Source organism: Mycolicibacter sinensis (genome assembly GCF_001673565.1).
Classification (GTDB): domain Bacteria; phylum Actinomycetota; class Actinomycetes; order Mycobacteriales; family Mycobacteriaceae; genus Mycobacterium; species Mycobacterium sinense_C.
Map to the genome: position 1 here is coordinate 1 of NZ_LZMF01000141.1, position 46,538 is coordinate 46,538.

Sequence of the window (46,538 nt, forward strand, 5' to 3'; positions counted from 1 at the left end):
TCCTGCGCACCCTGCGCGATGACCCCGCCGATGCCGAAGTGCCCAGCCACAAGCTGCTGATCCGGGCCGGCTACGTCCGGCCGATCGCTCCCGGGCTGTACAGCTGGCTGCCGCTGGGCCTGCGGGTGCTGCGCAACATCGAACGGGTGGTGCGCGAGGAGATGAACGCCATCGGCGGCCAGGAGATTCTGTTCCCGGCGCTGCTGCCGCGCGCCCCGTATGAGGCCACCAACCGCTGGACCGAGTACGGCGAAACCATGTTCCGGCTGCAAGACCGCCGCCGCAACGACTACCTGCTCGGGCCCACCCACGAAGAGCTGTTCACCCTGACGGTCAAGGGGGAGTACGGCTCCTACAAGGACTTCCCGGTGCTGCTCTACCAGATCCAGACCAAGTACCGCGACGAGGCGCGTCCGCGCGCGGGCATCCTGCGCGGCCGCGAGTTCGTGATGAAGGACTCCTATTCCTTCGACGTCGACGACGCCGGCCTCAAAGCCGCCTACGACGCGCACCGCGAGGCCTACCAACGGATCTTCGACCGGCTGGCAGTGCGCTACGTGATCGTCTCCGCGGTGTCCGGCGCGATGGGCGGCTCGGCCTCCGAGGAGTTCCTGGCCGAAAGCGAGGTGGGCGAGGACACCTTCGTGCGCTGCGTGGAATCCGGCTACGCCGCCAACGTCGAGGCGGTGACCACCGCCCGCCCCCCGGCCCAACCGATCGAGGGCCAACCGGAGGCGCAGACCTACGACACCGGTGACACCCCCACCATCGCCACCCTGGTGGACTGGGCCAACGGCGCCGGCCTGGGCCGCACCGTCACCGCTGCCGACACCCTGAAGAACGTGCTGCTCAAGGTGCGCCAGCCCGACGGGGAGTGGGAACTGCTGGGCATCGGGGTGCCCGGCGACCGCGAAGTCGACGAAAAGCGGCTGGGCGCTGCTCTCGAGCCCGCCGAGTACGCATTGCTCTCCGACGGCGATTTCGCCAAGCACCCGTTCCTGGTGAAGGGCTATATCGGACCGAAATCGTTGCAGGACAACGGTGTTCGCTATCTAGTCGACCCCCGTGTGGTGACCGGCACCAGTTGGATCACCGGCGCGGACGCGCCCGGCAAGCACGTTGTCGGCTTGGTGGCCGGACGTGATTTCACCGCCGACGGCACGATCGAAGCCGCCGAGGTTCGCGACGGTGACCCGTCCCCGGACGGGGCGGGCACGCTGGTCAGCGCCCGTGGCATCGAGATCGCCCACATCTTCCAGCTCGGCCGCAAATACACCGACGCGTTTGCCGCCGACGTCCTCGGCGAGGACGGCCGCCCGGTGCGGCTCACCATGGGCTCCTACGGTGTCGGCGTGTCCCGGCTGGTCGCCGTCATCGCCGAACAACAGCACGATGAGCTGGGCCTGCGCTGGCCGGCGTCTGTCGCACCGTTCGACGTGCACCTGGTGATCGCCAACAAGGACGAGGCCGCCCGCGCCGGGGCCACCGACCTGGCCGCCGAGCTCGACCGGCTCGGGATGGACGTGCTGTTCGACGACCGGCAGGCCTCACCGGGAGTGAAGTTCAAGGACGCCGAGCTGCTCGGCGTGCCGTGGATCGTCGTGCTGGGACGCGGCTGGGCCGACGGGATCGTCGAACTGCGCGACCGGTTCTCCGGGCAGGCTCGCGAGCTGTCCGTCGGCGCCGACCTGGCCCGGCAGATCCTCGCCGCGATCCGCGGCGAGGACACCTAGTCCTGGCCGCCCGGGAACGCCCGGGTGATCGGCCAATTGCCCAACGCCTGGTTCCAGTGCGCGGCCAGCACCGCGGTTTGGCCCAGCGCGGTGGCCGCGAACTCCCGGTCCGAGGCTTCGCGGGCCTGCTCGACGACGGCGCGCCAGGCGGTCGCCGTGTCGTTTTCCATCCGGACCGCCAGCCGCACCGCGTCGTCGGACGTGCTCAGCGGCAGGGGCAGCTGGTATCCGGCGGCAGCGGGCGGGACCGGAACCGAGCGGGCGGTCAGGATCGCGATGGTCGCGTCCCGGCGCTCGCGGTGCTGACGGATGGTGGGGACCACCAGGTCGTTGAGCTCCGGCACGGAGTACGCCGACACCATCCCGTAGCCGTAGACGACCCCGTATTCGGTGGCCAGAGCATCGCACAGGGCGGTGTCGGGGCCGCTGAGCGCACCGGGTTCGACCGACGTCATGACTGCGTCACCAAGGCGACCGCGTAGGAGGCCGTGCAGGCCGCTGCGATGGAGGCCAGCAACCCGGCCCGGTAACCCGACGAGGCGATGGCCAGCTTTCCGGCGCTCTCAGCCGCGGATCGCAAGGCGTTGACCACCTGGGACACCGTCGGGGCGGTCCCCTCCGGCGTGCTGGTCGAGGTGGTGGTTTCGGCGGCCTCCCGCGCCGGCTGTCCGGCGGCCCGGGCGATCTCGGTGGCCAGCGCGCGCGCGTGTTCGGCCCGTTCCAGCGACACCTGATCCAGCGCCGCGGCCAGCGCTTGCGAGCCCGGTCCGGTCAGTGCCGCCCCGGCCGCGGCCGCCAGGTCGCTGTCGCGCCGCGCCAGCTGCAACTGCGCTTCCAGGTCGTCGAGCGCCGGCGGCGTCGGGGACGAGCCGCACGCTGGTGCCGCCAGGGCGATCAGGGCGAGCATGCCGGCGCCGGTCAGCACGCGCCGCCGGTCGATGGCGGTCAGGGGGCCGGGCACCTGAGACATCCTGCCACCCCGGGGCCGCCGGAGGGTCGCGGCGTGGCCGGTAGCGGGGCCGACCGCTGGCGTGGCGGCGCTTTTCAGCGGTTTGCTGTGGCTGTGCACGCCACGGCGTATCGTTGGTGGCTGGTTCCCGGCCGCGCCAGTCGCGGGGGAAACGTCCGGACAACTCAAGACGAGGAGCTCGCCGTGGCCACCGGGCTACCTTCGCAGACACAGGTGATCGAGCTGCTCGACGCTGAGTTCACCCGCGCCGGATATGAGATCGAAGACGTCGTCGTCGACGACCATGCGCCGCTGCCCCGGATCACCGTGGTCGCCGACGGCGACACCCCGCTGGATCTCGACACCGCTGCGGCGTTGTCGCGCTCGGCGTCGGACCTGCTCGACGGCCTCGACTTCGACGGCCAGTACGTGCTGGAGGTCAGTTCCCCAGGGGTGCAACGACCGTTGACCACCGCGAAGCATTTTCGGCGCGCGCACGGCCGCAAGGTCGAGGTGACCTTGTCCGACGGAACCGGTGTGACCGGTCGGGTCGGTGTTGTCGAGGACGACGTCGTGACGCTGGTGGTGCGCGCCGGCCGGGACTGGAACCGGCGCCGGTTGCCGCTGAGCGACATCAGCAAAGCGGTGGTGCAAATCGAGTTCTCGCCGCCGAGCGCACGTGAGTTGGAGTTGACGGGCCGTAAGGCCGGGGATGCGGGAACGGAGGCGGGCGGATGAATATCGACATGGCTGCGCTGCACGCGATCGAGGCCGACAAGGGCATCCCGGTCGACGTCGTGGTGGAAACGATCAAATCGGCATTGCTCACCGCGTACCGGCACACCGAAGGGCACCAGGCCGACGCGGTCATCGACGTCGACCGCAAGACCGGCATGGTGCGGGTGCTGGCCCGGGAGACCGACGTCGACGGCAATGTCATCAGCGAGTACGACGACACGCCCGAAGGCTTCGGCCGGATCGCGGCGACCACCGCCCGCCAGGTGATCCTGCAGCGGCTACGCGACGCCGAGAACGAGAAGGCCTACGGCGAGTTCTCGGCGCGGGAAGGCGACATCGTCGCCGGCGTCGTGCAGCGCGATGCCCGGGAGAACGCCCGCGGCGTCGTCGTGGTGCGCCTGGGCACCGAAGCGAAGGGCTTCGACGGTGTCATCCGGCCCGCCGAGCAGGCGCCGGGCGAAGGCTATGAGCACGGCGACCGGCTGCGCTGCTACGTGATCGGCGTGACCCGGGGGCTGCGCGAACCACGCATCGAGCTGTCGCGTACCCACCCGAACCTGGTGCGCAAGCTGTTCGCCCTGGAGGTCCCCGAGATCGCCGACGGGTCGGTGGAGATCGTCGCGGTGGCTCGGGAAGCCGGTCACCGGTCCAAGATCGCGGTGGCCTCGCAGGTTCCCGGGCTCAACGCCAAGGGTGCCTGCATCGGCCCGATGGGCCAGCGGGTGCGCAACGTGATGAGCGAGCTGGCCGGCGAGAAGATCGACATCATCGACTACGACGAGGACCCGGCGCGGTTCGTCGGTAACGCCTTGTCGCCGGCCAAGGTGATGTCGGTGACGGTGATCGACCAGGCGGCGCGTGCCGCCCGCGTAGTGGTTCCGGACTTCCAGCTGTCGCTGGCCATCGGCAAGGAGGGCCAAAACGCCCGGTTGGCGGCCCGGCTCACCGGCTGGCGTATCGATATCCGCAGCGACACCCCCGAGCCTGCCGCCAACGGCGCCGAGCACGAGGCCGGCCGGGGCGTGGCCCAGGAGCACTGACCCGGCTTCGGATTCGGGTGGTTCAGACGACCGCCCGAGTATGGGTAGACTAAGCCGTGATCCAGCGCGAGACTTCGGCAGCCGCCTCGCGAACGCACCGCTCCCCGCGGGGACCGGTGCGCACGTGTGTCGGGTGCCGGAAACGCGAGTTGGCCGCCGAATTGCTTCGGGTGGTCGCTGTGTCGGGGAACGGCAACGAGGCCGTCACCGTTGACAGGGCGGGCAGCCAGCCGGGCCGGGGTGCATGGCTGCATCCCAGGCCGCAGTGCCTGCAGGCGGCGATCCGGCGACGAGCGTTCGCGCACGCGCTGCGGATCAGCGGTTCCCCGGATGTATCCGGGGTGGAGGAGTACTTCGATCAACAGATCGGCTCACCGCCCCGGGCAACAGAACAGGTAGCGAAGAACATGAGCACACCGTGAAGTCCCGATGACCATGCGTCATAGCTAAACCCGAGGCGCGGCCCACCACCGCTGTCGCCTCATAGACAGGAGAAGTAGTGGCAAAGGCCCGCGTACACGAGTTGGCCAAGGAACTCGGTGTCACCAGCAAGGAAGTCCTCGCTCGTCTGAGCGAGCAGGGCGAATTCGTCAAGTCGGCGTCCTCGACCGTGGAAGCCCCCGTCGCGCGGCGGCTGCGCGAGTCGTTCGGCGGCGGCAAACCCGCAGCCAAGAGCGAGGCGCCCGCGCCGGCGGCGCCCGCCAAATCGGCCGCTCCGGCCGCGCCGGCTCCCGCGCCGGCCGCAGCCGCTGACAGCCCGGCCGTCAAGGCCGAGGCCCCTGCGGCCCCTGCGGCCCCTGTGGCTCAGCCGTCGGCTCCGGCCTCACCCGCCGCCGCGGCCCCGGCGCCCGCTGCGCCGCCGTCTGCGCCGGCGCAGCCCGGCCCGTCGCCGGCTGCTCCCGGCCCCCGTCCGGCAGCACCGGGTCCCAAGCCCGGCGCCCGGACACCGCGCGTGGGCAACAACCCGTTCTCGTCGGCGCAGCCGGTGGAGCGCGCCATCCCGCGTCCGCACCCGCAGGCACCCCGGCCGGGGGCACCCCGGCCCGGCATGCCGCGTCCCGGCGGCGGCGCGACACCGGGCAACATGCCCGGCCGCACCAGTAACTTCGGCGCGCAGGGCCGCCCCCGTCCCGGCGGCCCGCCGCGGCCCGGCGGCGGTGGTCGTCCGGGCGCTCCCGGCGGCCGCCCCGGTGGTCCCGGCGGCGGTCCCGGCGGTAACTACCGCGGTGGCGGTCCCGGCGGCGGTGGCGGTGGTGCCCCCGCCGGCGCCGGCGCCGGCGGCTTTCGGGGTCGTCCCGGCGGCGGTGGTCGTCCCGGCCAGCGCGGTGGCGCGGCCGGCGCGTTCGGCCGTCCGGGCGGCGCGCCCAAGCGCGGACGCAAGTCGAAGCGGGCGAAACGCGCCGAATACGAGAACATGCAGGCGCCGGTCGTCGGTGGTGTGCGGTTGCCGCACGGCAACGGCGAGACGATCCGGTTGGCCCGCGGCGCGTCGCTGTCCGACTTCGCCGAGAAGATCGACGCCAACCCGGCCGCGCTGGTGCAGGCACTGTTCAACCTCGGTGAGATGGTCACCGCGACCCAGTCGGTCGGCGACGAGACCCTGGAGTTGCTCGGCAGCGAGATGAACTTCGTCGTGCAGGTGGTCTCGCCCGAGGACGAGGACCGCGAGCTGCTGGAGTCGTTCGACCTCTCCTACGGCGAGGACACCGGCGACGAGGAGGACCTGCAGAGCCGCCCGCCGGTGGTGACCGTGATGGGTCACGTCGACCACGGCAAGACCCGCCTGCTGGACACCATCCGCAAGGCCAACGTGCGCGAGGGCGAGGCCGGCGGCATCACCCAGCACATCGGCGCCTACCAGGTGGGCGTCGACTTCGACGGCTCCGAGCGGCTGATCACCTTCATCGACACCCCCGGTCACGAGGCGTTCACCGCCATGCGTGCCCGCGGTGCCAAGGCCACCGACATCGCGATCCTGGTGGTGGCCGCCGACGATGGCGTGATGCCGCAGACGGTGGAGGCGATCAACCACGCCCAGGCCGCCGATGTGCCGATCGTGGTGGCGGTCAACAAGATCGACAAGGAAGGCGCTGACCCGCAGAAGATCCGCGGCCAGCTCACCGAATACGGCTTGGTGCCAGAGGAATTCGGTGGCGACACGATGTTCGTCGACATCTCGGCCAAGCAGGGCACCAACATCGCGGCCCTGGAGGAGGCGGTGCTGCTGACCGCCGACGCCGCCCTGGACCTGCGGGCCAACCCCGACATGGAGGCTCAGGGTGTGGCGATCGAGGCGCACCTCGACCGCGGCCGCGGCCCGGTGGCCACCGTGCTGATTCAGCGCGGCACGCTGCGGGTCGGCGACTCGATCGTCGCCGGTGACGCCTACGGCCGGGTGCGGCGGATGGTCGACGAGCACGGCGACGACGTCGAAGAGGCGCTGCCGTCGCGGCCCGTGCAGGTCGTCGGCTTCACCTCGGTTCCCGGCGCCGGCGACAACCTGCTTGTCGTCGACGAGGACCGGATCGCCCGCCAGATCGCCGACAAGCGCAACGCGCGCAAGCGCAACGCCCTGGCAGCGCGGTCGCGCAAGCGGATCTCGCTGGAGGACCTGGACTCGGCGCTGAAGGAAACCAGCCAGCTGAACCTGATCCTCAAGGGCGACAACGCCGGTACCGTCGAGGCGCTGGAAGAGGCCCTGATGGGTATCCAGATCGACGACGAGGTGGCACTGCGGGTGATCGACCGCGGTGTCGGTGGCATCACCGAGACCAACGTCAACCTGGCGTCGGCCTCGGACGCGATCATCATCGGCTTCAATGTGCGTGCCGAGGGCAAGGCCACCGAGCTGGCCAACCGCGAAGGCGTGGAGATCCGCTACTACTCGATCATCTACCAGGCCATCGACGAGATCGAGAAGGCTCTCAAGGGCATGCTCAAGCCCATCTTCGAGGAGAAGGAACTGGGCCGCGCCGAGATTCGCGCCATGTTCCGGTCCTCGAAGGTCGGCAACATCGCGGGTTGCCTGGTCACCTCCGGCATCATGCGCCGCAACGCCAAGGCGCGGCTGCTGCGCGATTCCGTGGTGGTCGCCGAGAACCTCACGGTCTCCTCGCTGCGCCGGGAGAAGGACGATGTCACCGAGGTCCGCGACGGCTACGAATGTGGTCTGACGCTGACCTACAGCGACATCAAGGAAGGCGACATCATCGAGACCTACGAGCTCGTAGAGAAGGCACGGACCTAGCCATGGCTGACCCGGCACGCGCGCGCCGGCTGGCCAAGCGGATCTCCACGATCGTCGCGTCGGCGATCGAGTACGAGATCAAGGATCCGCGGCTGGCCGGAGTCACGATCACCGATGCCAAGGTGACCGCCGACCTGCACGACGCCACGCTGTATTACACGGTGCTGGGCCGCTCTCTGGACGAGGATCCCGACTATGGCGGCGCTGCCGCCGCACTGGAGGGCGCCACGGGCGTGCTGCGGTCCAAGGTCGGCGCCGGCACCGGGGTGCGGTTCACCCCGACCCTGACGTTCGTCCGCGACACCGTGCCCGACGTCGCCCACCGGATGTCGGAGCTGCTGGCGGCGGCCCAGGCGGCCGACGCCGACCTGGCCCGCATCCGGGAGGGCAAGCAGCCGGTCGGGGACCCCAACCCCTACCGGGAGGCGCCGGCGCAGCCGGGCGCCGAAGACAGCGGTGACGGTGAGCGATCGCGCGCCTGATCCGCTGCCGCCGGGTCGGCGCGTCGACGCCGCCGGTGCCGTGGAGCTGCTGGCGGCTGCAGGCACGCTGGCGGTGATCTGCCATGTGCATCCCGACGCCGACACCATCGGTGCCGGGCTGGCACTCGCGATGGTCTTGCGCCGGTGCGGCAAGGCGGTCCAGGTCAGTTTCGCCCGCCCGGCTTGCCCCGCCGAGCTGCCGCAGTCGCTGCGGTCGCTGCCGGGCGGCGAGTTGCTGGTCAGCCCCGAGACGATAAGCCGCGAGGTCGATCTCGTGGTGACCGTCGACGTCTCGAGCGCTGATCGGCTCGGGGCGCTCCAAGAGCTGGCCGCCGCCGGTTCTGAGTTGCTGGTGATCGACCACCATGTGTCGAATCAGCTGTTCGGAACGGCGAATTACGTTGACCCGTCAGCGGATTCGACGACGATGATGGTGGCAGATCTGATCGACGCATGGGGCGAACCGATCGACGAAGACGTGGCGCACTGCCTGTATGCCGGGCTGGTCACCGATACCGGCTCGTTCCGATGGGCCAGTGCCCGCGCCTACCGGCTGGCGGCGCGGCTGGTCGGCGTCGGCGTGGACAACGCGGCGATCACCCGCACCGTGATGGACACCCATCCGTTCGGCTGGCTGACGATGCTCTCGCGGGTGCTGGCCGACGCGCAACTGCTGCCGGATGCCGCGCATGGTCGCGGGCTGGTCTATGCCGTCGTCGACTACGCCGAGTGCAGCGCCGCGCGGCCCGAAGAGGTGGAGAGCATCGTCGACATCGTGCGCACCACCGAGCAGGCCGAGGTGGCGGCGGTGTTCAAGGAGGTCGAGCCGGGCTGCTGGGCGGTGTCGATGCGGGCCAAGTCGGCGGTGGACCTCAGCGCGGTGGCGGTGTCGTTCGGCGGCGGGGGACATCGGCTGGCCGCCGGCTATTCGGTCACCGGCGGCGCGGACGACGTGGTCGCTGCCCTGGTCGCCGCGCTGGCTTGATCCGCCCATGACGGACATGCCCGACGCCGTTGAGTCGGCCGGGGCCCGCCGGATCGCGGCGCTGGCGCTGCCGGCGCTGGTGGTGCTCGCCGCCGAACCGCTGTATCTGCTGTTCGACACCGCGGTCGTCGGCCGGCTCGGCGCCCGGGGGCTGGCCGGGCTGGCGATCGGCGGGCTGATTCTGGGCCTGGTCGCCTCGCAGGCCACCTTCTTGTCCTACGGAACGACGGCGCGCTCGGCGCGGCACTTCGGTGCCGGCGACCGCGCCGCCGCGGTCGCCGAAGGGGTGCAGGCGACCTGGCTGGCGTTGGGCCTGGGCGCACTGATCGTCATCGGGGTGCAGGCCGCAGCGGTGCCACTGGTGTCGGCCGTCGCCGGCCATGACGACATCGCGCAGGCCGCGCTACCTTGGCTGCGGATCGCGATCTTCGGCGCTCCGGCGATCCTGGTGTCGCTGGCCGGCAACGGCTGGCTGCGCGGTGTGCAGGACACCGTACGTCCGCCGCGCTATGTCGTTGCCGGATTTGCGCTTTCGGCCCTGCTGTGCCCGCTGCTGGTGTTCGGGGCACTGGGTATGCCGCGCTGGGGACTGGCCGGCTCGGCGGTGGCCAACTGCGCCGGTCAATGGCTGGCGGCGCTGCTGTTCCTGCGCGCACTGCACTGCGAGCGGGTCTCGCTGCGGCCCGACCCGGCGGTGCTACGGGCACAACTGGTGATGGGCCGTGACCTGATCGTGCGCTCGCTGGCCTTTCAGGCCTGCTTCGTCTCGGCGGCCGCGGTCGCGGCGCGATTCGGGGCCGCAGCGCTGGCCGCGCATCAGATCGTGCTGCAGCTGTGGACGTTTTTGGCGTTGGTGCTCGATTCGCTGGCCATTGCCGCGCAAGCGCTGGTCGGAGCCGCGCTGGGTGCCGGCCACGCCGGTCACGCCAAGTCGGTGGCGGCCCGGGTGACGGTGTTCTCCACGGTGGCCGCGGTGGTGCTGGCCGCGCTGCTGGCCGCCGGCGCCGGTGCGATACCCGGACTATTCACCAGCGATGCCGCGGTGCTGGCCGCAGTCGGCGTGCCGTGGTGGTTCCTGGTCGCCCAATTGCCGCTTGCCGGAATCGTTTTCGCTCTCGACGGGGTCCTGTTGGGCGCCGGCGATGCGGCGTTTATGCGCACCGCCACGGTGATCAGCGCGCTGGCCGGCTTCCTCCCGCTGACCTGGTTGGCGCTGATCCTGGACTGGGGACTGGCCGGGATCTGGTCGGGCCTGACCACGTTCATCGCGCTGCGGCTGGTGTTCGTCGGGTGGCGCGCGCTCTCGGGGCGATGGGCGCAGAGCGCGCGCCAGTAGGATCAGCCGGCATGAGCGGTCAGCGGGATCGGATGCTCCGCGGGCAGCGGTATCGTCCCGATGATCCCGACTTGGTCGCGGACCGCCGAGCCTGCCGGCGTTTGGTTGCCACGTTCAACGACACCGCGCCCGACGATGACGACCGGCGCCGCGACCTGCTGGGGCAGCTGCTCGGATCATTCGGGGCGGGTTCGGTCATTGAGCCCAGATTCTGTTGCGACTACGGCAAACACATCAGCATCGGCGCGAACTGCTTCATCAACTACGACGCCGTCCTGCTCGACTGCGCGCCGATCACCATCGGCGACCACGTGTCGATCGGCCCCCGCGCCCAACTGGTTACCGCCCTGCACCCGATCGACGACATCGAGGCCCGCCGCGCCGGCTGGGAGTCGGTGGCGCCGATCACCATCGGCGACAACGCCTGGCTGGCAACGGGTGTCATCGTCTGTCCCGGCGTGTCGATCGGAGCCGACACGGTCGTCGGCGCCGGCAGCGTGGTGACCCGGGACCTCCCGGCCGGGGTGCTCGCGGCAGGCAACCCCTGCCGGGTCATCCGGTCACTCGGCTAGCCGAGTGACCGCGTCTCACCGCACTTGCGCGCGACCGCGATTCAGTACGGCCTCCCGGTTGGCGGCGACATCGGCGCCGCTCACCTGGCGCAACCACCGCCGCGATGCCTCCGCCTCGATCCACAACCCGGCCGCTGTCTGCGCTTCATCGATGCGGTGATAGGTGCCCAGCAGGGCCCGCACCGCGTCCTGGTTGTTGCCGACGATCGCCGCAGCGGTCTTCCGGGCGGCCGGCAGCAAATCGGCGTGCGGCACCACCTCGGTGACCAGGCCGGCCCGCAACGCGTCGGCCGCCGACAGGTAGTCACCGGTCAGGCTCATCCGGCGGGCCAGGCCCACCCCGACACGTTGGGGGAGCCGTACGGTGAGACCCCAGCCGGGCAGGATCCCGACCCTTGTGTGGGTGTCGGCGAAGCGGGCCTGCTCGGAGGCGATCAGGATGTCGCAGGACAGCGCCAGTTCCAGCCCACCCGTCACCGCGGCGCCGTTGATCGCACCGATAACCGGTTTGGTCAGCGTCGGCCATTGTGGAGAATCGCCGAGCTGTGTGGTGGATGCGCTGGGTTGATGCGGCGGTCCCAGCTTCGCCTCTCCTCCGTCGAGGTTCGCTGAACCGCCGAGCTCCTTGAGGTCCACACCGGCGCAGAACACCGGATCGGCGCCGGTGAGGATCACCACGTCGACGTCGTCGTCGGTGTCGGCCTCGGCCAGCGCGTTGAATGTGGCATCGCACAACGCCCGGGACAGCGCATTGCGGGACTGCGGGCGGTTGAGGGTCAGGGTGCGGATGCGGCCCTCGGTCCGAACCAGCAGGATGTCGTCGCTCACCGCTTCACCGTAGCCGGGCGCGCAACTGCCTATCGTGGAGGGCATGTGCGCCGCTGCGAGTACTCCCGCACTCAAGGAGTGGAGCGCGGTGGTGCATGCGCTGCTGGCCGGGCGGCAGTCGATCCTGTTGCGCAAGGGCGGAATTCACGAAAAACGCTTTGCCGTGGCCGCCGACGACTTCCTGCTGTTCCCGACGATCGCGCACAGCCACGCTGAGCGGGTACGGCCCGAACACCGTGACCTGCTCGGCGCGGCCGCCGCCGATTGTGAAGATGACCGGGTGTTGGTGCGCGCGGCGGCCAGGGTCGTCGCGGCACTGGCGGTCAACCGTCCCGACGGGCTCGCCGCCATCGAAGATCTGCATATCTGGACAGGTGAATCGGTGCGGGCCGACCGGCTGGACTTTCGGCCGAAACATCGGCTGGCCGTGCTGGTCGTGCAGGCGGTGCCGCTGGTGGAGCCGGTCTGGCTGACCCGGGCCCCCGCCTACGCCGGCTGCAAAAGCTGGCTGCAGGTCCCGATACCCCGCAAACAGTCCGCGCCGGTGTATGACGACCGGACGCTGGGGAAAGTGGCGGCCCGGGTCCGCGCTGCGGTGGGCTAGCGGGTAGCCATCGGTGACATTCACCGACCGGCCGCGTGTGACGACCGCGTCAATCGGGACGAACAAGTCGACGTAGGCGATGCCCGAGCTGTGGGCCCGGGTGGCGGTCAGGTCCACCCAAGTGAACAGCATTACCGTTTTCGAACAGTCATCAGAAAAACGAAAAGTTTTTCGCGAGCCTATCTATACATTCAGGTTACTCAACGGTAACGTACCGCTGGTTGTTAGGGCTGCCACATGACGTCGCTGGGGCGGCGTGGGCGCTCATCTCGGATAACGCACGGAACTAGGAGATACGGAATGATGAATCATCGGTTGATTACCGCAGGTCTAGCAGCCGGAGGCGGACTGCTGACCGCGGCGTTTCTGCAGGCGGCTCTCGCGCTCGCGGACGCCAACGAGGTCGCCGGCCCCAGCGCTGACGGTGCTGACGCCTTCACGATTGGCGGCTACACCTTCGACCCGTTCAGCAACTTCACAGGCGCCGATGTCGAAGGTTTTTCCCTGGTTCACCCGCTGACCAGCGCGCCGCCGCTACTGACGCTGGGCGGCGGGAACGTTCTGGGTACTACGACCGCTCCGCAGGATTTTGCGGTGTACAACGCCGACGGCACCGAGCTGGGCAGCATCAACTCCAGCGTGGTGGTGACCAACCTCGCCGGCTTCACCAACACCGAATTCACCGTCACCGACGTGACCGCCGCCGATGGCGCGTCCGCGGCGGACCTGCCCACCGAGGGGGCGGTCTATGACGTCTTCAACTTCGGCGGCGGCTTCGCCAACATCTACACCGCCGTCCCGGGAGCCGACGGTGCCAACGCCACCATCACCGACACCTTCGTGACGCCGTTCGGGAGCATGGACCTGAGCTCGCTGTTCGCCGGCATCGATGCCTCGGCGCCGCTGCAACCGGGCGATGCGTTCGCCGCGCTGCACACGGGAGCCTCCGGCGGCGGCGACGACGCCTTCGCGATCGGCGGCTACACCCTGGATCCGTTCACCGGTAGCGGCGACTCGGTGCAGGAGGGCTTCGCCTCGATTCCCGCGCTCGGCGGTGCCGCGCCCTTCTTGTCCATCGGCGGCGCCTCGATTCTCGATCCCACCAACCTCGGCAACGATCTTGCGAACCAAAGCTTCACCGTCTACGACAGCACCGGCGCCAGCCTCGGCACCCTAACGACCGGCGTGGACGTGACGAACCTGCTGGGGATGACCAATACCCAACTGATAGTTGCCACGCCGCTCGGCGTTCCGACCGAGGACGGTCTGCCGGCCACTGGGACGGTCTATGACGTGTTCAACTTCGGTGGCGGCTTCGCCAACGTCTATATCGCCACCCCGGGCGAACACGGCACCGTCACAGACACGCTGGTGACGCCGTTCGGCAACATGGATCTGAGTTCGCTCTTCGCCGACGTGAACGTCGCCGGTCAGTTGGACCCGGGTGCCGCGTTCACCGGGCTGCAGGCGGGCACGGTCGCCGGCGGCGAGCAGGCCTTCGCGATCGGTAGCACCACCTTCGACCCGTTCACCGGATCCGGTGCCGACACGGTCGAAGGCTACGGTCCGGTCTATCAGACCATCGGTTCGCCGCCGCTGCTGAACATCGGCGGTGGCACCCCCGGTCTTCCGCTCGGCGGCATGTGGTTCGGGCTCCCGATCGCGCCGCAGGACTTCAACATCTACAACGGCACGGGTGCCAACGCCGAGCTGCTGGGCACTGTGAACGCCCAGGAGACTGTGACGCAGCTGCTGGGCCTGACCAACACGTCGTTCGTCGTCGGTGAGGTCACTCCCGCCGACGGTGTCGACGCGGTGAATCTGCCGGCGATCGGTTCGGTGTATGACGTGTTCAACTTCGGTGGCGGCTTCGTCAACATCTACACCGCGATCCCCGGCTTGGACGGCGCCGTGGCCACGGTTACGGACACCTTTGTGACGCCGTTCGGGGACTTCGATCTGAGCTCGCTGTTCGGCGGCTTCGACGCCTCCGCGCTGCTGGACCCGGGCGACGCGTTCCTGGGTTGGTAGCGGGTTCTGCTCACGCACCCGTCCCGGGCGGCGCACCTGCCGCCCGGGACGGTGCTTTTCTCAATGCAGTTGGGCGCGACCGCGTTCCAGCACGGCCTGGCGGTTGGCGGCGACATCATCGCCGCTGACCCGGTTCATCCACTGTTTGGCCGCGGTCGCCTCCATCCACAACCCGGTGGCGGTCTGCGACTCGTCGATGCGGTGATAGGAGGCCAGCAGCGCCCGCACCGCGGCCTGGTTGTTGCCGACGATCGCCGCAGCCGCAGCGCGCGCCGTGGGCAGCAGTTCGGCGTGCGGCACCACCTCGGTGACCAGGCCTGCTCGCAGCGCATCGGCCGCCGACAGGTAATCACCGGTCAGGCTCATCCGGCGGGCCAAGCCCACGCCGACCCGTTGCGGCAGTCGCACGCTCATACCCCAGGTTGGCATCAGCCCGACTCGGGCATGGGTGTCGGCGAACCGAGCCTGTTCCGAGGCGATCAGGATGTCGCAGTACAACGCCAACTCCAGACCGCCCGTCACCGCGGCACCGTTGATCGCGCCGATCACCGGCTTGGTCAGCGCCGGCCACTTCGGTGAGATATCCGGCAGCGCAGCTGAATCGCTGAACTCCTTGAGGTCCAGTCCGGCGCAGAACACCGGGTCGGCGCCGGTGAGGATCACCACGTCGACATCGTCGTCGGCATCGGCCTCGGCCAGTGCGGTGAAGGTGGCGTCACGCAACGCAGTCGACAGCGCATTGCGGGCTTGTGGGCGGTTGAGGGTCAGGGTGCGGATCCGGTCCTCGGTTCCGACCAGCAGGATGTCATCGGTCACCGCACCACCGTAGGCCGCGGCCTTAGCGCCGGGACCGAAGGGTGCGGATGATTTGTGCGGACAAGTCCGGGTCGCAGAGCAGTTGGTCGATCAGGGCGGTCATGACCTCCTGCCCGGTGATGCGGGCGCAACCCACCCGGTCGGCGGCGTCGCGCTGCCAGAGGTCGAGCGCACGGTGCTGGGCCGGTGACAAGTCGACGGTTCGGCGCGTCCGGGTCTGACGGAGCGGGATCGGTTCGGTGGGCTTCATGCCCGGCTCACGGGCCGGGCCCCAGTCGGCTGTTCGCTGAACGCCGACACTGCGCTTATCGAGTGGGTCGTTGGCAGCGCTCATTGGGTGACCTTCGGTTGCGGTGGGGCCTCACTACCTGCCGCCAGCGTAGCCCGGTAGCTGACTGGGCGTCGCGGAGCGGATCAACTCGACGTTTCCTATTTGATGCGGCCAACGGACTTCGATATCCCTGCCGGAATTATTCTGATTCGCCTATATAAGACATTTGTGCGGCACTGATCACGTCATATTTTCAGGAAATAAGGAAGCTCGTGAATCAGTGCTTCAGTACGTCAGTACATACTTGTTGACCTGCTATGGCCGCTCAATCGTAACGGTTTTCGGCTCGGATGCCCAATTATATGCAAGGCGGAAAAACATTTACTGCCTCCCTGTTTGAGACGCGGTCACGGTGCTAGCATCCGAATATCGCAGAGAATTGACCACAGGCCAGGAATGAAGGAGGATCTGATGTCGATTTCACTGAATTCGCGCCGCCGCGTGGCGGCCGGAGCGATCGGCGTCGGCATGTTCGCCGGCGCGCTGTTGGCCGGTGCTGCGGGCTCGGCGCAGGCCGCCCCGGAGGGGTTCTCGGCGTCACCGCCGGCGACGGTCCAGATGGCCGACGCTCCGGCTGTGCTCGGCGGCCAGCTGCAATCTGTCGGCCCCACGATGCTGGCCGGCGACTGGCACGCCGGGCCGATGCCTCAATGGTGGGGGCATCACTGGTGGCACCATCACCACTTCTGGCACCACTGGTGGTGGTGGTGGTGACCGCGGTCGAGCCGGAACCTGACCGCGGGCGGCGCGCTGTTGGCCGCCGCGGGCTGGCGGTGGTGGCGGCACTCGGCGCGGGGGCAGCCCTCGCCGGGTGCGGCCCCGGCGCCGAGCCGGATTCGGCTACCCCTCGACCGGCCGCTGCCGAACAAGCGGCGCGGTATGACATCTCGCGGGTGGACGCCGTCAAGGACGACTTTCCAGCGGGCTTCACCGCGGCGGCGCACCCGGCCAAGACGCTGGGGGAGCAGGACATCGCCGGGTCGGGTGTCGCCGCGTTCACCGACGCCCGGGTCGATCCGCCGCAGTGCCGTTCGGTGGTCATCCCGCGGTATGCCGATCCGACGGTGGGCACCCAAGCCGCCGGTGTGATCGCCCAGGGGGATCAGGGCAACATGTACGTCGTTGCCCTGCGGTCACCGAACCCGGTTGCGGCCGGGGATGATCCGGCAGGCTGCGATCGGATCTCGCTGTCCGGCTCGCCGCAGGCGACCGGGACCGTCGAGCGCCTTCCGGGACCCGGCATCGCCGGTGCCACCACAACCGGGGCCAAGCTGACCGTCGAGGATCCCCAGGAAGATCCCGACTACCTGTACACCGCGGCACTCGACGACCGAACGTCGATCGTCGTGATGGGCAGTGCGGACGCCCAGTTGGATCCGCAGCGGCTGATGTCGGACCTACTGGTCAAGGCCGTCGCCGCGGTCCGCGGGCAGCAGCAGTCGTGATCGGCCGAAACGCAGCGTGTGTGTCGCCGGTTGCACCCGCGTGGCGCTGATCGGCGCTTCACCGGTGCCCGGGTTCGCCGCGTAGCGGGGGTGGTTTCCGCCGCCGATCAGCACCCGGATCCGGGAGCCGGCGGGGAAACGGCGCGCCAGGGCGTCCAACTCGATGCGCACCGGCCCGGTGTGCTGCCGCAGCCGTCGGTAGCCGTCGGTGACATTGACCGAGCGGCCGCGCGCGTCGAGCTCGCTGACCCGGACGAACAGGTCGACGTGGCCGGTGTCGGAGCTGTGGTCCAGCTCCAGCACCGGGACACCGCACACGTCCAAGTCTTCGGTCAACGCGGCGCTGGTGAAGCTGAGCATGTCGGCGCGCCGGTGCAGCCGGCTGTCGTTGCGGTAACCGCCGGCTGCGGACAGCAGTCGCCCGCCGATCGTCGGGGGCGGATCGCGGGGATCGAAGCGGAAAGTGGCCGGCGGGGCGGCCGCATCCGGTGCGGTGGCCGCGAGTGTGCCACCGGGCTGCAGATACCAGGGGCACGCGGCGTCGGCCGGCGCCCAATCCGACCGGTCTTCCCAGCCCCGACCGGCCGTGAAGATCCGGACCCGGCTCGGCCGCGGCGTCGTGGTCGAGCCGCGCAGATGGGTGTCCAGCCACTGCAAAGACTCGGCGGTGACCAATCCCAGGCCGGCGGTCAGCATTTGGTTGTGCGTCCAGGGCCCGATGGTCATCGCGACCTCGGCGCCCCGGTCGCGCAACGCCCGGTACTGGGCCAGCGTCTGATCCAGGAACAGGTCTTGCCAGCCGCCGAGCAGCAGCACCGGAACCCGTGATTGCTCCAGCGCCGCGGGGTGGCGCAGCACATCCCAGAACGGGTCGTCGGCGTCGGGGTGTTCGACCCACGACTCATACCAGGCCGAGCCGTCGCCCAGCAGTTTCCGGCCGGCCGCACCCAACGGCCGGCCGGCCGCGGCGCGCTTCACCTTGCGCTGGGCGGTCAGCTGGTGGACACCGGCCCGGATCCGCGGGCGGTCTTCCTGGTGGGCCATCAAGTGGCTCCAGCCCAGGAAGTCATTGAGCGCGAACGACCCGGCGCCCCAGGTGGACTGGTAGAGATCGTGCGGCCCGACGGTGATGACCGAGGCCGCCAGCTCCGGTGGCGGATCGGCCAGCAATGCCCACTGGGTGAAGCCGAGATATGACAGCCCGATGGTGCCGAACGAACCGGTGAACCACGGCTGGGTGCGCAGCCACGCCACGGTGTCTGCGCCGTCGGCGGCCTCGTTGACCATGGGCTCGAACACTCCCGCCGACCCGAAGGTGCCGCGGACACTCTGCAGGATCACCCGGTAGCCGCGGGCGGCGTACATCCGCCCGAACACCAGCGCGAACGGAAAGCCTCGGCCGTACGGGCAGCGAACCAGCAGGGTGCCGCCCACCTCGCCGGTCGGTTGGTAGTGGTCGGCCGTCAGGGCGACACCGTCGCGCATTTCGATGCGCTCCCGGCGCACGGTGTAGCCGGTGGTGGGCGCGGGCAGCCGACGTAGCGCCCGGTTCAATACGACATCGGCGAGGCGCGGGGCAGTCTTCACCAAGGGATCAGTATTTGTAGTGCGGCGCCAGCTGGTGGGCGCGCATCAGGTTCTCGGTGGGGCAGTCCACGTCCGGGCTGGAGTAGACCGGCGAGTAGTACAGCGACTGCTGGATCACGCCGTAGCTGGTCTTGAACGCCACCATGCACGAGTACCACCAGCGGTTGTTCCACTCGGTGGGCTTCATCACCCAGTACTGCGCCGCACGGTGCCCGCCGATGTTCATCTCGATCGCGTCGGCCGGCAACGTCTCGTCGTAGCTGCGCCACACGAACGTCTCGACGGCCATTTGGTAATTGCCGGCATCGAACTCGCAGCGCACCCCCTCGACCGGCTTGGGCGGGGTGAACGCCAGCCCCAGTTGGGCGATGACGTCGAAGGGGATGTCCTCGCAGGCGTCGAACGGCCGCGGGTTGGTGAGGTTGACCGGTTTGCTCGAGGTGGGCGGTGGCGCCAGCGGCATCGCGGTGGAGCGCAGCTGCACCCCGCCTTCGCCCGAGACGCTGCCGGGAGGGGATTGCTGCCCCACCATGACGACGGCCATCACCAGCGCGCTGACCGCGGTGATCAGCCGCAGTTTGGTGAGCATGACACTCCTCGCTTCCGCCCGGTGTTCTGCCGGGAGTGTACAAGTTGTGGCGCCGGCCACTCCCACGAAGGCGAGAACACGTTCCAGTTCGCCGGACCCGTTAGGCTCGAACCCCGTGACCACCCGTGAGCCGACGGCCTCGCACGGCCCGACCCTGTGGGCGATCTCCGATCTCCATACCGGCCACATGGGCAACAAGCCGGTTACCGAGTCGCTGCATCCGGCCACCGGTGACGACTGGCTGATCGTCGCGGGTGATGTCGCCGAGCGCACCGATGAGATCCGGTGGTCGCTGGACCTGTTGCGCAAGCGCTTCGCCAAGGTGATCTGGGTGCCCGGCAACCACGAGCTGTGGACCACGACCAAGGACCCGATGCAGATCTTCGGGCGCTCGCGCTATGACTACCTGGTCGACATGTGCGACCAGATGGGCGTCATCACCCCGGAGCACCCCTTCCCGGTCTGGACCGAGGAGGGCGGCCCGGCCACCATCGTGCCGATGTTCCTGCTGTACGACTACACGTTCCTGCCCGCCGGGGCGACCAGCAAGGCCGCGGGTCTGGCCCTCGCCCGGGAGAACAACGTGGTGTGCACCGACGAGTTCTTGTTGTCGCCCGAGCCGTACGGCACCCGCGACGCGTGGTGCCGTGACCGGGTGGCCGTCACCCGCAAGCGGCTCGAAGACCTGGACTGGATGACGCCGACCGTATTGGTCAACCACTTCCCGATGGTGCGCGAGCCCTGCGACGCGCTGTTCTACCCGGAGTTCTCGCTGTGGTGCGGCACCACCGAGACCGCCGACTGGCACACCCGCTACAACGCCACCTGCTCGGTCTACGGCCATCTGCACATCCCGCGCACCACCTTCTATGACGGGGTGCGCTTCGAAGAGGTTTCGGTGGGCTACCCACGGGAGTGGAAGCGACGCCCGCCGCACCGCTGGCTGCGGCAGGTACTGCCCGACCCGCAGTACCCGCCCGGCTATCTCAACGAGTTCGGTGGCCACTTCGCCATCACCGACGAGATGCGTGCGGCCAGCGCACAGTTCCGGGAACGCCTGCGGCAGCGGCAGTCCCGATGAGCAAGCTGCTGGACACGGTGCTGGATCCGGTGCCGGGGCATTCGCTGGCGTGGGCCGAACGCTACGACGACCCACCCGGATTGGCCCCGCTGCCCGAGGAAGAGCCGCTGGTGGCGCGTTCGGTCGCCAAGCGCCGCAACGAGTTCGTCACAGCGCGCTACTGCGCTCGGCTTGCGCTCGAGGAGCTGGGCCAGCCGCCGGTGCCGATCCTCAAGGGGGAGAAGGGCGAACCGTCCTGGCCCGACGGCGTAGTCGGCAGCCTGACCCATTGCGCGGGTTTCCGCGGCGCGGTGGTGGGTCGCAGCGCTGACGTGCGGTCGGTAGGCATCGACGCCGAGCCGCACGACGTGCTGCCCGACGGAGTGCTGAACGCGGTCAGCCTGCCGGCCGAGCGCGCCGAGCTGGCCGCGCTGTCAGACGGTCAGCACTGGGACCGGATCCTGTTCTGCGCCAAGGAAGCCACCTACAAGGCCTGGTTTCCGCTGACCAGGAGGTGGCTGGGCTTCGAGGACGCCCACATCAGTTTCACTGTGACCGGCGAGGCGTCCGGGGCATTCGTGTCTCGCATCCTGATCGACCCCGCAGCCCTGGCCGGGCCGCCACTGACCGAGCTGCGTGGCCGGTGGTCGGTGACAAACGGGCTGGTGCTGACGGCGATCGTGCTGTGAGCACACCGGTGCAGCCCGGCTTGGTGATCGTCGACAAGCCGGCCGGAATCACCAGCCACGACGTGGTTTCGCGGTGCCGCCGATTCTTCTCCACCCGCAAGGTCGGCCACGCCGGCACCCTGGACCCGATGGCCACCGGCGTGCTGGTGATCGGCATCGAACGAGCCACCAAGATTCTCGGCCTGCTCACCACGTCGGTGAAGTCCTATGCCGCCACCATCCGGCTGGGTCAGACCACCTCCACCGAGGATGCCGACGGCGAAGTGCTGCAGACTGTTTCAGCCACGCACCTCGCCGACTCCCAGATCGTCGACGCGGTTTCGGACCTGCGTGGGGATATCTTGCAGGTGCCCTCGGCGGTCAGCGCGATCAAAGTCGCCGGCAAGCGCTCCTATCAGCTGGCCCGGGAGGGTCGCGCCGTCGAACTGCCGGCCCGCCCGGTGCGCATCGATCGCTTCGAAGTCCTCGCGGTGCGCCGCACCGGGCAGTTCGTCGATCTGGACGTCGAGGTGGATTGTTCGGCGGGTACCTACATCCGGGCGCTGGCCCGCGATCTCGGCGGCGAGCTGGGGGTGGGCGGGCACTTGACCGCGCTGCGGCGTACCCGGGCCGGCAGCTTCGGCCTGGATCAAGCCCGCACCCTGGAGGAGCTGGGAGACGCCCCGCGGCTGAGCTACAGCCTGGATGAGGCCTGCCTGCAAACCTTTCCGCGCCGCGGCCTGACCGCCGACGAGTCACTCGACGCCAGCCACGGCCGGCCGCTGGCGCCCGCGGGCCTCGACGGCGTCTATGCGGCTACCGCCCCGGATGGGCGGGTGATCGCGCTGCTGGAGGATTCCGGGCGGCGGACCAGATCGGTGGTCGTCATTCGCCCGGCAACGCTTTAAACCGTCTCGACGACCTGCTGCAGGAACCGGGCCAGCTGCGCCCGGGCCCGGGCGTCCTCGGGAAGCGGCTGCATCAGACAAACCTGCCAATATGAACGTAACTCCGCCTCGCGTCGCTGCCGCAGGTATCGTTGAGCGGCTGATGGCGGGAAGGGGAGCGAGATGGCGACCGGTGTCGACGAGCAGCGCGGGCGGCGCACCCAAGCGCAGCGCAGTGCCGCGATGCGGGTCCGGCTGCTCGATGCCACCATCGACTGCCTGGTGACCTACGGCTACGCCGGCACCACCACACCGCGCATCGCCGAACTGGCCGGTGTCACCCGAGGCGCCCAGGTCCACCATTTCCGGTCGAAAGAAGACCTTGTCGTGGCCGCGGTGGAACACCTGGCGCAGCAGCGCACCCAAGCCGCCATCCGCGAACTCGGTCAGGTCGACTCGATCCCCGATCCCGTCACGACAGCCCTGGATTTCCTCTGGGAATCGCATCAGGGGCCGATGTTCATTGCGACCGTGGAACTTTGGGTGGCCGCCCGCACCGACCGGATGCTGGCCCGGCACATCGAACGAGTGGAACCCGTCGTCAACGGCACCCTCATCGCGGCGATCGCCCAGTTGATGCCCGGGCATCCCGCCCAGAAGGAGATCCGCAACGTCGTCTACACCGCGATGGATGCGTTGCGGGGCATCCTGGTGTCAAGCTTCATCGACGACGATCCGCAACGTGCCCGGCGGCGCTGGGAGCGGGCCTGTGTGCACTTGCGCCAGGTCGCCGCCGGCGTCTTCCCGCAAGCCGACTGATCGCACCGGGCCGGCGAGTCGCTGCGCAGGCCGTTCCGGGCGTCTCTGCACCCTCTTGTAAAGATGCAATCAGGTCTGTATGTTTCTAGCCACCTGGTGGATGCGGAGGAGAACCATGGCGAACAAGGTGTATGTGATCGGCGTCGGGATGACGAAGTTCGAGAAGCCGGGCCGGCGCCACAACGACGACGGGTCGGCGTGGGACTACCCGGACATGGCCCGCGAATCCGGCACCAAGGCGCTGGCCGATGCCGGGATCGACTATCGCGAGGTGGAGCAGGGCTACGTCGGTTACGTCTACGGTGAGTCCACCTCCGGGCAGCGGGCGCTGTACGAGCTGGGCCTGACCGGGATCCCGGTCGTCAATGTCAACAACAACTGTTCGACCGGTTCGACCGCGCTCTATCTCGCCGCCCAGGCGATCCGGGGCGGGCTGGCCGACTGCACCATCGCGCTGGGCTTCGAGAAGATGAAGCCCGGCTCGCTGGAGTCCACCTACGACGACCGTGCCCAGCCGATGGAAAAGCATGTGCTGGCGCTGGCCGAGATCTCCGAGGTGCTGTTTCCGGTGGCGCCGTGGATGTTCGGCGCCGCCGGCCGCGAACACATCAAGCAATACGGTTGCACCGCCGAGCATTTCGCCAAGATCGGTTACAAGAACCACAAGCATTCGGTGAACAACCCCTACGCCCAGTTCCAGGACGAGTACACCCTCGACGACATCCTGGGTTCCCGAATGATCTATGACCCGCTGACCAAGCTGCAGTGCTCGCCGACCTCGGACGGCTCGGGGGCGGCGATCCTGGCCAGTGAGGCGTTCGTCGATAAGCACGGACTGGCCGGGCAGGCCGTCGAGATCGTCGGGCAGGCGATGACCACCGACTTCGCCTCCACCTTCGACGGCACCGCCAAGAACCTGATCGGCTATGACATGAATGTGCAAGCCGCCCAACGGGTCTACGACCAGTCCGGGCTCGGGCCGCAAGACTTTCAGGTCATCGAGCTGCACGACTGCTTCTCGGCCAACGAGCTGCTGCTCTACGAGGCGCTGGGCCTCTGCCCCGAAGGCGAAGCCCCCAAGCTGATCGACAACGGCGACACCACCTACGGCGGTCGCTGGGTGGTCAACCCCTCCGGCGGGCTGATCTCCAAGGGCCACCCGCTGGGTGCCACCGGCTTGGCGCAGTGCTCCGAGCTGACCTGGCAACTGCGGGGCACCGCCGACAAACGACAGGTCGACGGCGTCACCGCCGCTCTACAGCACAACATCGGGCTCGGCGGCGCCGCCGTGGTCACCGCCTACCAGCGCGCCGAGCGCTGAATCGAAGGAGAAAGCATGGGACACATCGAGGCCACCAAACAACTGGCGGTCGGCCCGGAAGCACTGTGGAACACCGTCTGCGATCTGTCCAGCTGGGACAAGTGGTTCACCATTCACGAAAAGTGGCTCGCCGAGCCGCCCGCCACGCTGACACCGGGTGCGACGTTGACCGCCAAGATCGTCATGCTCGGCATGGCCAACAAGATCGAGTGGACGGTCGATAAGGTCTCCGAAAAGGGGAGCGCCGGAAGCAGCCTGACCCTGTCCGGCACCGGGATGGCCGGGGTCAAATGCCGGTTCGAGTTCTCGGTGACACCGTCCGGAGACGGTGCGCAGTTCAGTGTCGCCGGCGATTTCGAGGGTGCGCTGATCAAGGGTGCGCTGGGCAAGGCGGTCGAAAAGGACGGCGCCAAACAACTCGACAAGACCCTCGCGCAGCTCGAGGCGCTGGCCGCGTCGGCGGTCTGAGGCGGCCTGGGATGTCTGACGATCTGGCATTCGACGATGCCGGGCTGGACAAGTGGAGTGACGAGGACCGCTTCGAAGTCACCCGGGAGCGGATCGTCGAGTACGCCGAAGCGACCAACGATCCGATCGCCGCGCACCGCAGCGGCGACCTCGCACCGCCGGTGTTTGGGATCGTGCCGGTGTTCGAGTCGCTGCTGGTTCCCGCTGTCGAGGTGGCACCGGTCGAGCTGATCCCCCGGGTGGTGCACGGCGAGCAGGACTTCCATTTCCACCGGCCCATCCGACCGGGAGACAAGCTGGTCTCCCGCGGCAAGATGATCGGCTACGAAGGACTGGAGAAGGGCACCCGCGCGGCGATCCTGCTCGAATGCCGCACCGAGGAAGGCGAACTGGTCAACGAGCAATACGTGACCTGTTTCTTCCGCGGACACAATGCGGGCAAACGGATCGGCGAACTGGGACCCGGGCACAAGTTCGATGACGCACTGCGGCAGCGGGCTCCGATCGGCAAGGTCGTCGGCCACGTCGACACCGACCAGACGTTCCGCTACGCCCCGGCATCCGGCGATCCGATGCCGATCCACCTCGATGAGGACGTCGCCAAGTCGGCCGGCTTGCCGGGCATCATCGCCCACGGGCTGTGCACCATGGCGTTCGCCTCCTGGGCGGTGCTCACCGAGGCCGCCGACTCCGACGTCACGCGCCTGCGGCGGCTCGCGGTGCGGTTCTCCAAGATGGTGCTGCCCGGCGACGACTTGGAGACCCGGATCTGGAAGGCCGATTCGACCGAGGGCGCAACGACATACGCGTTCGAGACCGCGCGGGTAGGCGCCGACGAAATGGCGATCACCGACGGCTTGGCCGTCATCACCGACAGCTAGGAGACTTTGATGGGCGCATTGGAAGGCCGGGTCGCGGTGATCACCGGCGCCGGACGCGGGATCGGGCGCGAACACGCCCTGCTGTTCGCCGCCGAAGGGGCCGCCGTGGTGGTCAACGACCTGGGCGGGAGCAACGCCGGAGAGGGCGCCGACACCACCACCGCTGCGCAGGTGGTCGAGGAGATCGTGGCCGCCGGCGGGCGGGCGGTGGCCAACACCGACAACGTCGCCGATTGGTCGTGCGCGAAAGGCGTTGTCGAGCAGGCGATCGACGAGTTCGGCCGGCTGGATGTGCTGGTCAACAACGCCGGAATTCTGCGGGACTCGTTCATTCCGGGCATGGAGGAGTCGCAGTGGGATGCGGTGATCGCGGTGCACCTCAAGGGGCATTTCGCGATGCTGCATCACGCCGCGGCGTACTGGAAGGCGCAGTCCAAGGCCGGTGACCAGCCCAACGCCGCCGTGATCAACACCGCCTCCGGGTCCGGAGTCACACTGCCCAATCCCGGTCAGGCGAACTACGGCGCGGCCAAGGCGGGCATCGCCGCGCTGACCCTGATCGCTGCCGAAGAACTGGACCGCTACGGGGTGCGGGTAAACGCCATTGCCCCGATCGCGCGTACCCGCCTGACCCTGGCCACTCCGGGCATGGGTGCGCTGATGGCCGAGCCGGAGGACGGGGAGCTGGACTTGTTCAGCCCGGCCAACATCTCCCCATTGGTGGCCTATCTGGCCACCGACAAGTGTCCGGTCACCGGCACGGTGTACGCGGTGCAGGGCGGCGCCATCTCGCGGCTGGCCGGCTGGCACGACGTCGAGACCATCGAGACCGACGGCATCTGGCAGATCGACGACATCGCGGCACGGCTGCCGCACTGATCCTTGGGAGAACACCGATGTTCGAGTGGTCCGACACCGACCTGATCATGCGCGACACGGTGCGGGGGTTCATCGACAAAGAGATCCGCCCGCACCTGGATGCGCTGGAAAGCGGTGAGCTGTCACCGTATCCGATCGCCCGCAAATTGTTCAGCGAGTTCGGCCTGGACGTGCTGGCCGGCGAAACGGTCAAGAACATGCTGGAAAAGCAGCGCGCCGCAACAGACGCACCGGCGGCCGACCGCGAGTCATCCGGCGGCCTGGGCGATTTGGGCGGCCAGCTATCCATGGCGGCGGTGATGGTCGCGGAGCTGTCCGGGGTCAGCATCGGGCTGCTGAGCACCGTCGGCGTCAGCCTGGGATTGGGGGCGGCCACCATCGCCAGCCGCGGCACCCTGGCGCAGAAGGAGCGCTGGCTGCCCGACCTGATGACGCTGGACAAGATCGCATGCTGGGCCATCACCGAGCCGGACGCCGGCTCGGATGCCTTCGGCGGGATGAAGACGTACGTCAAACGCGATGGAACCGACTACATCCTCAACGGGCAGAAGACGTTCATCACCAACGGGCCCTATGCCGATGTGCTGATCGTCTACGCCAAGCTGGACGACGGCTCGGGTGCCGATCGACGGGATCGTCCGGTGCTGACCTTCGTGCTCGACGCCGGGATGCCGGGACTGACCCAGGGCAAGCCGTTCAAGAAGATGGGCATGATGTCCTCACCGACCGGTGAGTTGTTCTTCGACAACGTGCGCATCACCGGCGACCGGTTGCTCGGGGAGACCGAGCAGCACACCGGTGGCGACGGGCGGGAAAGCGCCCGGGCCAATTTCGTCGCCGAACGCGCGGGCGTGGCGCTGATGTCGCTGGGCATCATCGACGAATGTCACCGGCTGTGCGTCGATTACGCCAAGAACCGCACGCTGTGGGGACAGAACATCGGTGCGTTCCAGTTGATCCAGCTCAAGCTCGCCAAAATGGAGGTGGCCCGGATCAACGTGCAGAACATGGTGTTTTCGACGTTGGAGAAAGTGCGGGCCGGCAAGATCCCGTCGCTGGCCGAGGCGTCGGCGATGAAGCTGTACTCCTCGGAGGCGGCCACCGAGGTGGCGATGGACGCGGTGCAACTGTTCGGCGGCAACGGCTACATGGCCGAATACCGGGTCGAGCAATTGGCCCGCGACGCCAAGTCGCTGATGATCTACGCCGGAAGCAACGAGGTCCAGGTCACCCACATCGCCAAGGGCCTGCTGAGCGGCTGATCCGGCGTGATCCGGGGGCTCAGGTGTACAACGTTTCGAATCGCTTGATCGAACTCTCGATGTCGCCCTTGACGGCGCGAGCGGCAGCCGCCCCGATCGGGCCGAACAGCGGACGGCCGCCCATGTCCAGCCGCAGCGTGAAACGCGAGCCCGCGCCGGCCGGGGAGATCGCCAGTGACAGACCGTATTTGGTGCCGCCCACCCCGTCACCGGTGAGTTCCAGCAGCGCCGGCGGATCGAACTTGCGGACCGTCCAGGTGACCCGGTTGCGCATGCCCTTGGCCCCGGCGACCCCGACCAGCGTCGTTCCGACGGCGAGTTCGTCGGGCAACTCGCAGCGCCAGCCCTGGTGCATCGACAGCCAGTCGCCGAGTTCACTGAGGTTGGACGCGTGGGCCCAGGCTTGCTCGGGCGGCAGTGACAGCTCGCGGGACAGTTCGAGTTTGGCCATCCACCGATGCTAGACGCCGACTTGATACCTTCGGACGCCGTGGTGGCCGCCGAAGCTCCCGCCCAGGGGGCGCACTGGGATGTCCCGCGACCGGTGGCGACCAGCAGGCATCTGATCGAAGCGGCAGGCCTGCACGGGGTGGCCGTGACCGACTGCCTGGCCGGCACCGGTGTGGCGGCGGCCGACATCGACGACAGCGACACCGAGGTTCAGGCCGGCCAGGAACTGGCGATCCTGCGCAATATCCTTGCCCGCCTTGCCGACCCGCGGGAGTTCGCCCGCGACGTGGGTGTCCGGTACAACTTCGCCAACATGGGCATCCTCGGCTACGCGCTGCTGGCCAGCCCGACCTGGGGCGACGCGGTCAACGTCGCCTGCCGCTTCGCGACGCTGTCATCGAGTTTCCTTCGGATCACCCGCTGCGACACCGACACCGGCACCGTCATCGAGTTCGACGACAGCCAGGTGCCCGCTGACGTGCGGCAGTTCATGCTCGAACGCGACCTCTACGCGCTGATCAACCTGGCGCCGTTGCTGATCGGCCAACTGGAATCGGCCGTGCCGATCCGGGTCGAGGTGCCCGGGATCGAGGTGCCCCAGGGCCGTCTCGACTTCGCCGGGCTGGCTATCGAGGTCGACACGTCGTCATCCCGCAGCGCCATCACGATCCCCAACGAGGTGCTGGCGCAGGCGATGCCGGCCGCCGATGCCGTGACCGCGCAGGTCTGCGTGCAGCAGTGCGAAGAGCTGTTGACGGCGCGGCGCCAGCGGCGCGGGATGGCCGCGCTGGTGCGTACCCGCCTGGTCCGCGACCCGGGCCGGCTGCCGTCGATGGCCGACATCGCCGCCGAGCTCTGCATCACCGAACGCACCCTGCATCGCCGGCTGGCCGCCGAGCACACCAGCTACCGTGCCCTGGTCGACGAGGTCCGGGTGACGCTGGCGGCGGCCCTGCTCGAATCCGGGCTCACCGTCGAGGAGACCGCCCGCCAGCTCGGCTACTCCGAGACCGCCGCATTCACCCGGGCCTTCGGCCGGTGGACCGGCACGCCGCCGAGCCGGCACCGCCGCAGACCCTGACGCGGTGTCCGAATCGGTCAAATAGCTGTCCGGTTCGCGCATTACATCGATCGGCCCGCCCGGTCAGAGTGAGACCATGACTGCATCTCACGACGTGGCCTACCCGGCGGTGCGCCGGATGAACTTCGGGTTCGGCGCGGCCGACACCGACAAGTACTTCGCCGACGACAACATGGTGTTCAGCCACCTGATCGCGATACTGTCGGCGATCTTCCCGCCGGGCGAAGAGATCTTCGTGCGGTCGGTACGCCGCTACCAAGACCAGATCGCCGACCCGGACCTGCGCAAGCGGGTGGCCGGATTCATCGGGCAGGAGAAAACTCACGGGCGCGGACACCGCGAGCTCAACGAGCAACTCACCGCGATGGGATATCCCACCGCGTGGTTCGAATACCTGCTGGAGAGCACCGAGCGGATGGAGAAGTTCCTCGACAAGCAGTATCCGAGCCCGGACCGGCTGCCCCGGCTCCGGCACTTCTTCCTCGGCTTCACCGTGGCCGCCGAACACTTCACCGCGGTGTGGGCGGAGAACATCCTCAAAAGCCCCGAGATTCAGGCGATGATGTACGACCCCGAGATTCGCAACCTGCTCAACTGGCATGCGTTGGAAGAACTGGAACACAAGTCGGTCGCCTTCGACGTGTATCGGGCTGTCGGCGTGCCGGAATCGACGCGCATCCGCTGGATGCGCTTCGCGCAGAACTGTGGCATCCCGATCCTGGTGCTGTTCGCCTGGCTCTCGATCGCCACCACCGACCGGGAGGGTCGCCGGCACCCGATCCGGATCCTGCGGGAGACCGTGCAGATGCTTTGCACGCCGATGTGGACGGGCTTCTACTCCGCGATGAGCCCGTTCAAAAAGCCCGGATTCCACCCGTCCCAGATCGACACCACGGAGCTGGAAGCCGCATGGCGTCACAAGCTTTTCGGAGAGCAAGGACAGCTCGTCGGCCACCTGAGGTGATCCGGCCGATCACACCACCCAGATCGCCTGTGCCGCAGGGCTTCCCAGGTCTATGGTCGCCTGCTCGCCGGCGGGCGACTCCAAGGCCACCGAGATGATCCCGGCGAACTCGCGGCGGGTCAGCACCTGCACGCGGGCATCGAGGCTGATGCCCACCCCGTCGAAGTAGCGCAGCATCTCCGGGTCGGCATCGGAGATCCGGGCCACCGTGCCGGAGTCGCCGTCGGCGCACTCCCACAACTGCCGGGCCGGTGGGGTGGGCACCTGCCCGTCGGCCGCCGGGATCGGGTCGCCGTGCGGGTCGCGCTGCGGAAATCCCAGTTTGGCGTCGATGCGGTCCACCAGCGCATCGGAGACCGCGTGCTCGAGCACCTCGGCCTCGTCGTGCACCTCATCCCAGCTGTAGCCCAGTTCGCGCACCAGAAACGTCTCGATCAACCGGTGCCGGCGCACCATGGCCAGCGCCGCGCGGCGTCCCTCCTCGGTGAGGGTGACCGCGCCGTACTTCTCGTGGTCCACCAGGCCGGCTTCGGCGAGTTTGCGGATCGATTCCGATGCGGTGCTGGCCGATACACCGATCTTCTCCGCCAGCATCTTGGTGCTGACCTTGTCGGGTGACCATTCCTGCGCGGTCCAGATGACCTTCAGGTAGTCCTGGGCGACGCTAGTCAGCCCGTCCGACTGCTCCCAAGGGCTCACGGCACACAGTTTAGGCTTGCTGATGTGCAGCGGTGGCGGGGGCAGGACGAGATCCCCACAGACTGGGGCAGGTGCGTGCTCACCATCGGCGTGTTCGACGGTGTGCACCGCGGCCATGCCGAACTGATCGCCCATGCGGTCAAGGCCGGTAAGGCCCGTGGTGTGCCGACGGTGCTGATGACCTTCGACCCGCACCCGATGGAAGTGGTCTATCCGGGCAACCATCCCGCGCAGCTCACCACGTTGGCGCGCCGTGCCGAGCTCGTCGAAGAAGCCGGCGTGGATGTGTTCCTGGTGATCCCGTTCACCTCCGACTTCATGAAGCTCCCCCCGGACCGCTACATCCACGAACTTCTGGTCGAGCACCTGCACGTGGTGGACGTGGTGGTGGGGGAGAACTTCACCTTCGGCCGCAAGGCGGCGGGCAACGTCGAGACGTTGCGCCGCGCCGGTGAGCAGTTCGGTTTCGGGGTGCAGTCGGTGTCGCTGGTGGCCGAGCGCGCCGACACCGACCCGGCCCAGTCGGTCACCTTCTCTTCGACCTACATCCGGTCCTGCGTGGACGCCGGCGACGTCGTCGCCGCGGCCGAGGCCCTGGGCCGGCCGCACCGGGTCGAGGGACTGGTGGTGCGTGGGGATGGCCGCGGGAAGGACCTGGGCTTCCCGACCGCCAACGTGGCGCCGTCGGCGTATGCGGCCATTCCGGCCGACGGCGTGTATGCGGCGTGGTTCACCGTGCTGGGGCACGGCCCGGTGCCCGGCACCGTCATCGCCGGTCAGCGCTGCCGGGCGGCGGTGTCGGTCGGCACCAACCCGACCTTCTCCGGGCGGGCCCGCACCGTCGAGGCGTTCGTACTGGACCAAACCGCCGACCTGTACGGCCAGCGGGTCGCCGTCGATTTCGTCAGCCGGATCCGGGGCCAGGAGAAGTTCGACTCGGTGGCGGATCTGGTGGCGGTGATGAACACCGACGTGGAGAAGACCCGCGCTCTGCTGGCCGAAGACTGACTGATCGGGCCTGGATCGGGCCGGGATTGGTCTGGGCCGCCCCGGCGCTGCTAGACTCCCCGCTCGGTGTGCTGCAGTCCGCGGTGGCCGCCGTAATGACATTCGCGGGACCGATTGATGGAGATGTTTTCGTGGCGCTGACAGTCGAGCAGAAAAAAGAGATCCTGGGCAACTACGGTCTGCACGAGACCGACACCGGTTCTCCGGAGGCGCAGGTCGCGCTGCTCACCAAGCGGATCGTCGACCTCACCGAGCACCTCAAGACCCACAAGCACGACCACCACTCCCGGCGCGGCCTGCTGCTGCTGGTCGGCCGGCGGCGTCGTCTGCTCAAGTACCTCGCCCAGGTCGATGTGGCGCGTTACCGCTCGCTCATCGAGCGCCTGGGCCTGCGTCGCTGACAACCGGCGGCAACCGCCGCCGTGTAGAGTGAGACCGTTCCGGGCCCCGCCCGGAGATCGGTGTGGCCCACGCAGTCCGCGTGCGTCACTCCGGCACGTCACGACGGGACACGTTCGGGGCGATCAGCCCAGACCTGAGTCGGGCGGTCTTCGGTAGTGGCAGCCGGGTCGAGGAGTACTAGAGATCCGGCCGCTTCGATCGACGACCGTAGCCGCATCCAGGTCCGCACTGGTCCACGTCTGGCGTTGCGAAACAGCTGAACGAACCAGGAAGGCCGTACGGGCGTCCATGTCTGCAATTGAAATTGAAGAAGGCGTTTTCGAGTCCACCGCCACCATCGACAACGGGAGCTTCGGCACCCGCACCATCCGCTTCGAGACCGGCCGGTTGGCCCAGCAGGCGGCCGGCAGTGTCGTCGCCTACCTCGACGACGAAACCATGCTGCTGTCGGCGACCACCGCCAGCAAGGCTCCCAAGGAGCACTTCGACTTCTTCCCGCTCACCGTCGACGTCGAGGAGCGGATGTATGCCGCCGGGCGCATCCCCGGCTCGTTCTTCCGCCGCGAGGGCCGGCCGTCCACCGACGCGATCCTGACCTGCCGGCTCACCGACCGCCCGCTGCGCCCGTCATTCGTGGACGGCCTGCGCAACGAGATCCAGGTCGTCGTGACGGTGTTGAGCCTGAACCCGAACGACCTGTACGACGTGGTGGCGATCAACGCCGCATCCGCCTCCACTCAGCTCGCCGGCCTGCCGTTCTCCGGCCCGGTCGGCGCGGCCCGGGTGGCGCTCATCGACGGCAGCTGGGTGGCATTCCCCACCGTCGAGCAGCTCGAGCGCGCGGCGTTCGACATGGTGCTGGCCGGACGTGCAATTGAGTCCGCGGACGGGGGCACAGACGTCGCGATCATGATGGTCGAGGCCGAGGCCACCGAGAACGTCATCGAGCTCATCGAAGCCGGTGCCCAGGCGCCGACCGAGACGGTGGTCGCCGAAGGCCTGGAAGCGGCCAAGCCGTTCATCGCGGCGCTGTGCAAGGCCCAGCAGGAGCTGGCCGACGCCGCCGCCCGCCCGACCGCCGACTACCCGCTGTTCCCCTCCTACGGCGAGGACGTGTACTACTCGGTGGCCTCGGTGGCCACCGAGGAGCTGGCCAAGGCGCTGACCATCGCCGGTAAGGCCGAGCGCGACGACCGCACCGAGGAGATCAAGGCCGAGGTGGTCGCGCGGCTCGCCGAGACCTACGAGGGCCGCGAGAAGGAGATCAGCGCGGCCTACCGCAGCCTGACCAAAAAGCTGGTGCGCCAGCGCATCCTGACCGACCACTTCCGCATCGACGGCCGCGGCATCACCGACATCCGGGCATTGAGCGCGGAGGTCGCGGTGGTGCCCCGGGCGCACGGCAGCGCGCTGTTTGAGCGCGGCGAGACCCAGATCATGGGTGTGACCACGCTGGACATGATGAAGATGGCCCAGCAGATCGACTCGCTGGGACCGGAGACGTCCAAGCGCTACATGCACCACTACAACTTCCCGCCGTACTCGACCGGTGAGACCGGCCGCGTCGGTTCGCCCAAGCGCCGCGAAATCGGCCACGGCGCATTGGCCGAGCGGGCCCTGGTTCCGGTGCTGCCCAGCATCGAGGAGTTCCCCTACGCCATCCGGCAGGTCTCGGAAGCCCTGAGCTCCAACGGATCCACCTCGATGGGCTCGGTCTGCGCCTCCACGCTGGCACTGCTCAACGCCGGGGTGCCGCTGAAGGCTCCGGTCGCCGGCATCGCGATGGGCCTGGTCTCCGACGACGTCGAGATCGACGGCAAGACCGAGCGCCGGTTCGTTGCGCTCACCGACATCCTGGGCGCCGAGGATGCGTTCGGCGACATGGACTTCAAGGTCGCCGGCACCAAGGACTTCGTCACCGCGCTGCAGCTGGACACCAAGCTCGACGGCATCCCGTCCCAGGTGCTCGCGGGCGCGCTGGCGCAGGCCAAGGACGCGCGCATGACCATCCTCGAGGTGATGGCCGAGGCCATCGACGCCCCCGACGAGATGAGCCCGTACGCACCGCGGGTCACCACCATCAAGGTTCCGGTGGACAAGATCGGCGAGGTGATCGGGCCCAAGGGCAAGATGATCAACTCGATCACCGAGGAGACCGGCGCCCAGATCTCCATCGAGGACGACGGCACCGTGTTCGTCGGAGCCACCGACGGCCCGTCGGCGCAGGCCGCGATCGACAAGATCAATGCGATCGCCAACCCGCAGCTGCCCAAGATCGGTGAGCGGTTCCTGGGCACCGTCGTCAAGACCACCGACTTCGGCGCGTTCATCTCGCTGCTGCCGGGCCGCGACGGGCTGGTGCACATCTCCAAGCTGGGCAAGGGCAAGCGCGTCGCCAAGGTCGAGGACGTCGTCAAGGTCGGCGACAAGCTGCGGGTGGAGATCGCCGACATCGACAACCGCGGCAAGATCTCGCTGGTGCCGGTGGAGGACGCCGCCGAGTCGGCCCAAGAAGCGGGGTCCACCGAGCCTGCCGATGCCGCTCCCACTGAGAGCTGACATCGCGCAGGCCGCACTGCGACGTACCACGCTGCCGGGCGGGCTGCGGGTGGTCACCGAGTACCTCCCTGCGGTCCGTTCGGCGTCGGTGGGCGTCTGGGTCGGCGTCGGATCACGTGACGAGGGCGCCACGGTGGCCGGGGCGGCGCACTTCCTGGAGCACCTGCTGTTCAAGGCCACCCCGACCCGCACGGCGGCCGGCATCGCCCAGGCCATGGACGCCGTCGGCGGTGAGCTCAACGCCTTCACCGGCAAAGAGCACACCTGCTACTACGCCCACGTGCTCGACACCGATCTGGAGCTGGCCGTCGCGCTGGTGAGCGACGTGGTGCTCAACGGGTCCTGCGCGGCCGCCGACGTCGATCTCGAGCGCGACGTGGTCCTCGAAGAACTCGCGATGCGCGACGACGATCCCGAGGACGCGCTGGGCGACGTGTTCTTGTCGACGCTGTTCGGCGACCATCCGATCGGACGGCCGGTGATCGGCAATGTCGAATCGGTGTCGGCGATGACCCGCGCCCAGCTGCGCTCGTTTCACCAGCGTCGCTACACCCCGGAGCGCATGGTGGTGGCGGTGGCCGGCAACGTCGATCACGACACCGTGGTGGCGCTGGTCCGAGAACACTTCGGGCATCGGCTGGTTCGCGGTCAGCGGCCCGCTACCCCGCGGCGGGGGACCGCCCGGATCCCGGGTTCTCCGGGGCTGACGTTGGTTAACCGGGACGCCGACCAGACCCACATGTCGCTGGGGGTGCGCGCCCCCGGGCGGCACTGGCCGCACCGTCAGGCGCTGGCAGTGCTCAACACCGCCCTCGGCGGGGGGTTGAGTTCGCGGTTGTTCCAACAGGTTCGGGAATCGCGCGGGCTGGCGTACTCGATCTACTCGTCGGTGGACACCTTCGCCGACGCGGGTGCACTGTCGGTCTACACCGCCTGCCAGCCGGAGCGGTTCGCCGAGGTGGCGGCGGTGACCACCGAGGTGCTCGACTCGGTCGCGCGCGACGGCATCACCGCCGAGGAGTGCCGGATCGCCAAGGGATCCTTGCGCGGCGGACTGGTTCTGGGACTGGAGGATTCGGGTTCGCGGATGAACCGGCTCGGCCGTACCGAACTGAACTACGGACGGCACCGCCCCATCTCCCGTACCCTGCGGGAGCTGTCCGCGGTCACCCTCGACGAGGTCAACGCGGTGGCGCACCGACTGTTGGGCGGGCCCTACGGGGTGGCGGTGCTCGGTCCCTACCGATCGAAGGGGGCGCTCCCCCGCCGGCTGCGGGCACTGGCCGGTTGATGGCAGGCTAGGGGGATGGCTTTCAGCTTCTCCGAACTCGCGGTCCCACTGCTCGGTGCGCCGATGGCCGGCGGTCCCAGCACACCGGCGCTGGCGGCCGCCGTGTCGCAGGCGGGCGGGCTGGGTTTCGTCGCCGGCGGTTACCGCACCCCACAACAGTTGGCCGACGACATCACCGCGGCACGCAGCGCCACGGCCGGCCCGATCGGGGCCAATCTGTTTGTGCCGCAACCCAGTGATGCCGATATGGTGCTGCTCGACGAGTATGCCGATCTGCTCGAACCACTGGCCGAGCATTACGGCGTCGAACTGGGCCGGCCCCGCTTCGGCGACGACGACTGCTGGCCGGAGAAGCTCGACGTGATCGCCGACCTACGGCCCACGGTGGTGTCGTTCACGTTCGGGACCCCGGCGCCGGAGGACCTGGCGAGGCTGCGGGCGCTGCGCATCATGACTCTGGTCACGGTGACCTCGGCGTACGAGGCCGGTATCGCGGTGGCGCACGGCGCCGACGCGTTGGTGGTGCAGGGCCCTGGCGCCGGCGGGCACCGTGGCAGCTTCGCGCCCGACGTGCGGCCGGGCAGCGAGCCGCTCGAGGATCTGCTGGCCGAGATCGGCCACGCCCACGGTGACGTCCCGCTGGTGGCGGCCGGTGGTCTGGGCACCGCGGGCGATGTGGCCGGGGTGCTGGGACGGGGTGCGGTGGCCGCCCAGGTCGGTACCGCACTGTTGCTGGCGGACGAGGCGGGTACCAACCCGACGCACCGTGCGGCGCTGACCAACCCGGAGTTCATCAACACCACGGTGACGTGTGCGTTCTCGGGCCGCTACGCGCGCGGACTGGAGAACGACTTCACCCGGACCTTCGACAACGTGGCGCCGGTGGGGTACCCGGAGATCAACCACATGACCAAACCGATCCGGGCAGCGGCGGTGGCGATGGATGACCCGCACGGGACCAGCCTGTGGGCTGGGACCGCCTACCGGACGGTCCGCGGGGCGCCGGCCGCCGACATCGTGGCGGCATTGGCGCCGGGCTGATCCGGTCGGGCCCGGTTGCTCTGGTCCATCCATCCCTCCGGCGCGTTCAATGTAGGCAGTACCGGTGGTATCGTTGTACCCTGGCTGATCATCTGTCCAAGGCAAAGACAAAGTATGCTTCTTTGTAAACGTGATGGGGGTTGACATGCTCAAGGTCGACGACAGCGCCGCGGGCCCGCATGACGGCTCACTGGACCACGAGCGGATCGTCCTACAGGCCCGTGACGTCGGATTCGACTGGTCGGACCTGCCGGTGCACTACCTGCCCGGGGAACCCTTCGCCACCCATTTCTGCAACGTGCTGCACCTATTGCTGCCCGCCGGCGAGGAGTTCTTCGTCGAGGTGTTCAAGCAGGCGCTGCCCTTGATCAAAGACGACCAACTGCGCCTCGACGTCCAGGGGTTCATCGGGCAGGAGGCCACCCACGCGCAGGCGCACACCGGCGTCGTCGAGGCGCTGGCCGCCCGCGGCATCGACATGTCACCGTTCACCGCCCAGATCAAGTGGCTGTTCGCTCGCCTGCTCGGCGACCGACCGCACTGGAGCCAGCGCCGCCAGCAGCGCTGGCTGCTGGAACGGGTGGCGCTGGTCGCCGCCGTCGAGCACTACACGGCGATCCTGGGGGAGTGGGTCCTCGACAGCCCCGCGCTGGATGCGGTCGGCGCCCATCCGGCGATGCTGGACATGCTGCGCTGGCACGGCGCCGAAGAGGTCGAGCACAAGGCCGTCGCCTTCGACGTGATGAAGCACCTGCGGGCCGGATACTTCCGGCAGGTGCGCACCCAGTTGATCGTCACGCCGATGATGCTGTGGCTATGGGTGCGCGGCCTGCGGTTCATGTACAAGGCGGACCCGCAATTGCCGGCCGGAACCAAGCCGCGCTGGCGGGACTGGTTCACGGTCTCGCGGCGTGGACTGGTTCCCGCTCCGTTCGAATTCATGCCCGCCATCGCCTCCTACTACCGGCCGGGCTTTCACCCGGCCCAACTCGGCGGGGTCGAGAAAGCGGTCAACTATCTGGCCATTTCGCCCGCCGCCCGCGCCACGCACTGACCACCGACAACAGGGGCCACATGAGCACTCTCACCGCATCCGACGGCGTCACGCTGGCGGTGCACGCCTACACCGACTTGGACCCGAGGCGGCCGACGATCCTGGCCGTTCACGGCTACCCGGACAACCACCACGTGTGGGATGCGGTGGCCGAGGAGCTCGTCGAGACGGGCCGCTACAACGTCGTCGCCTACGACGTGCGCGGTGCGGGCGCGTCCGCGGCGCCGGCGGACAGGTCGGGCTACCGGCTGCCTCAGCTGGTCGACGACATCGGTGCGGTGATCGAGCACCTGGGGGTCGAACAGGTCCATCTGCTGGCCCACGACTGGGGTTCCATTCAGGGCTGGGCGGCGGTGACCGACGCCGCCGTGGCAGCCAAAATCGGTTCCTACACCTCGATTTCGGGGCCCCATCTGGAGTACGCCGGCCGGTTCCTGCGGTCGCCGCGCAGCCTGCGGGCGTTCGCGGATGTGGTCCGGCAGTTGCTGGAGTCGACCTACATCTGGCTGTTTTTGACCCCGCGGTTGCCCGAGGCGCTGTTCCGGTCCGGATTCGGCGGCAGACTCATCGAGACGCTGGAGCGGATCGGCCACTCCGGCGGCCCGCGTCGGGCCACCCACCGTGCGGAGAACGACTACGTCAACGGCCTCAACCTCTACCGGGCGAACATGCCGCGACCGATGATGAAGCCATCCGTGCCGCTGCCCTCCACCGAGGTGGCCGTCCAGGTGCTCGCACCGCGCCTGGACCTGTTCGTCAGCCCCGCCCTGCAGCGGTTCACCGGTGCGATCCCGCCGCGCAACCGGGTGCTCGACATCGACGGTGGGCACTGGGTGGTGACCGACCGCCCCGAGGTGATCGCCCGGCTCACCGGCGAATGGGTGGACCAGCATGTGGCCGGCAGCGCAGACGCTCCCGACACCGACATCCCTGAGATCCGGCAAAGCTGAAATGCCGCAAGACATCTGGCGTTCGCGACCCCCGGACCTCTACGGCCGGCGCAAACATGACCGGTTCTTCAGCCTGCTCTGGGGATCGGTGACGATCTTCAGCGGCATCTCGGGGCTGTCGAGGTGGAAGCCGTCGCGGGTCGCGCCGGTCTCGCGGACCATCGCCGCGGTCGTCACCAAGCGGGAGATGCTGACCCCGGACGTCGTGGCGCTGACGATCGCCGACCCTCACGGCCTGCTGCCGTCCTGGACTCCGGGCGGTCATATCGACGTGCAGCTGCCGTCGGGCCGTCGCCGCCAGTACTCGCTGTGCGGGGTGCCCGGCCGACGCACCGAGTACCGCATCGCGGTGCGGCGGCTCGACGACGGTGGCGGCGGGTCGGTGGAGATGCACGAGTCCTACGCTGTGGGCGACACCTTGGTGTTCGAGGGTCCGCGCAACGCGTTCTATCTCGGCACCGATGAGAGCGACGTGCTATTCGTCATCGGCGGGATCGGGGTAACCCCGATGCTGCCGATGCTGCGCGAGGCCGCGCAGCGCCGAATCAATTGGCGCGCCGTGTATGCCGGCCGCAGCCGGGCCGACATGCCGCTGCTCGACGAGGTGCTGGCGGTGGATTCCGAGCGCGTCACGGTATGGGCCGACGACGAACACGGGCGGTTCGCCGGCACCGACGAACTGCTGGCCGATGCCGGTCCGCAGACCGCGGTGTATGTGTGCGGGCCGACCGCGATGCTCGAAGCGGTGCGCGCCACCCGCAACGAACACGCCGATGCGCCGCTGCACTACGAGCGGTTCAGCCCGCCGCCAGTCGTCGACGGCGTGCCCTTCGAACTCGAGCTGGCCCGCTCGCGGCGATTGCTGCTGATCCCGGCGGACCGTTCGGCGCTGGATGTGATGCTCGACGCCGACCCGACCACCGCCTGCTCATGTCGGCAGGGGTTCTGCGGCACCTGCAAGGTCAAGGTGGTCTCCGGTGATGTCGACCGGCGAGGACGCACCGCGGAGGAGTGCGACGAGATGCTGGTCTGCGTATCCCGGGCCCGCGGCGGCCGGATCGTCATCGACGCCTGAGCGAATTGGCGTTAACTTCCAGGCGGTTTCGGCAAATCACGGCGCGTTCCTCTAGGCATCCCCCTAGACTGCCCGGATGCTCGGAGCCGCTTCACTTCATCGCGCAAGCCTGCCCGCCAAGCTGATCTACGGGGTCGCCAACGCCGTCACCCCGCGCCTGCTGCGGCGGCTGGTGCTGCACGCCGGCAGCGGAACGGTCGCCGGCCGGGTGACCACGGTGGGCCGCCGGATCAACACCGTCGCCAAGCTGCAACGGGTCCGGCCGTTCGTGGGAGTGGGCTTCGTTCGCGGTGCGGGCGCCGACGTCCCGATTGAGGTTGTCCGCGCGTCTGATCGCGGCCGGGCCCTGGGCGAGGCGTTCGCCGACGGCGCCATCCTGTATTTCCACGGCGGCGGCTTCGTCACCGGGGGCCTGGACACTCACCTGCATGTGGTGGCCAAGCTCGCCCGACGCACCGGGCTGCCGGTCGTTCACGTCGACTACCGGCAGTACCCGCAGGTGACGGTGGACGGATCGGTGGACGATTGCATCGGCGCCTACCGGTGGCTGCTCGGCCTCGGCGCCGACCCGGACAAAACGGTGCTCGCCGGGGACTCCGCCGGTGGGTTTTTGGCATTCGCGACCGCGCTGACCGGCCAGCAGCGTGGCCTGCCGGCCCCGGCCGGGGTGATCGGGATCTCGCCGCTGCTGGAGCTCGACGGGGTCGCGCGCACGACGCACAGCAATTTGCGCGCCGACGCGTTCGGGATACCGGCGGTGCTGCCCGACATCATCGATCTGGTGTGCCCCTCGGCGAAGCTGCGCCACGATCTGTCGCCGATCAACGGCCGGCTGGAGACCATGCCGCCGGCCCTGCTGATCGCGGCCGAGTCGGAGATTCTGCGCTGCGATGCCGAACGGCTGCACGCCGTGCTGCAGCGGCTGGGCCGGCCCAGCCGTCTGGAGGTGTGGGCGCGCCAACTGCACGCATTCCCGGCGTTGTTCCCCTTTCTGCCGGACAGTCGGGCGGCGTTCGATCTCATGTGCCGGTTCGTGGCCGAGCGCCTGGCCGCAGCCGATCGGCCCGAGGAGGCCCGCCGGGAGGTGTCCTGACGCTTGCTGCCGTGTTGAGGGCGGCGGCCCGCTGCGCCCGGCTTCGCCGCGCTCGCAGTCCCCGCTAGGGTGGCAGCCATGCGGGTAGCAGTGCTGGGCGCCAAGGGCAAAGTCGGTGCCACGATGGTTGCGGCGGTGCGCGCCGCCGATGATCTGACCCTGTCCGCGGAGGTCGACGCCGGTGACGAGCTGAGCCTGCTGACCGCCGGCGACACCGAGGTCGTGATCGACTTCACCCACCCGGACGTCGTGATGGACAATCTGAAGTTCTTGATCGACAACGGGATTCATGCGGTGGTCGGCACCACCGGATTCACCGCCGAGCGGCTCGACCAGGTCCGCTCCTGGTTGGCGGCCAAACCCGGTGCGTCGGTGCTGATCGCACCCAACTTCGCCATCGGCGCGGTGCTGTCGATGCACTTCGCGGTGCAGGCCGCCAGGTTCTTCGAATCGGTGGAGGTCATCGAGCTGCACCACCCGCAGAAGGCCGATGCGCCGTCGGGCACCGCCAGCCGCACCGCCGCGCTGATCGCCGAGGCCCGAAAAGGTCTGCCGCCCAACCCCGATGCGACCAGCACCGGCCTGCCGGGAGCGCGCGGCGCCGACGTGGACGGCGTTCCGGTGCATTCGGTACGTCTGGCCGGGCTGGTCGCCCACCAGGAGGTGCTGTTCGGCACCCTGGGCGAGACGCTCACCATCCGCCACGACAGCATCGACCGGACGTCGTTCGTTCCGGGGGTGCTGCTGGCGGTGCGGCGCGTCGCCGAATTCCCGGGCCTGACGATCGGCCTCGAACCCCTCCTCGACCTGCAGTAGGCGTGGTCACAGTGTCGGCGGCCGCCCGGATGAAGGCACTCATCGCCTTCATGTGCCTGGCACTGTTGATGTATCTGGTGTTCTTGGGCCGCATCGCGGTGCTGCTGATCACGTCCGGCTCGGCGCCCGCGGTCGGGTTGGGGCTGGCGCTGCTGGTCATGCCGTTCATCGGCCTGTGGGCGATGATCGCCACCCTGCGCGACGGCTTCGCCCATCAGCGGCTGTCCCGGCTGATCGCCGACGACGGTATGGAACTTGACGCCAGCGCGTTGCCGCGACGGCCGTCGGGTCGTATCGAACGCGACGCCGCTGATGCCCTATTCCACACGGTGCGCGCCGAACTCGACGCCGACCCGGATAACTGGCGGCGCTGGTACCGGCTGGCCCGCGCCTACGAGTACGCCGGGGACCGGCGCCGCGCGCGGGAGACCATGAAGACCGCGGTCCGGCTGCAGGACAGCCGATGAGCAAGACCCTGTTGATCGTTCACCACACGCCGTCGCCGTACTGCCAGGCCATGTTCGAGGCCGTGTTGTCCGGGGCGACCGATCCCGAGATCGAGGGGGTCGAGGTGGTGCGCCGCGCGGCGTTGGCGGTGTCGCCGGCCGACATGCTGTCCGCCGATGGCTACCTGCTGGGCAGCCCGGCCAACCTGGGCTATCTGAGCGGCGCCCTCAAGCACGCCTTCGACGTGTGTTACTACCCGATCCTGGATTCGACCCGCGGCCGGCCCTTCGGGCTGTATCTGCACGGCAACGAAGGCACCGAGGGAGCCGAACGTGCCGTCGACTCCATCACGACCGGCCTGGGGTGGGTGAAGGCCGCCGACTACGTCGTGGTGTCCGGCAAGCCCACCAAGGCCGATATCGAGGCGTGCTGGAACCTCGGCGCAACGGTCGCGGCGCAATTGATGGGATCGATGTGAGCGGACCCGGAAGCCGTTGGGCGATGCGTCCACCGCACTGAGTGCGGTCGCCGCGCTAGGCGTTGCCACGCGGTGGCGGCTGCACCTCGACACCGCCGTAGTCGTGTTCCGGCCCGGCATCAGGGTGTTCGGCGGGTAGTCGGTCACGGAATCGGCTGGCCTCGCTGGGGCCGCCGGGGCCGGTTCTCCGCTCGGGGCTGTGGTATGGCCCAGGCTTCGGCCGAGGTTTCCCGCCTGGGAATGCCAACCGGAAGATACTGCGGTGCACCGTAAGCCACTGTTTGGAGAACCGCCCGGAGTTGTAGGGCAACGCGTAGCGCTCGCAGATATCCTTGATCCTGGGCGCGATCTCGGAGTACCGGCTACTGGGCATGTCCGGATACAGATGGTGTTCGACTTGGTAACCCAAGTTGCCGCTGATGACGTGGAACAGCGGACTGCCCTCGATGTTGGCTGCGCCGATCAACTGGCGGACGTACCACCCGCCGCGGGTCTCGTTCTCCACTTCCTCTTCGCTGAATGTGTAAGTCTGGTCGGGGAAATGCCCGCAGAAAATGATGGCGTGAGCCCACACATTGCGGATGAGATTAGCCAGTGCGTCGGCGGCCAGGGTGCGCAAATAGGTACTTTCGACACCCGGCAACAGCCGATCCAGCATATTCGCCGTGGCGCCGATCCGGCCCTTGCTCGAGATCTTCCGAAGCCGCCGGCCGACACGCGACTTCGCCGGCTGATCAATTCGGCCACGGAGGGCCAGCTGGGCCAAGGCAAACGCGCCGGCGCTGATCGCCGGCCAGCCGAGATAGTCCTTGACAATCTGCGCGCGCGCCTTACCTCGGATTCCCTTGAGCTCTTGGCGCACCTCCGACCACGGCTTCTCACCGCGCTGTGCGGCGCGGAAGTCGATATCGTGAACGGCCACGCCCCATTCGAACAAAATCGTCAGCAAAAAGTTGAACAGTGGTTGGGCGAGCCAGACCGGATGCCACGGCTGATTCGGGTCGATCCTCATTATCTCGTAGCCGAGATCGCGATCCTTGCCCCGGATGTTGGTGTAGGTGTGATGGATGTAGTTATGCGAGTGTTTCCACGCTTTCGCCGTTGAGGCGGTGTCCCAGTCCCACACCGAGGAATGGACGTCTGGGTCGTTCATCCAATCCCATTGGCCGTGCATGATGTTGTGGCCGAGTTCCATGTTCTCCAAGATTTTGGCCATACTCAGACATGCCGTGCCGAGCACCCACGCAGTTCTTGACCGCGATGCCAGCAACAGCACACGTCCGGCCACGACGATCTGGCGCTGCACCGAAATCACCGTCTTGATGTAGTGGCGGTCGCGATCACCGAGCTCAGCGAAAACCTCGTCGTGGATCGCATCGAACTCTTTGGCAAGTTTTTCCAGTTCCTGCTCGCTCAGACGGGCGAGCGGGCTCTCCGCGGTAGTGGTCACTGTGGCTCCCTTCGATCACAGTTCGAGTTCGACGTCACCTTCGGCAGTGTGGATACAGATCCGCACGTCTTGTCCGATCGGCTCGCTGACATCCCCGGAACGCAGGTCGCGCACCTTGCCGGACTTCAACCTCCCAACACAGGTGTGGCAGATGCCGATTCGGCAGCCGTACGCGAGGTTCAGACCGGCTTGTTCGCCGGCTTCCAGAATGGGTGTGCCTCCATCGCATTCGACAGCAGTCTCGCTTTCGAGGAAGGCAACCTTGCCCCCTTCGCCTGCGCCGGCGTTGCCGCCGATCTTCGGCTGGAACCGCTCATAGTGCAGCCGATCAGGGTCGCCGTTGTCCTCCCAGTGCTGGATCATCGCATCGAGCAATTCGCCCGGACCCGAACAGAACGCTTCGCGTTCGCGCCAGTCCGGACACAACTCGTCCAAGTCGCTCGGCGACAACCGGCCGCGTTCGGCCGTGAGCCGCAGATCCAGCCGCATGTGTTCGTGGCGGCGGTCGAGATCTTCCAGTACCGGCAGGAACATCACCTGCTCGCGGGTGCGGGCGGAATGAAACACCACCACGTCGTCCAGCTCACCGCGGTGATCCAGGCTGCGCAGCATGCTGATGATCGGCGTGATGCCGCTGCCGGCGCTGATGAACAGCATTTTCGCGGGCAGCGGCTCGGGCAGGGTGAAGACGCCCTCTATTTCGCCGAGCCGTACCAGCTCTCCGGGCTGAATTTTCCGGACCAGGTACGGCGACACCACGCCGCTGTCCACCGCCTTGGGCGTGACGCTGATCAGCCCGTCCTCTGGCTGCGGATCCGAAGTCAGCGAATATGCGCGCCAGTGGTACCGGCCGTCGATGACCAAACCAAGCCGTACATACTGGCCCGGCTTGTGGCCCGGCCACTCATACCCTGGGCGAATCAGTACGCTGGCCGCTTCGGAGCCCTGCGGCTCGACCCGCTCGACCCTGCCGCGCAACTCTTTGGTCGTCCAGAGCGGGTTAACCATCTCGAGGTAATCGTCAGGGCGCAACGGACTGAACAGATGCCGCACCGCTCGCAAAAACAATCGACGGCCTCGTGGGACGTTGGGTTCGGCACCTCGTTCGGCCATATCCCGACTCCCTCCGGGCTGGCCGTGCGAACCGCCCTTGAACATGGCAGGCCTAAACCTGCTTGGCGGTAGGTAACCCGGTCTGGGAGGTGTTGAAACCCGACTACGTGTAGATGCATAGCGCCGCGCTGGCGGTGTCGCCGGCCGGCATGCTGTCCGCCGACGGCTACCTGCTGGGCAGCCCGGCCAACCTGGGCTCTCTGAGCGGCGCCCTCAAGCACGCCTTCGACGTGTGTTACTGCCCGATCACTCGGAAGCGCGCTGGGGGCCGGCTGAGCACAGCTAGGGGCCGATGTGGGTCTCCGGTTGATAGAACGAGTGGAACGGGTACTGCCGGCCCAGCGGACCCATCTGGTGGCAGTCCTGCTGCGACGGCGGGGATTTCGGCGGCTCGTAGTAATAGATCACGCAGCGCTGCCAGCTACCGTCGGGCTGAAGTGGCCCATCGCACTTCTGGGCGGTGGAGAAGAACAGCAGCGGATTGTCCTGGCACCCGGCACGGGCCGCCGGCGCCGCGCCGAGCCACCCGGTCATCAGCGCCGCGGCCCCCAACACGGCGGTCAGCCCACCCGTGACGTAGCGCTTCACGGCCATTCCCTTCCCGTCCCAGTGTGTTGCCGAGAGACTATGCCGGATGTCGCCGGGGTTCGGCAGATTTGCGCCCGCCGTTTCCGCCCAGTTCCCAGAGTGAGGCGATAAGCTGCGATGCCGTGACGCAAGCAAACGACACCCAGGCCACCGCCGACCTGCTCGCGCGCACGCTGGAATCGGTGCGTGCCGCCCATCAGGACCTCTCGGAGTTGGTCAAGCACAAGGACGGCATTCATGCCGTGGCGCACACCGCCAGGGGCACCGCACTCATCCACGACCTGCGCAAGGAACTCGACCAGCTCAACAAGATCCTGCCCTTCAAGAGCTAGTTGCCGCCTGCTCGTCAGGGTGGGGCTTTGTTGAGTGCGCGTTCGGAGTTGATGCGGTGGGCGCGGTCTTGGATTCGGGTGCGTTTGCG

49 protein-coding genes and 1 pseudogene are annotated in these 46,538 nt (G+C 68.4%); 38 read left to right on the forward strand and 12 right to left on the reverse strand.

Annotated elements, in window-relative coordinates:
* The first annotated feature begins 2 nt into the window (after nt 1-2).
* Complete coding sequence (locus A5648_RS20720; RefSeq protein WP_082966620.1) at nt 3-1,733, forward strand: proline--tRNA ligase; 1,731 nt, start codon at nt 3-5, stop codon at nt 1,731-1,733.
* Here the strand turns inward: A5648_RS20720 and A5648_RS20725 are convergent.
* Nucleotides 1,730-2,188, reverse strand: coding sequence for a ferritin-like domain-containing protein (locus tag A5648_RS20725; protein ID WP_065026363.1), 459 nt, complete (start codon nt 2,186-2,188; stop codon nt 1,730-1,732). The two genes, A5648_RS20720 and A5648_RS20725, sit on opposite strands and share 4 nt — an antisense overlap.
* Nucleotides 2,185-2,703 carry a hypothetical protein gene (locus tag A5648_RS20730; protein ID WP_065026364.1) on the reverse strand — a complete coding sequence of 173 codons (519 nt, stop codon included), beginning with the start codon at nt 2,701-2,703 and terminating at the stop codon, nt 2,185-2,187. The genes A5648_RS20725 and A5648_RS20730 overlap by 4 nt, the downstream gene beginning before the upstream one ends.
* A gap of 183 nt (nt 2,704-2,886) precedes the next feature.
* Here A5648_RS20730 and rimP point away from each other — a divergent pair, with 183 nt between their 5' ends.
* The 8 genes from rimP (at nt 2,887) to A5648_RS20770 (ending at nt 11,082) form a co-directional block, all read left to right on the forward strand.
* Nucleotides 2,887-3,420, forward strand: coding sequence for a ribosome maturation factor RimP (rimP, locus tag A5648_RS20735; RefSeq protein ID WP_065026365.1), 534 nt, complete (start codon nt 2,887-2,889; stop codon nt 3,418-3,420).
* A complete protein-coding gene (nusA, locus tag A5648_RS20740; protein ID WP_065026366.1) occupies nt 3,417-4,460 on the forward strand; it encodes a transcription termination factor NusA in 1,044 nt (347 codons plus the stop codon). The genes rimP and nusA overlap by 4 nt, the downstream gene beginning before the upstream one ends.
* A gap of 149 nt (nt 4,461-4,609) precedes the next feature.
* Nucleotides 4,610-4,882, forward strand: a complete 273-nt coding sequence (locus A5648_RS20745) for a YlxR family protein (RefSeq protein ID WP_064856620.1) — start codon at nt 4,610-4,612, stop codon at nt 4,880-4,882.
* 77 nt (nt 4,883-4,959) lie between these two features.
* Entirely contained in the window at nt 4,960-7,707 is a 2,748-nt protein-coding gene (gene infB, locus A5648_RS20750; RefSeq protein WP_065026367.1) for a translation initiation factor IF-2, read from the forward strand.
* Between the two features lie 2 nt (nt 7,708-7,709).
* Nucleotides 7,710-8,189 (forward strand): 30S ribosome-binding factor RbfA, encoded by a 480-nt coding sequence (gene rbfA, locus A5648_RS20755; protein WP_065026368.1) that lies wholly within the window; start codon nt 7,710-7,712, stop codon nt 8,187-8,189.
* Nucleotides 8,170-9,174 carry a DHH family phosphoesterase gene (locus A5648_RS20760; RefSeq protein WP_109470874.1) on the forward strand — a complete coding sequence of 335 codons (1,005 nt, stop codon included), beginning with the start codon at nt 8,170-8,172 and terminating at the stop codon, nt 9,172-9,174. The genes rbfA and A5648_RS20760 overlap by 20 nt, the downstream gene beginning before the upstream one ends.
* A 16-nt stretch (nt 9,175-9,190) precedes the next feature.
* On the forward strand, nt 9,191-10,510 hold the full coding sequence (locus A5648_RS20765; RefSeq protein WP_065026404.1) for an MATE family efflux transporter: 1,320 nt from the start codon (nt 9,191-9,193) through the stop codon (nt 10,508-10,510).
* A gap of 11 nt (nt 10,511-10,521) precedes the next feature.
* The gene (locus A5648_RS20770) at nt 10,522-11,082 is read left to right on the forward strand and encodes a sugar O-acetyltransferase (protein ID WP_065026370.1); all 561 of its coding nucleotides are present in this window, start codon (nt 10,522-10,524) and stop codon (nt 11,080-11,082) included.
* Nucleotides 11,083-11,097: 15 nt separating this feature from the next.
* On the opposite strand, the gene A5648_RS20775 is transcribed toward A5648_RS20770, so the two are convergent.
* Entirely contained in the window at nt 11,098-11,910 is an 813-nt protein-coding gene (locus A5648_RS20775) for an enoyl-CoA hydratase (RefSeq protein ID WP_065026371.1), read from the reverse strand.
* Nucleotides 11,911-11,953: 43 nt separating this feature from the next.
* Here A5648_RS20775 and A5648_RS20780 point away from each other — a divergent pair, with 43 nt between their 5' ends.
* Nucleotides 11,954-12,514, forward strand: coding sequence for a DUF1802 family protein (locus A5648_RS20780; RefSeq protein ID WP_065026372.1), 561 nt, complete (start codon nt 11,954-11,956; stop codon nt 12,512-12,514).
* A gap of 300 nt (nt 12,515-12,814) precedes the next feature.
* Nucleotides 12,815-14,545 carry a hypothetical protein gene (locus A5648_RS20785; protein ID WP_065026373.1) on the forward strand — a complete coding sequence of 577 codons (1,731 nt, stop codon included), beginning with the start codon at nt 12,815-12,817 and terminating at the stop codon, nt 14,543-14,545.
* A gap of 60 nt (nt 14,546-14,605) precedes the next feature.
* Here A5648_RS20785 and A5648_RS20790 read toward each other — a convergent pair whose 3' ends face one another.
* Both A5648_RS20790 and A5648_RS20795 read right to left on the reverse strand, forming a co-directional pair.
* Nucleotides 14,606-15,361: an enoyl-CoA hydratase gene (locus tag A5648_RS20790; protein ID WP_065026374.1), complete on the reverse strand. Its 756-nt coding sequence runs from the start codon at nt 15,359-15,361 to the stop codon at nt 14,606-14,608.
* Nucleotides 15,362-15,383: 22 nt separating this feature from the next.
* Nucleotides 15,384-15,695 carry a hypothetical protein gene (locus tag A5648_RS20795; protein ID WP_065026375.1) on the reverse strand — a complete coding sequence of 104 codons (312 nt, stop codon included), beginning with the start codon at nt 15,693-15,695 and terminating at the stop codon, nt 15,384-15,386.
* 408 nt (nt 15,696-16,103) lie between these two features.
* Between A5648_RS20795 and A5648_RS20800 the strand changes: the two genes are divergently transcribed.
* The gene (locus A5648_RS20800) at nt 16,104-16,406 is read left to right on the forward strand and encodes a hypothetical protein (protein ID WP_131810605.1); all 303 of its coding nucleotides are present in this window, start codon (nt 16,104-16,106) and stop codon (nt 16,404-16,406) included.
* Entirely contained in the window at nt 16,361-17,137 is a 777-nt protein-coding gene (locus A5648_RS20805; protein WP_234787506.1) for a DUF5642 family protein, read from the forward strand. The genes A5648_RS20800 and A5648_RS20805 overlap by 46 nt, the downstream gene beginning before the upstream one ends.
* Here A5648_RS20805 and A5648_RS20810 read toward each other — a convergent pair.
* The gene (locus A5648_RS20810; protein WP_065026377.1) at nt 17,090-18,724 is read right to left on the reverse strand and encodes a CocE/NonD family hydrolase; all 1,635 of its coding nucleotides are present in this window, start codon (nt 18,722-18,724) and stop codon (nt 17,090-17,092) included. The two genes, A5648_RS20805 and A5648_RS20810, sit on opposite strands and share 48 nt — an antisense overlap.
* Nucleotides 18,725-18,731: 7 nt before the next feature.
* Entirely contained in the window at nt 18,732-19,313 is a 582-nt protein-coding gene (locus A5648_RS20815) for a DUF3558 family protein (protein WP_065026378.1), read from the reverse strand.
* 115 nt (nt 19,314-19,428) lie between these two features.
* On the opposite strand from A5648_RS20815, the gene A5648_RS20820 reads away from it, so the two are divergent.
* From A5648_RS20820 to A5648_RS20860, 9 genes are all read left to right on the forward strand, one after another.
* A complete protein-coding gene (locus A5648_RS20820) occupies nt 19,429-20,394 on the forward strand; it encodes a metallophosphoesterase family protein (protein ID WP_065026379.1) in 966 nt (321 codons plus the stop codon).
* Complete coding sequence (gene pptT, locus A5648_RS20825; protein ID WP_065026380.1) at nt 20,391-21,062, forward strand: 4'-phosphopantetheinyl transferase PptT; 672 nt, start codon at nt 20,391-20,393, stop codon at nt 21,060-21,062. Before A5648_RS20820 ends, pptT begins: the two co-directional genes overlap by 4 nt.
* Nucleotides 21,059-21,949 (forward strand): tRNA pseudouridine(55) synthase TruB, encoded by an 891-nt coding sequence (gene truB / locus A5648_RS20830; RefSeq protein ID WP_109470875.1) that lies wholly within the window; start codon nt 21,059-21,061, stop codon nt 21,947-21,949. Before pptT ends, truB begins: the two co-directional genes overlap by 4 nt.
* A gap of 162 nt (nt 21,950-22,111) precedes the next feature.
* Nucleotides 22,112-22,747 carry a TetR/AcrR family transcriptional regulator gene (locus A5648_RS20835; RefSeq protein WP_065026381.1) on the forward strand — a complete coding sequence of 212 codons (636 nt, stop codon included), beginning with the start codon at nt 22,112-22,114 and terminating at the stop codon, nt 22,745-22,747.
* 115 nt (nt 22,748-22,862) lie between these two features.
* Nucleotides 22,863-24,068, forward strand: coding sequence for a lipid-transfer protein (locus A5648_RS20840; protein ID WP_065026382.1), 1,206 nt, complete (start codon nt 22,863-22,865; stop codon nt 24,066-24,068).
* Between the two features lie 15 nt (nt 24,069-24,083).
* Nucleotides 24,084-24,536, forward strand: coding sequence for a type II toxin-antitoxin system Rv0910 family toxin (locus A5648_RS20845; RefSeq protein WP_065026383.1), 453 nt, complete (start codon nt 24,084-24,086; stop codon nt 24,534-24,536).
* Nucleotides 24,537-24,547: 11 nt separating this feature from the next.
* Nucleotides 24,548-25,417: a MaoC/PaaZ C-terminal domain-containing protein gene (locus A5648_RS20850; RefSeq protein ID WP_065026384.1), complete on the forward strand. Its 870-nt coding sequence runs from the start codon at nt 24,548-24,550 to the stop codon at nt 25,415-25,417.
* A 9-nt stretch (nt 25,418-25,426) separates the two neighbouring features.
* Entirely contained in the window at nt 25,427-26,296 is an 870-nt protein-coding gene (locus A5648_RS20855) for an SDR family oxidoreductase (RefSeq protein WP_065026385.1), read from the forward strand.
* A gap of 17 nt (nt 26,297-26,313) precedes the next feature.
* A complete protein-coding gene (locus A5648_RS20860) occupies nt 26,314-27,558 on the forward strand; it encodes an acyl-CoA dehydrogenase family protein (protein ID WP_065026386.1) in 1,245 nt (414 codons plus the stop codon).
* 19 nt (nt 27,559-27,577) lie between these two features.
* Here A5648_RS20860 and A5648_RS20865 read toward each other — a convergent pair whose 3' ends face one another.
* Nucleotides 27,578-28,009, reverse strand: coding sequence for a type II toxin-antitoxin system Rv0910 family toxin (locus A5648_RS20865; protein ID WP_065026387.1), 432 nt, complete (start codon nt 28,007-28,009; stop codon nt 27,578-27,580).
* 6 nt (nt 28,010-28,015) lie between these two features.
* Here A5648_RS20865 and A5648_RS20870 point away from each other — a divergent pair, with 6 nt between their 5' ends.
* Together A5648_RS20870 and A5648_RS20875 are read left to right on the forward strand one after the other, a co-directional pair.
* Entirely contained in the window at nt 28,016-29,089 is a 1,074-nt protein-coding gene (locus tag A5648_RS20870; protein ID WP_065026388.1) for an AraC family transcriptional regulator, read from the forward strand.
* 76 nt (nt 29,090-29,165) lie between these two features.
* On the forward strand, nt 29,166-30,053 hold the full coding sequence (locus A5648_RS20875; RefSeq protein WP_065026389.1) for a metal-dependent hydrolase: 888 nt from the start codon (nt 29,166-29,168) through the stop codon (nt 30,051-30,053).
* 9 nt (nt 30,054-30,062) lie between these two features.
* Here A5648_RS20875 and mntR read toward each other — a convergent pair whose 3' ends face one another.
* Nucleotides 30,063-30,752: a manganese-binding transcriptional regulator MntR gene (gene mntR, locus A5648_RS20880; protein WP_065026390.1), complete on the reverse strand. Its 690-nt coding sequence runs from the start codon at nt 30,750-30,752 to the stop codon at nt 30,063-30,065.
* A gap of 24 nt (nt 30,753-30,776) precedes the next feature.
* Here mntR and A5648_RS20885 point away from each other — a divergent pair, with 24 nt between their 5' ends.
* From A5648_RS20885 to A5648_RS20940, 12 genes are all read left to right on the forward strand, one after another.
* Nucleotides 30,777-31,760 (forward strand): bifunctional riboflavin kinase/FAD synthetase, encoded by a 984-nt coding sequence (locus A5648_RS20885; protein WP_065026391.1) that lies wholly within the window; start codon nt 30,777-30,779, stop codon nt 31,758-31,760.
* A gap of 131 nt (nt 31,761-31,891) precedes the next feature.
* Complete coding sequence (gene rpsO, locus A5648_RS20890; RefSeq protein ID WP_065026407.1) at nt 31,892-32,161, forward strand: 30S ribosomal protein S15; 270 nt, start codon at nt 31,892-31,894, stop codon at nt 32,159-32,161.
* A gap of 289 nt (nt 32,162-32,450) precedes the next feature.
* Entirely contained in the window at nt 32,451-34,721 is a 2,271-nt protein-coding gene (locus A5648_RS20895; protein ID WP_065026392.1) for a polyribonucleotide nucleotidyltransferase, read from the forward strand.
* A complete protein-coding gene (locus A5648_RS20900; protein WP_065026393.1) occupies nt 34,699-36,012 on the forward strand; it encodes a M16 family metallopeptidase in 1,314 nt (437 codons plus the stop codon). The genes A5648_RS20895 and A5648_RS20900 overlap by 23 nt, the downstream gene beginning before the upstream one ends.
* 15 nt (nt 36,013-36,027) lie before the next feature.
* Nucleotides 36,028-37,053 (forward strand): nitronate monooxygenase, encoded by a 1,026-nt coding sequence (locus tag A5648_RS20905; protein ID WP_065026394.1) that lies wholly within the window; start codon nt 36,028-36,030, stop codon nt 37,051-37,053.
* A gap of 145 nt (nt 37,054-37,198) precedes the next feature.
* Entirely contained in the window at nt 37,199-38,107 is a 909-nt protein-coding gene (locus tag A5648_RS20910) for a metal-dependent hydrolase (RefSeq protein ID WP_065026395.1), read from the forward strand.
* A 20-nt stretch (nt 38,108-38,127) separates the two neighbouring features.
* Entirely contained in the window at nt 38,128-39,057 is a 930-nt protein-coding gene (locus A5648_RS20915; protein ID WP_065026396.1) for an alpha/beta fold hydrolase, read from the forward strand.
* Between the two features lies 1 nt (nt 39,058).
* On the forward strand, nt 39,059-40,132 hold the full coding sequence (locus A5648_RS20920; protein WP_065026397.1) for a PDR/VanB family oxidoreductase: 1,074 nt from the start codon (nt 39,059-39,061) through the stop codon (nt 40,130-40,132).
* 76 nt (nt 40,133-40,208) lie between these two features.
* On the forward strand, nt 40,209-41,225 hold the full coding sequence (locus A5648_RS20925) for an alpha/beta hydrolase (RefSeq protein WP_065026398.1): 1,017 nt from the start codon (nt 40,209-40,211) through the stop codon (nt 41,223-41,225).
* Nucleotides 41,226-41,303: 78 nt separating this feature from the next.
* Nucleotides 41,304-42,041, forward strand: a complete 738-nt coding sequence (gene dapB / locus A5648_RS20930) for a 4-hydroxy-tetrahydrodipicolinate reductase (protein ID WP_065026399.1) — start codon at nt 41,304-41,306, stop codon at nt 42,039-42,041.
* A 29-nt stretch (nt 42,042-42,070) separates the two neighbouring features.
* Complete coding sequence (locus tag A5648_RS20935; RefSeq protein ID WP_428844366.1) at nt 42,071-42,508, forward strand: hypothetical protein; 438 nt, start codon at nt 42,071-42,073, stop codon at nt 42,506-42,508.
* On the forward strand, nt 42,505-42,966 hold the full coding sequence (locus tag A5648_RS20940) for a flavodoxin family protein (protein ID WP_065026400.1): 462 nt from the start codon (nt 42,505-42,507) through the stop codon (nt 42,964-42,966). The genes A5648_RS20935 and A5648_RS20940 overlap by 4 nt, the downstream gene beginning before the upstream one ends.
* A 55-nt stretch (nt 42,967-43,021) precedes the next feature.
* Here A5648_RS20940 and A5648_RS20945 read toward each other — a convergent pair whose 3' ends face one another.
* Nucleotides 43,022-44,416: a fatty acid desaturase family protein gene (locus A5648_RS20945; RefSeq protein ID WP_065026401.1), complete on the reverse strand. Its 1,395-nt coding sequence runs from the start codon at nt 44,414-44,416 to the stop codon at nt 43,022-43,024.
* Nucleotides 44,417-44,431: 15 nt separating this feature from the next.
* Nucleotides 44,432-45,529 carry a ferredoxin reductase gene (locus A5648_RS20950; protein WP_065026402.1) on the reverse strand — a complete coding sequence of 366 codons (1,098 nt, stop codon included), beginning with the start codon at nt 45,527-45,529 and terminating at the stop codon, nt 44,432-44,434.
* A 125-nt stretch (nt 45,530-45,654) separates the two neighbouring features.
* Here A5648_RS20950 and A5648_RS25140 point away from each other — a divergent pair.
* A pseudogene (locus A5648_RS25140) lies at nt 45,655-45,855 on the forward strand (NAD(P)H-dependent oxidoreductase); the annotation flags it as partial.
* Here the strand turns inward: A5648_RS25140 and A5648_RS20955 are convergent.
* Complete coding sequence (locus A5648_RS20955) at nt 45,812-46,117, reverse strand: CDGP domain-containing protein (protein WP_065026409.1); 306 nt, start codon at nt 46,115-46,117, stop codon at nt 45,812-45,814. The pseudogene A5648_RS25140 and the gene A5648_RS20955 sit on opposite strands and share 44 nt — an antisense overlap.
* Before the next feature lie 122 nt (nt 46,118-46,239).
* On the opposite strand from A5648_RS20955, the gene A5648_RS20960 reads away from it, so the two are divergent.
* Nucleotides 46,240-46,449, forward strand: a complete 210-nt coding sequence (locus A5648_RS20960; RefSeq protein ID WP_065026403.1) for a hypothetical protein — start codon at nt 46,240-46,242, stop codon at nt 46,447-46,449.
* Nucleotides 46,450-46,538: the final 89 nt, after the last annotated feature.

Bases quoted from the DNA above. Each gene is read 5' to 3' on its own strand.
- A5648_RS20875 (WP_065026389.1), top strand. From the start codon at position 29,166: ATGACTGCATCTCACGACGTGGCCTACCCGGCGGTGCGCCGGATGAAC.
- A5648_RS20905 (WP_065026394.1), top strand. From the start codon at position 36,028: ATGGCTTTCAGCTTCTCCGAACTCGCGGTCCCACTGCTCGGTGCGCCG.
- rbfA (WP_065026368.1), top strand. From the start codon at position 7,710: ATGGCTGACCCGGCACGCGCGCGCCGGCTGGCCAAGCGGATCTCCACG.
- A5648_RS20950 (WP_065026402.1), bottom strand. From the start codon at position 45,529: ATGGCCGAACGAGGTGCCGAACCCAACGTCCCACGAGGCCGTCGATTG.
- A5648_RS20795 (WP_065026375.1), bottom strand. From the start codon at position 15,695: ATGAGCGCTGCCAACGACCCACTCGATAAGCGCAGTGTCGGCGTTCAG.
- A5648_RS20920 (WP_065026397.1), top strand. From the start codon at position 39,059: ATGCCGCAAGACATCTGGCGTTCGCGACCCCCGGACCTCTACGGCCGG.
- A5648_RS20815 (WP_065026378.1), bottom strand. From the start codon at position 19,313: ATGCTCACCAAACTGCGGCTGATCACCGCGGTCAGCGCGCTGGTGATG.
- A5648_RS20850 (WP_065026384.1), top strand. From the start codon at position 24,548: ATGTCTGACGATCTGGCATTCGACGATGCCGGGCTGGACAAGTGGAGT.
- A5648_RS20935 (WP_428844366.1), top strand. From the start codon at position 42,071: ATGAAGGCACTCATCGCCTTCATGTGCCTGGCACTGTTGATGTATCTG.
- A5648_RS20895 (WP_065026392.1), top strand. From the start codon at position 32,451: ATGTCTGCAATTGAAATTGAAGAAGGCGTTTTCGAGTCCACCGCCACC.
- A5648_RS20725 (WP_065026363.1), bottom strand. From the start codon at position 2,188: ATGACGTCGGTCGAACCCGGTGCGCTCAGCGGCCCCGACACCGCCCTG.
- A5648_RS20915 (WP_065026396.1), top strand. From the start codon at position 38,128: ATGAGCACTCTCACCGCATCCGACGGCGTCACGCTGGCGGTGCACGCC.
- nusA (WP_065026366.1), top strand. From the start codon at position 3,417: ATGAATATCGACATGGCTGCGCTGCACGCGATCGAGGCCGACAAGGGC.
- A5648_RS20860 (WP_065026386.1), top strand. From the start codon at position 26,314: ATGTTCGAGTGGTCCGACACCGACCTGATCATGCGCGACACGGTGCGG.
- pptT (WP_065026380.1), top strand. From the start codon at position 20,391: ATGAGCAAGCTGCTGGACACGGTGCTGGATCCGGTGCCGGGGCATTCG.
- A5648_RS20910 (WP_065026395.1), top strand. From the start codon at position 37,199: ATGCTCAAGGTCGACGACAGCGCCGCGGGCCCGCATGACGGCTCACTG.
- A5648_RS20845 (WP_065026383.1), top strand. From the start codon at position 24,084: ATGGGACACATCGAGGCCACCAAACAACTGGCGGTCGGCCCGGAAGCA.
- A5648_RS20870 (WP_065026388.1), top strand. From the start codon at position 28,016: ATGCTAGACGCCGACTTGATACCTTCGGACGCCGTGGTGGCCGCCGAA.
- A5648_RS20730 (WP_065026364.1), bottom strand. From the start codon at position 2,703: ATGTCTCAGGTGCCCGGCCCCCTGACCGCCATCGACCGGCGGCGCGTG.
- A5648_RS20765 (WP_065026404.1), top strand. From the start codon at position 9,191: ATGCCCGACGCCGTTGAGTCGGCCGGGGCCCGCCGGATCGCGGCGCTG.
- A5648_RS20925 (WP_065026398.1), top strand. From the start codon at position 40,209: ATGCTCGGAGCCGCTTCACTTCATCGCGCAAGCCTGCCCGCCAAGCTG.
- A5648_RS20900 (WP_065026393.1), top strand. From the start codon at position 34,699: ATGCCGCTCCCACTGAGAGCTGACATCGCGCAGGCCGCACTGCGACGT.
- A5648_RS20865 (WP_065026387.1), bottom strand. From the start codon at position 28,009: ATGGCCAAACTCGAACTGTCCCGCGAGCTGTCACTGCCGCCCGAGCAA.
- A5648_RS20835 (WP_065026381.1), top strand. From the start codon at position 22,112: ATGGCGACCGGTGTCGACGAGCAGCGCGGGCGGCGCACCCAAGCGCAG.
- A5648_RS20785 (WP_065026373.1), top strand. From the start codon at position 12,815: ATGATGAATCATCGGTTGATTACCGCAGGTCTAGCAGCCGGAGGCGGA.
- A5648_RS20780 (WP_065026372.1), top strand. From the start codon at position 11,954: ATGTGCGCCGCTGCGAGTACTCCCGCACTCAAGGAGTGGAGCGCGGTG.
- A5648_RS20840 (WP_065026382.1), top strand. From the start codon at position 22,863: ATGGCGAACAAGGTGTATGTGATCGGCGTCGGGATGACGAAGTTCGAG.
- A5648_RS20770 (WP_065026370.1), top strand. From the start codon at position 10,522: ATGAGCGGTCAGCGGGATCGGATGCTCCGCGGGCAGCGGTATCGTCCC.
- dapB (WP_065026399.1), top strand. From the start codon at position 41,304: ATGCGGGTAGCAGTGCTGGGCGCCAAGGGCAAAGTCGGTGCCACGATG.
- A5648_RS20800 (WP_131810605.1), top strand. From the start codon at position 16,104: ATGTCGATTTCACTGAATTCGCGCCGCCGCGTGGCGGCCGGAGCGATC.
- A5648_RS20940 (WP_065026400.1), top strand. From the start codon at position 42,505: ATGAGCAAGACCCTGTTGATCGTTCACCACACGCCGTCGCCGTACTGC.
- A5648_RS20855 (WP_065026385.1), top strand. From the start codon at position 25,427: ATGGGCGCATTGGAAGGCCGGGTCGCGGTGATCACCGGCGCCGGACGC.